This window comes from Paenibacillus sp. 453mf, assembly GCF_900116105.1.
In the GTDB taxonomy this organism is placed as follows: domain Bacteria; phylum Bacillota; class Bacilli; order Paenibacillales; family Paenibacillaceae; genus Paenibacillus; species Paenibacillus provencensis.
Genome location: NZ_FPAC01000001.1, coordinates 115344 through 173014 on the forward strand (window position 1 = coordinate 115344; position 57671 = coordinate 173014).

The 57671-nt window shown below is 46.6% G+C and carries 52 protein-coding genes and 1 pseudogene (2 of these 53 cut by a window edge); 31 read left to right on the forward strand and 22 right to left on the reverse strand.

Annotated elements, in window-relative coordinates; genetic code table 11:
- The 4 genes from BM415_RS00495 to BM415_RS00510 all read left to right on the forward strand — a co-directional run.
- Positions 1-1375, forward strand: the 3' portion of a protein-coding gene (locus BM415_RS00495; RefSeq protein WP_091153450.1) for a rhamnogalacturonan lyase. 1193 nt of this gene lie to the left of the window's left edge; the window shows 1375 of its 2568 coding nt (coding positions 1194-2568); its start codon lies beyond the left edge, outside the window; it ends in the stop codon at positions 1373-1375.
- 292 nt (positions 1376-1667) lie between these two features.
- Positions 1668-2435 carry an amino acid ABC transporter substrate-binding protein gene (locus BM415_RS00500; RefSeq protein WP_091153452.1) on the forward strand — a complete coding sequence of 256 codons (768 nt, stop codon included), beginning with the start codon at positions 1668-1670 and terminating at the stop codon, positions 2433-2435.
- 116 nt (positions 2436-2551) lie between these two features.
- Positions 2552-3211, forward strand: a complete 660-nt coding sequence (locus BM415_RS00505; protein ID WP_091153454.1) for an amino acid ABC transporter permease — start codon at positions 2552-2554, stop codon at positions 3209-3211.
- A 19-nt stretch (positions 3212-3230) separates the two neighbouring features.
- On the forward strand, positions 3231-3980 hold the full coding sequence (locus BM415_RS00510; protein WP_091153457.1) for an amino acid ABC transporter ATP-binding protein: 750 nt from the start codon (positions 3231-3233) through the stop codon (positions 3978-3980).
- Between the two features lie 153 nt (positions 3981-4133).
- Here BM415_RS00510 and BM415_RS00515 read toward each other — a convergent pair whose 3' ends face one another.
- The 4 genes from BM415_RS00515 to BM415_RS00530 form a co-directional block, all read right to left on the reverse strand.
- Complete coding sequence (locus tag BM415_RS00515; protein ID WP_244533101.1) at positions 4134-5480, reverse strand: LLM class flavin-dependent oxidoreductase; 1347 nt, start codon at positions 5478-5480, stop codon at positions 4134-4136.
- 162 nt (positions 5481-5642) lie between these two features.
- Positions 5643-5831 carry a twin-arginine translocase TatA/TatE family subunit gene (locus BM415_RS00520; protein WP_091153459.1) on the reverse strand — a complete coding sequence of 63 codons (189 nt, stop codon included), beginning with the start codon at positions 5829-5831 and terminating at the stop codon, positions 5643-5645.
- A 28-nt stretch (positions 5832-5859) separates the two neighbouring features.
- Complete coding sequence (locus BM415_RS00525; RefSeq protein WP_348272299.1) at positions 5860-6441, reverse strand: RidA family protein; 582 nt, start codon at positions 6439-6441, stop codon at positions 5860-5862.
- A gap of 93 nt (positions 6442-6534) precedes the next feature.
- Entirely contained in the window at positions 6535-8133 is a 1599-nt protein-coding gene (locus tag BM415_RS00530) for a flavin monoamine oxidase family protein (protein ID WP_091153461.1), read from the reverse strand.
- A 282-nt stretch (positions 8134-8415) separates the two neighbouring features.
- On the opposite strand from BM415_RS00530, the gene BM415_RS00535 reads away from it, so the two are divergent.
- Positions 8416-8652, forward strand: coding sequence for a MerR family transcriptional regulator (locus BM415_RS00535; protein WP_091153464.1), 237 nt, complete (start codon positions 8416-8418; stop codon positions 8650-8652).
- 131 nt (positions 8653-8783) lie between these two features.
- Complete coding sequence (locus tag BM415_RS00540) at positions 8784-10397, forward strand: sensor histidine kinase (protein ID WP_311286393.1); 1614 nt, start codon at positions 8784-8786, stop codon at positions 10395-10397.
- A gap of 123 nt (positions 10398-10520) precedes the next feature.
- On the opposite strand, the gene BM415_RS00545 is transcribed toward BM415_RS00540, so the two are convergent.
- A complete protein-coding gene (locus BM415_RS00545) occupies positions 10521-11354 on the reverse strand; it encodes a 1,4-dihydroxy-6-naphtoate synthase (protein WP_091153465.1) in 834 nt (277 codons plus the stop codon).
- A gap of 1 nt (position 11355) precedes the next feature.
- Positions 11356-12003, reverse strand: a complete 648-nt coding sequence (locus BM415_RS00550) for a futalosine hydrolase (RefSeq protein WP_091153468.1) — start codon at positions 12001-12003, stop codon at positions 11356-11358.
- Positions 12004-12250: 247 nt separating this feature from the next.
- Here BM415_RS00550 and BM415_RS00555 point away from each other — a divergent pair, with 247 nt between their 5' ends.
- From BM415_RS00555 to BM415_RS00570, 4 genes are all read left to right on the forward strand, one after another.
- Positions 12251-12655 (forward strand): GntR family transcriptional regulator, encoded by a 405-nt coding sequence (locus BM415_RS00555; protein WP_091153471.1) that lies wholly within the window; start codon positions 12251-12253, stop codon positions 12653-12655.
- The gene (locus BM415_RS00560) at positions 12648-13550 is read left to right on the forward strand and encodes an ABC transporter ATP-binding protein (protein WP_091153474.1); all 903 of its coding nucleotides are present in this window, start codon (positions 12648-12650) and stop codon (positions 13548-13550) included. Before BM415_RS00555 ends, BM415_RS00560 begins: the two co-directional genes overlap by 8 nt.
- Entirely contained in the window at positions 13525-15552 is a 2028-nt protein-coding gene (locus BM415_RS00565; protein WP_091153476.1) for a hypothetical protein, read from the forward strand. The genes BM415_RS00560 and BM415_RS00565 overlap by 26 nt, the downstream gene beginning before the upstream one ends.
- A gap of 187 nt (positions 15553-15739) precedes the next feature.
- Complete coding sequence (locus BM415_RS00570; protein WP_139236930.1) at positions 15740-16606, forward strand: hypothetical protein; 867 nt, start codon at positions 15740-15742, stop codon at positions 16604-16606.
- 165 nt (positions 16607-16771) lie between these two features.
- Here the strand turns inward: BM415_RS00570 and BM415_RS00575 are convergent, their stop codons facing one another.
- Together BM415_RS00575 and BM415_RS00580 are read right to left on the reverse strand one after the other, a co-directional pair.
- The gene (locus BM415_RS00575) at positions 16772-18787 is read right to left on the reverse strand and encodes a S9 family peptidase (RefSeq protein ID WP_091153480.1); all 2016 of its coding nucleotides are present in this window, start codon (positions 18785-18787) and stop codon (positions 16772-16774) included.
- A 219-nt stretch (positions 18788-19006) separates the two neighbouring features.
- Entirely contained in the window at positions 19007-20146 is a 1140-nt protein-coding gene (locus BM415_RS00580) for an LLM class flavin-dependent oxidoreductase (RefSeq protein WP_091153483.1), read from the reverse strand.
- Positions 20147-20331: 185 nt separating this feature from the next.
- Here BM415_RS00580 and BM415_RS00585 point away from each other — a divergent pair, with 185 nt between their 5' ends.
- A complete protein-coding gene (locus tag BM415_RS00585; protein WP_091153484.1) occupies positions 20332-21204 on the forward strand; it encodes an AraC family transcriptional regulator in 873 nt (290 codons plus the stop codon).
- A 28-nt stretch (positions 21205-21232) separates the two neighbouring features.
- On the opposite strand, the gene BM415_RS00590 is transcribed toward BM415_RS00585, so the two are convergent.
- The 3 genes from BM415_RS00590 to BM415_RS00600 are packed head-to-tail and all read right to left on the reverse strand — an operon-like array spanning position 21233 to position 24206.
- Positions 21233-22048, reverse strand: coding sequence for a carbohydrate ABC transporter permease (locus BM415_RS00590; RefSeq protein ID WP_091153487.1), 816 nt, complete (start codon positions 22046-22048; stop codon positions 21233-21235).
- Positions 22049-22086: 38 nt separating this feature from the next.
- Positions 22087-22956, reverse strand: a complete 870-nt coding sequence (locus BM415_RS00595) for a carbohydrate ABC transporter permease (protein ID WP_091153488.1) — start codon at positions 22954-22956, stop codon at positions 22087-22089.
- A gap of 2 nt (positions 22957-22958) precedes the next feature.
- A complete protein-coding gene (locus BM415_RS00600; protein WP_091153490.1) occupies positions 22959-24206 on the reverse strand; it encodes an ABC transporter substrate-binding protein in 1248 nt (415 codons plus the stop codon).
- Between the two features lie 348 nt (positions 24207-24554).
- On the opposite strand from BM415_RS00600, the gene BM415_RS00605 reads away from it, so the two are divergent.
- From BM415_RS00605 to BM415_RS00610, 5 genes and pseudogenes are all read left to right on the forward strand, one after another.
- Positions 24555-25985 carry a PstS family phosphate ABC transporter substrate-binding protein gene (locus tag BM415_RS00605; RefSeq protein WP_091153493.1) on the forward strand — a complete coding sequence of 477 codons (1431 nt, stop codon included), beginning with the start codon at positions 24555-24557 and terminating at the stop codon, positions 25983-25985.
- Positions 25986-25989: 4 nt separating this feature from the next.
- The gene (locus BM415_RS25735) at positions 25990-26115 is read left to right on the forward strand and encodes a hypothetical protein (RefSeq protein WP_280142835.1); all 126 of its coding nucleotides are present in this window, start codon (positions 25990-25992) and stop codon (positions 26113-26115) included.
- Between the two features lie 269 nt (positions 26116-26384).
- Positions 26385-26654: a hypothetical protein gene (locus BM415_RS24610; RefSeq protein WP_139236931.1), complete on the forward strand. Its 270-nt coding sequence runs from the start codon at positions 26385-26387 to the stop codon at positions 26652-26654.
- A 246-nt stretch (positions 26655-26900) separates the two neighbouring features.
- Positions 26901-27071 (forward strand): hypothetical protein, encoded by a 171-nt coding sequence (locus BM415_RS24910; RefSeq protein WP_170862323.1) that lies wholly within the window; start codon positions 26901-26903, stop codon positions 27069-27071.
- A 545-nt stretch (positions 27072-27616) separates the two neighbouring features.
- A pseudogene (locus BM415_RS00610) lies at positions 27617-27808 on the forward strand (HTH domain-containing protein); the annotation flags it as partial.
- Between the two features lie 131 nt (positions 27809-27939).
- Here BM415_RS00610 and BM415_RS00615 read toward each other — a convergent pair.
- Entirely contained in the window at positions 27940-28863 is a 924-nt protein-coding gene (locus tag BM415_RS00615) for an AEC family transporter (RefSeq protein ID WP_091153495.1), read from the reverse strand.
- A 131-nt stretch (positions 28864-28994) separates the two neighbouring features.
- Complete coding sequence (locus BM415_RS00620; protein ID WP_091153497.1) at positions 28995-29822, reverse strand: nucleotidyltransferase domain-containing protein; 828 nt, start codon at positions 29820-29822, stop codon at positions 28995-28997.
- A gap of 269 nt (positions 29823-30091) precedes the next feature.
- Between BM415_RS00620 and BM415_RS00625 the strand changes: the two genes are divergently transcribed.
- A complete protein-coding gene (locus tag BM415_RS00625) occupies positions 30092-30607 on the forward strand; it encodes a mismatch-specific DNA-glycosylase (protein WP_091153499.1) in 516 nt (171 codons plus the stop codon).
- Positions 30608-30830: 223 nt separating this feature from the next.
- Complete coding sequence (locus BM415_RS00630; RefSeq protein ID WP_091153501.1) at positions 30831-31850, forward strand: SDR family oxidoreductase; 1020 nt, start codon at positions 30831-30833, stop codon at positions 31848-31850.
- Between the two features lie 278 nt (positions 31851-32128).
- Here BM415_RS00630 and BM415_RS00635 read toward each other — a convergent pair whose 3' ends face one another.
- Positions 32129-33694, reverse strand: a complete 1566-nt coding sequence (locus BM415_RS00635; RefSeq protein ID WP_091153503.1) for an FAD-dependent monooxygenase — start codon at positions 33692-33694, stop codon at positions 32129-32131.
- Positions 33695-33880: 186 nt separating this feature from the next.
- Between BM415_RS00635 and BM415_RS00640 the strand changes: the two genes are divergently transcribed.
- Complete coding sequence (locus BM415_RS00640) at positions 33881-34573, forward strand: MarR family transcriptional regulator (RefSeq protein ID WP_091153505.1); 693 nt, start codon at positions 33881-33883, stop codon at positions 34571-34573.
- Positions 34574-34812: 239 nt separating this feature from the next.
- Here BM415_RS00640 and BM415_RS00645 read toward each other — a convergent pair whose 3' ends face one another.
- The 3 genes from BM415_RS00645 to BM415_RS00655 are packed head-to-tail and all read right to left on the reverse strand — an operon-like array spanning position 34813 to position 37659.
- Positions 34813-35694 (reverse strand): sugar phosphate isomerase/epimerase family protein, encoded by an 882-nt coding sequence (locus tag BM415_RS00645; protein ID WP_091153507.1) that lies wholly within the window; start codon positions 35692-35694, stop codon positions 34813-34815.
- A gap of 52 nt (positions 35695-35746) precedes the next feature.
- Positions 35747-36604 (reverse strand): sugar phosphate isomerase/epimerase family protein, encoded by an 858-nt coding sequence (locus BM415_RS00650; RefSeq protein WP_091153509.1) that lies wholly within the window; start codon positions 36602-36604, stop codon positions 35747-35749.
- Positions 36601-37659, reverse strand: coding sequence for a Gfo/Idh/MocA family protein (locus BM415_RS00655; protein WP_091158951.1), 1059 nt, complete (start codon positions 37657-37659; stop codon positions 36601-36603). The genes BM415_RS00650 and BM415_RS00655 overlap by 4 nt, the downstream gene beginning before the upstream one ends.
- 226 nt (positions 37660-37885) lie before the next feature.
- On the opposite strand from BM415_RS00655, the gene BM415_RS00660 reads away from it, so the two are divergent.
- The 4 genes from BM415_RS00660 to BM415_RS00675 all read left to right on the forward strand — a co-directional run bounded on the left by BM415_RS00660 (position 37886) and on the right by BM415_RS00675 (position 43109).
- Positions 37886-38764 carry an AraC family transcriptional regulator gene (locus BM415_RS00660; RefSeq protein ID WP_091153511.1) on the forward strand — a complete coding sequence of 293 codons (879 nt, stop codon included), beginning with the start codon at positions 37886-37888 and terminating at the stop codon, positions 38762-38764.
- Between the two features lie 276 nt (positions 38765-39040).
- Positions 39041-40339, forward strand: coding sequence for an NCS2 family permease (locus BM415_RS00665; RefSeq protein WP_091153513.1), 1299 nt, complete (start codon positions 39041-39043; stop codon positions 40337-40339).
- 276 nt (positions 40340-40615) lie between these two features.
- Positions 40616-42331 (forward strand): cellulase family glycosylhydrolase, encoded by a 1716-nt coding sequence (locus BM415_RS00670; RefSeq protein WP_170862458.1) that lies wholly within the window; start codon positions 40616-40618, stop codon positions 42329-42331.
- Between the two features lie 178 nt (positions 42332-42509).
- Positions 42510-43109 carry a GNAT family N-acetyltransferase gene (locus BM415_RS00675; RefSeq protein ID WP_091153516.1) on the forward strand — a complete coding sequence of 200 codons (600 nt, stop codon included), beginning with the start codon at positions 42510-42512 and terminating at the stop codon, positions 43107-43109.
- A 271-nt stretch (positions 43110-43380) separates the two neighbouring features.
- Here BM415_RS00675 and BM415_RS00680 read toward each other — a convergent pair whose 3' ends face one another.
- The gene (locus BM415_RS00680) at positions 43381-44199 is read right to left on the reverse strand and encodes a helix-turn-helix transcriptional regulator (protein WP_170862324.1); all 819 of its coding nucleotides are present in this window, start codon (positions 44197-44199) and stop codon (positions 43381-43383) included.
- 176 nt (positions 44200-44375) lie between these two features.
- Between BM415_RS00680 and BM415_RS00685 the strand changes: the two genes are divergently transcribed.
- The gene (locus BM415_RS00685) at positions 44376-44828 is read left to right on the forward strand and encodes an SRPBCC family protein (protein WP_091153522.1); all 453 of its coding nucleotides are present in this window, start codon (positions 44376-44378) and stop codon (positions 44826-44828) included.
- 201 nt (positions 44829-45029) lie between these two features.
- On the opposite strand, the gene BM415_RS00690 is transcribed toward BM415_RS00685, so the two are convergent.
- The gene (locus BM415_RS00690; protein ID WP_091153524.1) at positions 45030-45737 is read right to left on the reverse strand and encodes a protein kinase family protein; all 708 of its coding nucleotides are present in this window, start codon (positions 45735-45737) and stop codon (positions 45030-45032) included.
- 205 nt (positions 45738-45942) lie between these two features.
- On the opposite strand from BM415_RS00690, the gene BM415_RS00695 reads away from it, so the two are divergent.
- Positions 45943-46866, forward strand: a complete 924-nt coding sequence (locus tag BM415_RS00695; RefSeq protein WP_244533102.1) for a PD-(D/E)XK nuclease family protein — start codon at positions 45943-45945, stop codon at positions 46864-46866.
- 272 nt (positions 46867-47138) lie between these two features.
- Positions 47139-48365: an AGE family epimerase/isomerase gene (locus tag BM415_RS00700; RefSeq protein ID WP_091153526.1), complete on the forward strand. Its 1227-nt coding sequence runs from the start codon at positions 47139-47141 to the stop codon at positions 48363-48365.
- Positions 48366-48422: 57 nt separating this feature from the next.
- Here BM415_RS00700 and BM415_RS00705 read toward each other — a convergent pair whose 3' ends face one another.
- Complete coding sequence (locus BM415_RS00705) at positions 48423-49280, reverse strand: helix-turn-helix domain-containing protein (protein WP_091153529.1); 858 nt, start codon at positions 49278-49280, stop codon at positions 48423-48425.
- Positions 49281-49494: 214 nt separating this feature from the next.
- Between BM415_RS00705 and BM415_RS00710 the strand changes: the two genes are divergently transcribed.
- A complete protein-coding gene (locus BM415_RS00710; RefSeq protein WP_091153530.1) occupies positions 49495-50703 on the forward strand; it encodes an MFS transporter in 1209 nt (402 codons plus the stop codon).
- 115 nt (positions 50704-50818) lie between these two features.
- Here BM415_RS00710 and ald read toward each other — a convergent pair whose 3' ends face one another.
- Entirely contained in the window at positions 50819-51946 is a 1128-nt protein-coding gene (gene ald / locus BM415_RS00715) for an alanine dehydrogenase (protein WP_091153533.1), read from the reverse strand.
- A 279-nt stretch (positions 51947-52225) separates the two neighbouring features.
- Between ald and BM415_RS00720 the strand changes: the two genes are divergently transcribed.
- The gene (locus tag BM415_RS00720) at positions 52226-53845 is read left to right on the forward strand and encodes a PucR family transcriptional regulator (RefSeq protein ID WP_244533103.1); all 1620 of its coding nucleotides are present in this window, start codon (positions 52226-52228) and stop codon (positions 53843-53845) included.
- Between the two features lie 116 nt (positions 53846-53961).
- On the forward strand, positions 53962-54969 hold the full coding sequence (locus tag BM415_RS00725; protein WP_091153538.1) for a DUF1835 domain-containing protein: 1008 nt from the start codon (positions 53962-53964) through the stop codon (positions 54967-54969).
- A 232-nt stretch (positions 54970-55201) separates the two neighbouring features.
- Here BM415_RS00725 and BM415_RS00730 read toward each other — a convergent pair whose 3' ends face one another.
- Positions 55202-56431 carry an aminopeptidase gene (locus tag BM415_RS00730; protein ID WP_091153540.1) on the reverse strand — a complete coding sequence of 410 codons (1230 nt, stop codon included), beginning with the start codon at positions 56429-56431 and terminating at the stop codon, positions 55202-55204.
- Between the two features lie 161 nt (positions 56432-56592).
- Here BM415_RS00730 and BM415_RS00735 point away from each other — a divergent pair, with 161 nt between their 5' ends.
- Together BM415_RS00735 and pxpB are read left to right on the forward strand one after the other, a co-directional pair.
- Entirely contained in the window at positions 56593-57381 is a 789-nt protein-coding gene (locus BM415_RS00735; protein ID WP_091153543.1) for a LamB/YcsF family protein, read from the forward strand.
- A protein-coding gene (pxpB, locus tag BM415_RS00740) for a 5-oxoprolinase subunit PxpB (RefSeq protein ID WP_244533104.1) crosses the window boundary here: on the forward strand, positions 57378-57671 show its beginning. 540 nt of this gene lie beyond the right edge of the window; only the first 294 of its 834 coding nucleotides appear in the window; its start codon is at positions 57378-57380; its stop codon lies beyond the right edge, outside the window. The genes BM415_RS00735 and pxpB overlap by 4 nt, the downstream gene beginning before the upstream one ends.

Consider the following 57671-nt stretch of genomic DNA (forward strand, 5'->3'; position numbering starts at 1 on the left):
ACTGCGCTGGGGAGATTACGCGATGAACCGGATCGAGCCGGGCAACCGGGTAGATCGTTTTCTCTCCGGCGTAGCTTATTTGGACGGAGAACAACCCTATGCGGTATTCGCGAGAGGCTATTATACCCGGACAACACTGGTCTCTTACAGCTGGGATGGGGAGAATCTGAACGAGTATTGGTACGTTGACAGCGGCTGGACACCGATGACGAATCCGTTCAGAGATGGTCCACATGGAAGACAAGGTACGGATCCAGAGTATGGGCAGATTACTACGCAAGGAGCCCATTCACTCAGCGTAGCGGATGTGGATGATGACGGCAAGCAGGAGATTGTATATGGCTCGGCTACCATTGATCATGATGGCTCTGTTTTATCTAATGCGTCGGCTGTAATGCCGCCGCAAAGTGCCAATCCTGGAGTTGTCGCGGGCTTGGGACATGGAGATGCACTTCATGTAGCCAATATTGATCCATCTCGTGAAGGGCTTGAAGTGTATATGGTGCATGAAGGAGGAGCGTATGCTCCGTATGGATACGCACTTAGAGATGCGAAGACCGCTGAGGTTATCTACGGTGCTTATACCGGACGTGATACAGGCCGCGGTATGATTGGAGATGTGGATCCGGATCATCCGGGACTTGAAACATGGGCCGTCGGACTGTATACAGCAGCGGGTCAGAAGATTAGTGACACGGCTCCGGGTACCAATATGAGCATCAAATGGTCCAAGGATATGACGACCCAGCTCATTAACGGATCATTAGAGAATACGCCGACCATTGATGATTGGAAAAAAGGAACGGTGCTGATCGCAGAAGGAACCCGTACGAATAATCACACAAAAGGCACGCCGTCTCTTGTGGCGGATGTCTTTGGAGATTGGCGGGAAGAAATGTTAGTCCGTACTGCCGATAGCAGCGCCATCCGTATTTATTCGAATACGGAAGTGACAAGTCACAAGCTGCACACCCTGCTGCATGATCCGCAATATCGTGCAGGTGTAGCTACGCAGAATACAGGCTATAACCAGCCTGTGTATACGAGTTACTATTTTGCATCCGATATGGATTTTGCTCAGGTGAAGCTACCAAATCTGTCGATCGCAGGGCTGCTGCCTGTGCTGGAGCATTTACATGATCAATATGTGGAAGAAGGGGATTTGTCAGGAGCTGTGGTGAAGCAGTTGGCAAATACACTTAAGCAGGCGGTGCATCACTATGACAGAGGGGCGTATGAGCAAGCATCTTCGTTTCTAGACAAATATATTTCGCAGCTGGATAAGCGAGACGGCAAGGACAAGATCAGCGAGCGAGCAAGACTGAATCTCACTCATCATGCCGAGCTGTTGATCGATGAATTGAAGCAGAAATAACGAAGTGAATATGTCACATACCCCATGGATTGGAATGGATAGTCGTGTCTATTCCAACTCATGGGTTTTTTTATTGAAATAGATTTGACTCAATCTTAACGGGATACGATGCTGAAGCTGGACCTTTTCCAACAGATTTCAACAAATTTCTTCGATGCAGTGGCGTAATCTCTCATCCTATGTTATGATGTTTTCATTCTGCTAATATGGTAGCGGGCTAAAGCGTTTGAAATTGATTCATTCAATTTATCTATCGTAGCTTAAATAATATACATCTAGTGGAGGGACACACGTGAAAAAGTCAGCATGGATAGTCATGATAAGTATGTTCGTTCTTGTTCTGAGCGCTTGCTCAACAAGCGGACAAGATGAGAATACGCTCGTCATCGGGATTGATGACAAGTTTGCACCGATGGGATTCCGTGATGAGAGTAATGACATTGTCGGATTTGATATTGATTATGCAACCGCAGCAGCCGAGAAGATGGGCAAGGAAGTAGAGTTCCAGCCAATTGACTGGTCTTCCAAGGAATCGGAGCTAAGCAGTGGACGCATTGATCTGATCTGGAATGGTTATACCATTACGGATGAGCGCAAAGAGAAGGTGCTGTTCACTAAGCCTTATATGGCGAACAGCCAGGTAGCCGTTGTGCTCTCCGATTCGCCGCTTGCTTCATTAGAAGAGCTTGAAGGGAAGAATATCGGATTACAGAAGCTCTCTTCTGCATCCGATGCACTGAGTGCGCATCCGATTAACGAGAAGGTCGGTACCGTATCGGAATTCCCGGATAACGTGCTTGCCCTGAGTGATCTGAAGAGCGGCAGATTGAATGCCGTTATTATAGATGAGGTCGTAGCGAAGTATTACATGTCTCTCGAAGAAGGGACTTATAAGCTGCTGGACGAATCACTGGCTCCTGAAGAATATGGGATCGGTGTGAAAAAAGGAAATGAAGCGCTCCTGAATGAGCTGCAAAGTGCTCTTGATGAGCTGAGTGAGGATGGAACCGCAGCAAGCATCTCCGAGAAATGGTTTGGAGAGAACAAAGTATTAAACTAGGTAACGACAAGGATATAAATATTTGCTGGAAACCGGGTGATGGTTTATCCCGGTTTCTTTTACTTCAAGATTTTGTATAAAATCCATTATCCGGATTGTAGGAGTCGAAGATAACGATGAGTTTAGAATATTTGTGGAGTATTACGCTGCCCATGCTTGAAGGGGCAAGAACGACCGTGCTGCTATTTTTAACAGCCATTATATTATCTATACCGCTTGGATTCGGCGTTACTTTAATGGCGAACAGCCGATTTAAGCCGGTTTCTGCTATCGCGCACAGCTATATATACATCATGCGTGGAACGCCGCTGCTGCTTCAACTGCTGTTCTTCTGTTATGGCCTGCCCATGCTTCCGGTTATCGGAGAGTACCTGGTACTGGATCGTGCCGTTGCAGCCGGCATTGCTTTCGTACTGAATTACGCTGCGTATTTCGCAGAGATATTCAGAGGCGGGCTGCTGTCAATTGATAAAGGTCAGTATGAAGCTTCACAGGTGCTTGGGTTAAGTAAATGGCAGACAATGACAAGAGTGATTCTTCCTCAGATGATTCGGGTTGTGCTTCCATCGACGGCGAACGAATCCATTACCCTGGTCAAAGATACCGCCCTTCTATATGCGGTTGCTGTTCCTGAGGTATTGCACTTTGCACAGACAGCAGTTAACCGGGATGCGACCATTATGCCTTTTGCCGTGGCGGCTGTCATCTACCTGCTGATGACGCTTGTGCTTACGATCTTCTTTAAAGCGCTGGAGAAGCGGTTTCGGTTCGAATAAACTTTAAAAGGAATGTCTCATGATGACAAATATGATAGAAGTAGTGAATCTGCAAAAATCGTTTGGTGATCTGCAGGTATTAAAAAAAGTAGACTTTGATGTATCGCCTGGTGAAGTCATTGCTGTGATCGGGCCGTCGGGCTCGGGCAAGAGTACTATGCTTCGCAGCCTGGTTAACCTCGAATCTGTCAATGGCGGAACGATACGTATCGGGGGAGAGTCACTCGTGAGCGAAGGCAAATATGTGAGTCCGCCTGAAATCAAAAGAATTACATCCCGAATGGGTATGGTATTTCAGCACTTCAATCTGTTCCCGCATCTGACGGTTCAAGGGAATCTGGAGCTCGCTCCCAAAATGGTCAAGAAGGAGAATGCCGCTGCCATTAAACCACGTGTGGCTGACCTGCTGGCTAAGGTGGGGTTGTCGGATAAAGCGAATGTGTATCCGGCAAGCCTGTCCGGCGGACAGAAGCAGCGTGTTGCAATTGCTCGGGCACTGATGATGAATCCGGAAATTCTCCTGTTCGATGAGCCTACATCGGCGCTTGATCCCGAGCTTACCGGAGAAGTACTGAGGGTCATCCGCAAGCTGGCTGAAGAGAGCATGACGATGATCATTGTTACGCATGAGATGAATTTTGCGAGAGACGTCGCTGATCGTGTTATCTTTATGGACCAAGGGGAGATTGCCGAAGCGGGTACACCGGAGCAAATCTTCGGGAATCCCCAGCTTGAACGGACGAAGGCATTTCTTATGCGAAGTGAGTAACTTGCAGTAAGCTGTGATATGGACCAGGATTTTTGCATAAATTTGATTTATTAAGTGAAGTATAGTCGAAAATAACCTTTGCTCTGGCGAGCAAAGGTTATTTTTTTAATTGAGGGGCTGAACGAAGAGGACAAGGTTAACGTGTCCTAAATATTAAGAATGCTGGAGGGGCTGCTTTGTACCTTTTGAAGCAGGTCTTCTTAGACCCAAATGCTCCCGAAGTGTGTTTCCTGTATACTCTTTCCGAAATGAATTTCTACGCTGAAGCTCCGGGACGACAAGATCGACAAAGTCTGTTAATCCTCCGGGCAGATAAGGGGCCATAACGTTAAATCCGTCAGCAGCACCGCCGTGAAACCAAGCTTCCAGCTGATCTGCAATCTGAACTGGCGTTCCTTTGATGCTCCAATGTCCGCGCGCCCCGGCGATGTGCTGGTACAGCTGGCGAATGGTGTAGCCTTCCCGGTCAGCGATGTCTTTGAGGAGAAGGAAACGGCTCTTCTGACCATTGATTTGCGAGAGATCAGGAAGCTCAGGCAAGGGACCGTCTATAGAATAGGGGGAGAGGTCGTAGCTGATCAGGCCCGATAACAGTGCTACACCGACAGTAGGGTGGATCAGCTCTTTCAGCTTCGATTCGAGTTCATCGGCTTCTTCTTCGGTTCTTCCAATGATGGGGAACACGCCCGGCATAATCTTCACATCCTCAGCAGTTCTGCCATAGTGCTGCAGCCGGCCTTTAACATCCGTGTAAAACTGCTTCGCTTCATCAAATGTCTGCCATGCGGTAAAGATCGCCTCCGCGTACTGTGCGGCAAAATCCCGGCCAGACTCCGAGGCTCCGGCTTGAATGATGACAGGGTTGCCCTGCGGAGGGCGGGAAATATTCAGCGGTCCCTGCACCTGAAACCATTCTCCCTTGTGGTCGAGGGACCTTATCTTATCTGGAGCAGAGAACACTCCCGATTCTTTGTCTTTAACAACCGCATCGTCATCCCATGTGTCCCACAGGCCGGATACGACATCTATGAATTCTTTGGCACGATCATATCTCAGCTCATGGAGCAGATGATTTTCTTTCCCAAAATTCAAGGCTTCAATTTCACTGCCAGAGGTAACCACATTCCAGCCTGCCCGACCATGGCTGAGATGATCCAGGGAGGCAAACTTGCGAGCAACGTGATAAGGCTCGTTGTAGGTGGTGGACACGGTGGCTGCCAGCCCAATGCGGTCTGTAACAGCAGATAGAGCAGATAGTAATGTCAGCGGCTCGAATGTAGCATTAACCGCTCGGCCTTCTATTCGTTTGTTTCCTTTTGCGGCAAGACTGTCTGCCAGAAACACCATATCAAATTTACCACGCTCTGCCGTTTGGGCGAGCTCCTTGTAAAACGATAAATTCAGCACACCATTAACATCAGCATCGGGATGGCGCCATGCAGCCACATGATGACCTGGGACCATCAGAAAGGCACCTAGCTTCATTTCTCTCTTGGACATACGTTGACTCCTCCTGACAACCAAAAAAAGCCGAAGATCAGGCCCTCCTCTTGAATAGAGAAAGGGATGATCTCCGGCTGTCCGGTTGAATAGTATATATTCCGAGTGGAATAGTAAAAATTGATTACGAGCATAATAACATGGGTATCTGAAATTTGGCAACTACTTTTTGTCCGGTTTAGATTCTTCCTCGTCCTTCTCATCACCGACAAGATCGCGAGCAGATGATTTGAACTCGAATAACGTCCGGCCTACGGCACGTCCAAGCTCAGGTAATCTGGAAGGTCCGAACAAGATCAGGACCAGCACCAGGATCATAATAATTCCGGTTATTCCGATATTCTGGAACATAATATACCCTCCTCATGCAGCAATGGATTTATTTTTTGGGAAATACAGCCACTGCCTCAATTTCGATCAGCCAATCAGAGCTTACGAGACTGGCCACACCAACGGTAGAGCGAGCAGGCTTGATTGGATTTTTGTCGTTGTTGAAAAATTCACCGTAGGCTTCATTCCAGCCGGCATAATCAAATTTGCCTTCTTTGGCAGCATCTGCTGTCAGGTAGGCGCGAAGATAGACAACATCCTTCATAGAGAGCCCCTGCTCCTCAAGCTGCTTCTCAATGGATGCCAGAACACCGGCCGCCTGTGTCTTGGTGTCTCCGTAACGCTCGTATACGGTCTTGCCGTCCTTATTCAGTACGGGTGGCACGGTTCCACTCGTGTACAGATAGGCAGCCCCTTCTGGCACAATGACACCGCCTGAGATACTGGAGCTGGGGTTACCGTAGAAGACGGTGCCATTGTCTGGTAATGCGGCCTGTGCTGGTGCGGACTCAGCAACCGATACCGTTCCTTGGACTACAATAGGGGCTTTATCTGCTGCATAAGCGGTTGCGCTTAAGCTAGTCATTAATACAGCCGCGAGCGTCAGACTTTTTATTTTCTTGTTCATCATAAACTGCTGCCTCCTCTGGACATCAAATGATAAGTTGATTTAAATACTCTGTTACCAATCATTCCTGTGATAACTGGAGCTGCACGCCATGAATTATGCTTTCATGACACGCTGATGAATATCGTTAACGACAGCTCTCGCGGAATCAATGGCCCCGGCCTGCCACGCTACGATATGACTGATATGATCTCCTGCAAGGTAGATGCGGTTGTCAGGTTGGCAGAGGGTCTTGTACATTCCTGCACGCTCCTCGGCGTTATAGGATACCCATGCCCCTTCTTGGTATTTGATTTTTTTCCAGTCAATCGAGAAGGAATTCTCAAAATCGGTCTTGTATTGAGGATGGATTTTGGAGCCTTGATTCAGCGCATGATGTTCCCGTTCTATGTAGCTCATACTGCCGAGCTTGTCCGCGTTAGCGCCGGTTACATAGTAACCTAGAAGAATGCCTTTCTTGCCAAAGTAATCTGTAGGAGGATAGTAGATTTGGGTGATGTCCATATTGGTCAGGCTGTTACCGCCGAAGAGCAGCTCATCTTCTTCCCAAAATCTGCGTTTAAATTGCAGGCCGATCTTACCGGCAGATGCATATCTTGCATTCTGGATCGCGCTCTTCATGGAGGAAGAGAAATCACCTGGAATATTACGAAGAACGGAGAGGGGGATTGTACAGATACAGTAGTCTCCGGTAATTTCCTGCTCCTTTCTGTTCTGGGTGAAGCGGACCCGCACACCATCTGCGGATTGGCGAATTTCGGTTACAGGAGCATTCAGCTTAACCCGGTTGCCAAGACGTTTCTCAAAACCCTTCACAATCATATCCATACCGCCGACAGGATGGAACATCATCATTTGCTGGTCATAACCATATTCGTTGCTGAAATAATTACCGAATCCGGATTGAAGGATGGCTTTGAGATCGAATGGATCTCTTACAACGCCTGCATCCAGGCGGCTTCCAGGCTCTTCTTTATATCCACCGCGGGAAGATCCACGGTAGAACAGGTCGGCATTCAGATCCCCTTCCCGTCTAAGATATTCAACCAGCTTTTCTTTTTCCTCCGGTGTAATAGGGAGATCAAGAGCAGACTGATTGACAGCCTTGGCGAGCATTTCGGAGACATAACCGCGTACATCGGCTTTGGCTGCACGCTTGGTAATTTTTTGTCCAGAGAGTGCTCCTACATTTTCGTTGTAATAATAGCCGCTGTCGTTCACATTGTTGAAGGGTTCAATCGGGATGTTGAACTCCCTGCAATATTCGAGAGTGGAATGAAACTGGGGAATCCGCATTGGCCCGGCATTGAAGTACAGGTCACTGCCGAATTGGGAATATTGACGCGTTCCACCGATTTCCTGATTGGTGGTTCCTTTGCGAATGCTCCAATTCCGTCCGCCCGCAAAAGGCTTGGCTTCCAGCACTGTACACTGATATCCGGCTTTGCCAAGCTCATAGGCTGCGGTTAATCCTGCGATGCCGGCACCAAGAATAATGATCTTTTTGCCGTTTCGATTGCTCAGTGCAAGGTCGTTCTTCCCAGGAGGTGTATAATCCTGAGCTTTCATCGTTTCTGGAGAGAGAAGACCCAGGTTGCCCATTAGACTAAAGACGGCTAGAGAACCCCCGACTTTGCCAACTGTGGATAGAAATTGTCTTCTCGTCATGTCCTGAGGCCGTTCGGAGCTGCTCATTCTACACTTCATCTCCCTATGTACGTATTTAGAACCTTTGTGGAGAAGATATTAGCAGACAATGAGCATAGCTGTCTCAATTTTTGTCAGGAAATCTAACACACTTTTTTATTGTTTGTAAAATCTATTGAATTTTGTTCGGAAAATCCTTAAAATTGTTGCCATAATGATTGTTAGTATCATAGACAGCTGAATACTCTGCTTAATCCGTTCATTGAATATAGTTTCAGGAGGAGATACTCCAGCATTATGGCAAGTATTCTAACATAAGGGGTGTTTGTGATGAATGATCAAATTATGAGCATTGGCATGGTGAAAGAATTAACCGGGTTATCGGAGAGACAAATTCGTTACTATGAGGAGAAGCAGCTTGTCTTTCCGGCACGAACGAAAGGGGGAAGTCGAAGATATTCTTTTGAGGATGTTAAGAAAATACAAGAAATTCATCGGAAGCTGAAGGAGGGATATAATACCTACGAACTTAAGATCAAGAATAGACGGCAGAGCAGCGTAATTTAAATTTTCGGCAGCAATTCAGATTTACAGCCGCTTTTTTCCACTATTCGACAGCAATCTTCACATTCATAGTATATAATGCACTTATCTATACTGCGATATTTCAATACAGGCATAGGGGAGTGCAAAAACGATTGTTAATCCATCGACTCAAGTTAATTTTCTTTCCGATTAGCTGCATGCTAATTATTATCGCATCTTCTATTTTGGGTCAGAACGCGCATCGTTTGTGTGCCATGATTGTTGTCAGCATTCTGCTGCTGTTATCCGTTGCACTGGATCATAAGTACCCGCGGTTCCTGTGGGTTCAGCTGATTTTGCTCGGGATTTTTCAATACATCACCCAGCTGAACTGGTGTGTGCTGCTGTACTACATTATGATCATGACAATCTTCGATAAGAAGCAATCCTACAAGAAAACACTGCCTGTCTCTGTACTGCTGATTCTGCAGTATACGATTATTCGTTTAAGTTATGTTCCTATCAGTGCGTACAATATCCTTGTTACTATTTTTGACTTTCTAACCTTGATCTTTATAGTTTTTCTATTTCATTACGTCATTCGTGCCGAAACAGAGAAGCAGCTCCTTCGCGATAAGAATGACTATCTTACCACCCACGATCCGCTAACCGGCCTTCTCAATTACCTTGGTTATATGAACCAAATACAAGCCTTGATATCCAAAAAAGTTCCTTTTTATTTAATTCTGCTAGATCTGCAAAATTTCAAATCTTTTAATCATGATGGATTGGAGAGCGGGAACGAGGCGCTCATTAATCTGGGACAGGCACTTACCAGCACTTTCCCAAACGCGTATGGTGTTTCCAGATATGCAGGTGATCGTTATGCCTTGCTGCTGCCAACCGAATATTATATGCCGGATCATATCGGTGCTTTATTGGAGATGGATACGATTGGCTATCAAGTGTCATACAGCATTGTCACCCATCCTGAGGAGAGTGCGGATCACAATCAACTCATTATGAAGGCGGAGGATAAGCTGTTTCAGATAAGGCGGGAGCAGTGGCTTCAGCGGGAGGAGGATTTGTTCAGATCGGAGAAGATGAAGGTCGTTGGTGAGCTGGCGGCGGGAATGGCTCACGAGGTGCGTAATCCGCTTACTGCGATTCGGGGATTTGTGCAGCTGTCCAAGATTCAGTCCTACAACATCAAGCCCTGGTATGAGGTGATTATGAATGAAATTACGAGAGTAACGGAGCTGACCGCCGAATTTCTCCAGTTTTCCAAGCCGCATGCGAGCAATATGAGGTCGGAGTCGCTGACGGTATGCATTGAAAGGGTTATTTCCTTGTCTGAGTCAGACGCTACCTCACGAGGACATCAGCTTACTTTGGAGATTGAGGACGATGCGATGTACATCTATATGGATCGAGACAAGATTGTTCAAGTGCTGCTTAATCTCGTACGCAATGCACTTGAGGCGATGGAGATTCCTGGTGAAGTGAAGATTCACGTGAGCCGAGCCGATAGTAAAGCCGTTATCCAGATTCAAGATACCGGAACGGGAATAGCACCCGACCAGCTGCATCAGATCTTTAATCCCTTCTATACGACCAAGGAGGATGGAACAGGACTCGGTCTGTCTCTCTGCCAGAAGATCTCTCAGGATCATAAAGGCTCCATTACGGTCCATAGTGTGCTGGGAGAGGGGTCAACGTTTCAATTGATATTGCCTGTATTGTTAGATGGTAATGAGGTTGCTGATCCTGATCATCTATTGCAATAAGAAAGAAGCCTGACGGGGATAGCCGTACAGGCTTCTTCTAGCTGTGCTCGATGAATCTGGATGCAACTTACATGTATAAGCCGAGCTTGAGGAGAGAACAAGCAGATCCGTAGTTCATTGTATTTAGCTTCTCAATTTCTCAAAGTCCATCTCCGGTACGAGACCTTCTCCAGCAGCACGCCCCAAGAGCGCCTCAATTGCTCCAAAGCCTTCCTCGCCCAGATTTCTTGTAAATTCATTCACGTAGAGATTAATATGCTGCTGTGCAACTGCCGGATCCATTTCCTGTGCATGAGAGAGGATATACTCTCTGGATTGTTCGGGATGCTTCCATCCATAATCAATGGAGGCTTGAATCCAAGCTGTGATCTCGGCTGGATCAAGGCTGCGGCGGGCGACGATGGCACCGAGTGGAATCGGAAGTTTCGTATCTGCCTCCCACCAGGTCCCCATATCTGCCATCAATGTGAGACCGTAGGATGGGTATGTGAATCTAGCTTCATGAATGACAAGCCCTGCATCGACCTTGCCATCTCGAACAGCAGGCATAATTTGATCAAACGGCATAACCACGATTTCTCCGATGCCGTCAGGTACATTCTGTGCAGCCCATAGTCGGAACAGGAGATAGGCGGTTGAGCGCTCGCTTGGAACGGCAATTCTTTTTCCTGCGAGATCCTCTGGGCTCGTATTCTGATGGGCGGTCAATACCAACGGGCCATTGCCTCTGCCAAGGGCACCGCCGCATGGAATGAGACGATATTCATCTGAGAGCCACGGCAGTGCGGCATAAGAGATTTTAAGAATATCATAGTCGCTGGGCTTCGTAACAAGTGTATTTGTCACATCGATATCTGCGTATGTAACTGTGAAGTCCGGTGTGTTCGCGATCTGCCCATGGACTAAGGCATGAAAGACGAAAGTATCGTTGGGACAAGGGGAATAAACAATATTCATATTATAAAACCTCCGATAATTGATGACTGACTGTTGTGAGAGCCTGCAGTGCTTCGGGAATTCGCCACGCCTCCCGGTCACGCGGACCAACGGCGTTAGAGATCGCTCTGATCTCGAGTACAGGTACATTCAAATAGCTTGCGGCAGCGGCAACACCATAGCCTTCCATGGATTCTGCGTAAGCTTCAGGGACACGTCTTAACAATTCCTGCGCGGTTTGAGCTGTTCCCGTTGTGGTCGAAACCGTGATGATGGGGCCGCAGTGCACAGTTACATCCGTTGATTCTTGCAGGACAGAATGTATGGAGCGGATGGCACCGGGGTCCGCGATAACACGTGAATTGCCAAATCCAAGCTCGTCCACACTGCGGAATCCTTCCGCTGTCTCGGAGCCCAGATCTGCTTGTATGATTTCTGTAGAGATAACGATCTCTCCGAGTTCGGCCCGCCCAGGGAAACCTCCGCCAATTCCTGCATTAATAACCAACTTGTATGAAGCAGAAGCCAGTGCTGCTGCAGTTGCTGCCGCGGCTGACGCCGGACCGGCTCCTCCTGCAATGACATGAAAATGCTCGGGGACTTTGAGGCCGTCCTCTATAGCCTTTCGCTCCGCCTCAACAGCCGTAACGATTAAGATTCGAGATGACATGATGTACAGCTCAGCTCCTTTTTATTGATGACATTCGAGTCAGATGTTTAGTGAGAATATGACCATCTGTTTCAGTATACCATTTTTACGAAAGCGACCGATTACACTCCATTGAACAAAAAGATTGACAGTTTCATATCCAACTGTATTATAAGTAATAGTACAGTTAATTCAGTGCCATGATCCAACCTTGATCCAATCGACTCTTTATTCCATGGATCTTGATCACATATGAAGGAGGAATCCGATGTTTGAATTGGACGTGCGCAGCCGTAAACCGATATACGAGCAGTTAGTAGAACGAATTAAGGAGTTGATTATGTTGGAGATGCTGCAGCCTGATGAGCAGCTGCCTTCCGTAAGGCATTTATCAGCCGAGCTTACAGTCAATCCGAATACGATTCAGAAGGCTTATCGTGAGCTGGAGCGGGACGGCTATATTTATTCTCTGCCAGGGAAGGGGAGTTTTGTCGCTAAGGTAGAGCACAGACCTGTTGATCAAAGAAAACAAGAGCTTAGGCTGGAAATACATAAGCTGTTTACTGAAGCGATCTATTTGGGTCTGACTGAAGATGAAATACAGGGAATCTATCAGAAGGCTCAGCAGGATCGTCTTTCGGATAGCGGTAAGGGGGAAGAGAAGCATGATTGAAGTGTCAGGAGTAACAAAACTATTTGAGACAGAGGCAGCTGTGAATCATCTGTCCCTTACCGTCCGGAAAGGCTCGATATTTGGTCTCTTGGGATCGAACGGAGCAGGAAAGACGACGCTGCTAAAAACAATGGCCGGAATCTATAAGCCTGATAAAGGCAGTGTGACCATTGACGGCACAGCGGTTTACGAGAATACCCAGCTAAAGAGCCGAATGATCTTTATGTCCGATATTCCTTATTTCTTTCCTCATACTTCGATTCGCCAAATGGCTGTTTTCTATAAGAGGATGTACCCTCATTGGAACGAAGAACGCTTCCGTCAGCTGGAATTGGTATTCAAGCTGGATCTTACGCGTAAGCTGAGCCGAATGTCTAAAGGGATGCAGCGTCAGGCAGCCTTTATGCTCGCTCTTAGCTGTATGCCGGATGTACTGCTGCTGGACGAGCCTATTGATGGGCTTGACCCGGTCATGCGCAGGATGATCAAAAACTTATTGTTCCAGGAAGCAGCCGAGCGAGGGCTGACCGTCGTTATCTCATCCCATAATCTAAGGGAAATTGAGGACATGTGCGATCATATCGGAATTATGCATAACGGAATGCTCATGGTGGAGAAGGATCTGGATGATCTGAAGGCGGATACGCACAAGATTCAGGTCGCTTTTCGAGATCACCGCCATGAGGAGAGCCTGTCAAACCAGGTTCGTATTCTTCATGGGGAGAAACGGGGCAGTGTGGAAATTTATATCGTGAAAGGCAATGAGCAGGAAGTGAAGGAAGCATTCAAGGCTTATGATCCCTATTTGCTTGATATGCTGCCGCTGACGCTGGAAGAGATCTTTATTTATGAAATGGAGGACGCTGGCTATGACATCCATCCGATTATTCTTTAACCGGGGAGTGATTCTTCAAGATCTGAAGCAGCATGGATGGATTGGAATATTGTATCTGCTTGCCCTGTCCTTCTTGCTGCCATTTGTTATGCTGCTTCAGCCTGTTAGTGGAGGTCAGGGTAGAGAGATTGATTCATTGCTTGAGGTTTCAGAGGGCTTGCCGCTTAATCTGCTGCTGATTTTTCCGATCTTCACCGTAAGCTTTATATTTCGATATTTGCATCGTAAGGCACCGTCCGATTTATATCACAGCTTGCCGATTACACGAAACCAGCTGCTCACCTCTCATTTGTTCAGTGCGCTGATTCTCTTGTTGTTACCCGTGTGGGTGATCGCTGCTATAATCGCATTAATACGTCCTTATGCAAGTAATCACTATATATATGAGCTGTCCATCGTATGGGAGTGGGCGGGAATGTCTACGGTATTCACTCTTTTCCTGTGCGGACTCACGGTCCTGCTTGCTGTAAGTCTTGGACAAACGATCCTCCAGCTGATTGTAACCTATGGTCTGCTCCTGACCCCGGCCTGGATCCTAGTGCTTGGTGTCATACATCTGGACAGATTTCTGTTCGGCTTCTCTAGAGAATATTATGAAATGGGATATAGCACCGGATTTGAACTGGGTACCATTTCACCATTCTTGAGGCTGACAGGGCTGTCGGGCGAACCATTTGGCATGCGAGAGATGCTTGTATACTTCCTGTTAGGCGTTGTATTGATATTACTTAGCTATATACTGTATCGAAAAAGGGATGCGGCTGCCTCGGGCCAGGCAATAGTCTATCCGTTCATGACGTTGCTGTTCCGTTTGCTCGTTATGCTGTTTATTTCTATGGCGTTTGGAGCGTACCTGTCTGAGGTCAATAGATATGACAACGGAGGTTTAATGTTCGGTCATGTAATCGGCGGCATTCTGGGATGTCTCATTGCCGAGATGGTCGTCCGTAAGACTTGGCTGATATGGAACAGGCGTACGCTCGCAAGCTCAATCGGATACAGCCTGCTGCTGCTGTTGCTGCTCTATCTGCCCGTAGCCAATATAGATGGCTTTGAAACTCGTGTTCCTAAGGCGGCGGACGTCAAAGGTGTCGCTGTATCTGAGCATTTTAATAATCTCATGGATACGGATAAGGTTAATCAAATGCAGATTCCAGCGAAGCTGACCAGCGAGAGCTTCAGTCAGTATCCTGCCTATATTGAAGCGGTCCTTCAACTGCATCAAGATCTTATAAGTCAATATGAAGCAGGTGAAATTTCTGAGCGGACCTCAGACTATTCAAGAAAATTAATAATTGCTTATGAGCTTACCAACGGGAGTAAAATGGTCCGTGAGTATGTGCTGGAAGAAGGACAGCTGGAGAACAGTCTGAGAAAGGTTATGGAGCATGAAGAGTATAAGAAGCAATATGTTCAGAATAGCCTAATGGAAGATGATACATTAAGAATTACAATTACAAACTGGGAGACGGGTAAGAAAGTTACGATTACGGATCCAGCAGACATCAAGGAATTTAAAAGCATATTACTCAAGGAAATTATGGCCATGAGCTATGAGGAACAGCTTGAGATGGGGAACAGCTGGGCATACATCGAGTTAACGAGTTCTCGTTTGCGTTACGGGAGCTATCAAAATCAAGAATGGAGCAAATCCTATGAGGAGCTGGAAGCCTGGATGGAAGAGAAGGGCCTTGCTGATCAAGCGAGGATGGTTCCTTCCGATATCCGTGAGATGACCATTACGAGAAATATTACAAACACCGGTTTTTCCGGCAGCCATGATGATATGGAATTGCACCAGAAATATTATGAACATATGACACGGCTATCAGGACAAACGAAAGTGACTGAAGAGGAAAGTCAGTGGGATGTTCTGAAAAATAGAACTGACATTTCTGTTCTTGATAGTTACAATCTCGATACCCCATATCTCGTCAAGATTAAGTTGAATTCAGGAGAAATATTTATTAATGGTATGGGGCATTTTCCTGAGGGCATGTAGAGTACACTCCTTGACGCTGTATGGAAAATAAAGTATATATGAATAGATCCTAATTGAATTTGAACGTCTTATGAGGAAGAACCCGTAAGGACAGGCATGATGCCTATTCTTGCGGGTTTTTTGTGTTCATCGTTTCATCTTCAGGATCGGAGAAAATAATTCAGGTGAGAAGGGAGAATGAACGAACGTGAACATGTCTAGTGAAATTCAAACACAAGGAGTCAGGAAGGGGAGAGTGCTAACCACATTGTGGAAAAAAGGCGGGCTGCTGCTCGCATCGATCAGCTTGACGCTGACGCTTGCTGTACCTTCGGCTCTTGCCGCAGGTTTCGAATTGTCCATTACGGGCAAGAAGATGCTGGATCAAACCGTATCGTCTTCGGGGTCATCCATGTCGTCCGCGCTGCGTAAGCAAGAAAGCAGGATACAGAGCCTTCATCAGCAGGATCAATCCCTTGATCAGCAGATCCGAGCGATCTATTATGCGAATAAGGAATCGGAAACCAGACTGCTTGAACGACTCAGACAGCATGAGGCTGCACAGATTGATAAATTAACACAGGAAGTGACGAGCACGAAGAAACGATATGAACCGCTGTTTGCACTCTATACATCACTAAACAAGGAGCTGACCCTTGTAAGAAAGCTGAAGAACAAGAATCTGACAGCTGCGGTAAAATCTCAGGTAGATACAACGAAGGTCGCGGTTACGCTCGCAAGAGAAGATATCAAGCGCAAACAGGACAAGCTGACAGCGGCCAAAAAGGCAAGAGATGCCGAGGTCAAGAAGGTGAGAACAGCACTTGCTGAGAAGAATCCAGTCCAAGTACAGATTAGAGCGGCGAAGAGCAATATATCTGCAGCGAAGAAACGGTTCACCCAGGAAATGAAGAACTTTAATGTGGTGGTCAAGAAGAAGGAGGGTACAGCTGTGCTGACCTCAATTACCGCATTAAGCACCATTGCAGAGGACATTGTAAGACAAAAGGGAGAGCAATATAAACTGGAGGTAAAAGTGAAACAGGTGATTACAGGAGCGGGGAAGCTGCTCTAATACTCCTCATACCAAATTTATTTTAAAGCTGTTACAAGCAGGGCTGCACGTCATACATCACAATTCATGAAGAAGTAGTGACGATGTGCAGCCTTGCCTGTCGGCTTTGACAACCCGTTAATGTTAAATATCTAAGAATGAGAAGTCTGTGGTTAGATCACGAGCTTATTTGTGTTCGTCAAACCAGCGGACGATATGATTCAAGCGTTTGACACGCAGACCTGGATGTCCACCGCGGGACAGCTCATGGCTTGATTTAGGGAACCGAATGAACTGTGTCTCCTTGCCAAGCCGTTTCAGTGCGATGAAGAGCTGCTCTGCCTGTTCAATAGGACACCGATGATCCTCTTCGCCGTGGAGAATCAGGAGCGGTGTTTCCACTTGCTCAACATATGCCAGTGGAGAATGCTTCCACAGCAGCTCTGTATTCTTCCATGCGTCGCCGCCAATTTGATCTTCTGTGAAGAAGAATCCGATATCGCTCACACCGTAGAAGGAGATCCAGTTGGAGATGGAACGCTGTGTAACGGCTGCTTTGAACCGGTTCGTATGTCCAACAATCCAGTTGGTCATAAATCCACCGTAGCTGCCGCCCGTTACGAAGAGCTGGGATTCATCGACAAAATCATATGCAGACAGCACATGATCAACAGCTTCCATTAGATCCGCATAATCTCTGCCACCGTAATCTCCCCGCACGGCATTAACAAATTCCTGGCTGTATCCGTGACCGCCGCGTGGATTCGTATAAATGACTGCATAGCCCCTGGCAGCCAGCAGCTGAAATTCCAGCATGAACGTAAATCCATACATCGCATGAGGACCGCCGTGGATTTCGAGCACGGTCGGAACCTTGGTACCGCTAGGCGTTCCTGCCGGTTTCATTACCCAGCCTTGAATATTCTCCCCGTCAGATGCCGTATAGTAGAACTCTTCAGGCAGGATGACCTCGACCTCTTCAAGGAATGCATCATTATGCTGTGTAAGTCTGCTCTCCAGCTTCGATTGGGTATCGAGGAGGAACAAATCTCCCGGCTGAGCTGGATCGGCAGCGGCAAGGATGAATTGCCCGTTAGAGCCTTGCTCAAATTGATAGATGTCTCGCTTGCCTTGCGAGATCCATTCATAGCCTGAACCATCTGCTGCGAACTTCGCTAGGTGCACGCCGCCTTCTCGCGAGACGAGGCTGTATACCGACTCACTATACTCACTGAATACAGGTCCATTAGAACGAGTACCGGATCTCATGTCACTTACCATGGAGTTACTGAGCTGGAGATCATATGATTTCGTTACGGATAACCATTCACCATCCTCTACGGGGCGAATGAAGAGATTCACTTGAGTCGCATTGTGATGAGAACGATCGCTTCCAAAGATGGCAAGCTTCTTGCCATCGGGAGAGTAGCTGACGGCATACACAGTCCATTCGGAGGAGGTAAGTTTACGACGATTTCCCCCACTGCTGTTTATGACGTAGACGTCGTTGATCAGACTGAGATCCGGGTCTGTATCGTCTTCTGGTATTTTCGCAACGAAGGCGATATGCTCCCCGTCCGGTGACCAACAGAAATCTCCGATGTCATAGTCTCCGCCTGTTAGTGGAGCTGGGGCATCTGATCCTAATTGTTGTATGTATAGATGAGATCTGCGTCCGTTCCAGCGGCCTGACCCGTCTGCTTTATACCGAATACGATCAATAATTTCTTCTTCCAGTGGCTTCTTCTGATCCACAGATTCTTGCCGGGCTTTCTTTGAATCTTCTACATCTGCTTCATTAGATGACACTGCATCGATTTGAGTACGAAATAACAGCTTGCTGCTGTCCGGTGACCAGGCAAACCCGCTTACGCCATGCTCAGCATGGGTAATGACCTGTGCCTCACCGCCATTAGCAGGGATGACCCAGATCTGTGGCTTGTCTTTATGGTTACGCAAAAAAGCAAGCTTCCTTCCATCGGGAGACCAGACCGGATGACGGTCCTGTTCACCGCTTGTAAATGCAATATCCTCATGACTTCCAAGCTCAACCATACGGATATGAGAGTTATACCCGTCACGATCCTTGTTAACGGTCTTTGATACATAGGCAACATGCTCACCATTTGGTGAAAGGGATGGATCACTTGTCCACACTAATCGATACAGATCTTCTGCTGTCATGCCTCGTTTATCACTCATACATACAAGCCTCCTATATGCTGGTAATGGAACAGTATTGTCGTTCTTTTCTATCATATCTTAAAGAGTCAAATGACCACAATGTCACTTTAAATGAGAGATTAAGAGTCATGCGGATCGCATAGTCCAGAACGATGTAAATTATTTATAATTAGTGCTGACTTCCCGCTGTTAGTAAAAAAGAGCCTATTCCCATATTGAGATTAGGCTCCAACTGCGCTATACACTGACCGTGATGGAACGTTCAGCCAGCTTTTTCTTAACTACGGGCATCAGCAGTTGACCTGAAATTTCGGCCTCCTCCAGATGTGGATATCCGGAGAGGATGAAGGAGCTGACACCTGCATCCACAAATTCCAGCAGTCTGTCAGATACCTGCTCTGGTGTTCCGACGAAGGCTACGGCGCCGCCGCCGCGGACGGCAGACAAGCCGGACCATAAGTTAGGTCCAATAATATAGTCCTGCTCCTTCGATTGCTCATACAGATCCATTTGGCGTTTCTGGTTCGTCGCGTCTGTCTTGGCATGAAGCTTCTCCTGACTCTTCAGCTGATCCGGCTCGACCTTGCTTAGAATGTTCCAGGCAGCTGCCCAAGCTTCTTCCTCTGTCTCACGCACGACGAGCTGAGCTCGGATGCCGTAGCGGAGTGACCGTTCCACACCTGTGTTATTTTTTAATTCCGCAAGATGCTGCTCCATCTCGGCAATTTGTCCTTGAATCCATTCGAGGGGCTCAGCCCACATCAAGTAGACATCCGCGCTCTCAGCAGCTACCTTCTTACCGGCAACGGAGCTTCCTCCAAAGTATAGGGGCGGGTTCGGATTCTGCACAGGAGCGGGCTTGCTTACGCCACCTTCGACTGCATAATGCTTGCCTTCATAATTAAACCCTTGTCCGCTGCCATCTTCTCCCCAAACGCCCTTCACCACATCCAGAAATTCCTTCGTTCGTTCATAACGTTCGTCATGGCTTCCATGAAGCGGATCGCCAGTTGCCTTGAGGTCTTGAGGATAGTGACCTGTGACCACGTTGATGAGCGCACGGCCCCCGGACATTTGATCGAGTGTGGATGCCATGCGTGCTGCAAGTACAGGGGAGATGAGCCCTGGACGCATCGCAATAAGCGGCTTTAGCTTGGTGGTATGCGCTGCAACCCAAGATCCAACGATCCATCCATCCCAGCAATCTCCGCCCGCAGGAATTAGGGTGAACTCGTAGCCTGCTTTCTCAGCAGCTTGTGCAACCTGTACAAAGTATTCCTGGGAAGGCTTGCGCTCCAGCTGAGTACCGATATATCTCCCATCCCCATTCGTGGGAATAAACCAACCAAACTCTACGGATTGTGCTGCTATGCTCATTTGTTATGAACTCCTTTCAAGGTATGCTTGCAATATTGTTCATCACTCTATATATTTGGTATAAAAATAATTACTACTAATACGGTAGGAATAGTATAGTAACCAGTTTAACAACCTTGAACGAATTGAACCATATCAATAGAAGGGAATAGGATTTATCATTTTGTGGGTATCGGAGGGGTTAGATGTTTACTAACATGAAGGAAGACGTTCACGAATTTCTAGAGATCCATTTCTTTAATCCCTCGGCGTATGAGAAGGGGAGCGCCGCATGGCCCATTCGTCTGGGGGCTAATGCTGCCAAGCCAGCCTATCACATCGGACCACGGGTAACGCCATACTATTACTTGCTGATGGTGCTGGAAGGCGAGGGGACCTTTATACAGAGCGGCAAGACTTACCCACTTCGCCCCGGGGACTTATTCTGTCTCTTTCCTCAAGTGACGCACGAATATTACACCAATGAGGACAAAACTCTACGTAAAATTTTCTTTGCCTTTGACGGAAAACATGCCCTGTCCTTACTCGCACGGGCAGGTCTTGGGCCATCAAGACCCCATCTGCTGGGAGGGCTCAATGATGAGGCCGTTGAGATCATGAAGTCATGGTTTGATCACTGCCGAATGGAGCTGACAGATTTATCGCGGCTCACCTATCTCCAGAAGGTATTTGACGCGCTTGCTGTGAATGAATCAAGTCTTGCCGAAACCTCCCACAATCCTTCATGGGTGCAGCAGGGGAAAGAGTATTTGGAAATTCATTACGCTGGAGGCATTACCATTAAGAGTGTAGCCGATTACGTTGGCGTTGAGCGCACACATTTTACCAAGAAATTTCACAAAACGTATGGCATATCTCCGATGAAATATATGCAGGAGCTGCGCATGAATGAAGCCAAGCTCCTTCTCACAGGCACAACCTATAAACTGGGAGAGATTGCCCAGTCCGTGGGATATCCTGACCTATTCTCGTTCTCGAAAGCTTTCAAGAGTTATGAAGGCGTATCACCGGCTAAATATCGTGAGAAGCACACAAAAGGACAAGCTCTGAGGGAATAACCCTTGACTTGTCCTTTTGTGTGTTTGCTTAACCTTTGAGAGAGCCTGCGGTCACCCCTGATATGAAGAAGCGCTGCAGGAACAAGAACATGAGCAGCATAGGCAGCGATATAATGACTACCCCTGACAAGAGTCCAGGATAATTCGTAGAATACTCTCCCTGGAACTGCAGCAGTGCCAGTGGAAGTGTCATCTTCGATTGGTCCGTAATCAGCAGGAGCGGGAACAGCAGCTCGTTCCACACAGAGACGAACAGGAAAGTAGCCGTCGCTGCAAGATAGGGGACCGATAGCGGCATCGCAATCTGGAGATACATGCGTGACTCTCCAGCCCCATCGATACTGGCGGACTCAAATACTTCTCTAGGCAATGATTTCATGAAGCCGTTGATCATGAAGACGGACAGCGGCATAAGTACCGATACGGAGACGAGGATGAGACCGATTCGGCTGTTCGTCAGCCCCAGATCCCGAAGGAAGGAGTGAATCGGAATCATGTTGACCTGCGAAGGCACCATGAGACCAATGACGAAGAGGAGCAGTATCGTTTTCGAAATTTTATTCTTAAGACGGTACAGTCCGAACGAAATCATACTGGCGAGAACAAGCAGCACAGCGACCGTTGAGAACGAGACGATGACGCTGTTGCTGAAATACATCAGCATCGGCTGGCTTTGAAACAGGTGAATATAATTATCCAGCGAGAAGGAGGAAGGCACTCCGATCGGATTCATATAAAATTGCTGCTGGTCCTTCATCGTTGCCATAACGACAACAAGCAGCGGAAGCAGAATAATAATTGCGTATAGAGTGAGCAGCAGCTTGCCGAGCGTACGAGCAAACAAGGAATTTCATCCTCCTTTCACATGCTAGAGACTGGAGCTTACGTTGCACGGTCTGAACGGATGGCTTTGAACTGCAGGAATGTGACCAGTGCGATTATAGCTAGGAAATAGATCGATGCTGCCGAAGCATGCCCGAAGTTATAATTCTGATAAGCAGAAGAATAAATATACGTCGATAAGATCTCTGTAGAGTAAGCCGGGCCCCCGCGGGTCATGACATAGATCAGATCAAACGCCTTGAATGATTGAATCGTTGTGTAGGCGATTACCAGTGTAGCTGCCGGTGCGAGCAGAGGCCATGTTACGAATCGGAATATTTGCCAGCGGTTACCGCCATCAAGTCTGGCTGCTTCATTAATTTCTTCCGGAATCCCGTGCAGGCCGGCCACGAACAGAATAACCATCTGTCCGATATGTGCCCATGCCTGGATGCCTGCAACGGAATAAATCGCGATGGAAGGATCGCCCAGCCAGTTGTTAGCAAGGAAGGACAAGCCAATGCGATTCAGCACTTCATTGAGAAGCCCGAGATTCGGATCATAGATATAAGTTCCGATAAAGCCAACTGCCGCTGAGGATAGAATCGTCGGGAAGAAATACAGCGCCCGCAGACCGATGTTGGCTTTGGAATTGCGGACGAGCAGAAGCGCTAGAACGAGCGATACAAGCGTCTGCACAATCACGACACTGAACATGAACTTCAAATTGTTGCCGATGGCTTTGTGAAAAATGGTGTTTTCTGCGACATTGACATAGTTGCTGAGCCCTACAAAGTTCATCGTATCCGACATGCCGTCCCAATCTGTGAAGGAGTAGTAAAGTCCTTGCAAGGTGGGATAAATAAAAAACACGAGATACAAGAGCAGGCCGGGTACGAAAAACCAGTAAATCGATTTGCGTACACCCATAATTACAGGTTCAACTGCTGGTCAACAATGGCTTGGGCATTCTCAGCAGCCTTCTCCGGTGTAATTCCTGACATGACTTCCTGAATCGAGCTTGTTACCGCTTTTTGAATCTCAATATTGGTAATGAGGTAACGAGGCTGGAAACGGGTATTTTTCGTACTCCAGTCACTAATAGCTGTCAGAGCAGGCGACGTATATTCAATGTCTTTGACAGGAACATCCTGATCCGTTTCGTTAGCTACCTTGCCTGCTGCTTCTGCCGTACTTAGGAATGCAAGGAATTTCTTGGCTTCTTCAGGATGCTTCGATTTACTGTTTACGCCAAGCATGAACGTCGTTGTATGAATGCCTTCATATATTGCTTCGTCTGCAGACACTGTGATCGGTGCAAGCAGGTTCAGTTCTAGCTCAGGGTTACCTGCAAGAATGGCAGACATGGAATACGAGCCTGTTGCAATCATGGCCGCTTTTTGCTGAGCCATAAGGGCGATCGCACCATCCGTGTTTGTTCCTAGCGCACCTTCCTGGAAGTAGCCCTTATCATTTAACTCCTTGAACTGAGCAAGCGTCTTAACCCACCATTCATCTGTCAGCTTCGCTTCTCCGGATTCAAGCTTGGCGAAGATTTCTTCATCAGGTGCGTTATTCATCATCATCGGGTTCATAAATTGACCGGGACCGATATCTGCTCCAGGGAATGCAATCGGGATAATGCCCTCGCTCTTCAGCTTCTCGCAGAGTGCGAGAAAGCCTTCCCAATCCGTTGGCGGTGTAAGGCCGTATTGTTCAAAGAGTCCAGCATTATATACCGGGACATTATAAATCAGGTTGTAAGGAAGAGCATATTGCTTGCCATCCTTTGCACCCGACTCAATGAGGTCCTGCTTGTAGTTATCTACAAAGGCCTCACCCGTCAGATCGGTGTAAAGTCCAGCTCTCAGAATGGATTCAAACTGGGCTCCGGGGAAGGAAGCGAACACATCACCGACCGATCCATCCATTAGCTTGGCTTGGGCTGTCGTTTGATACTGCTCGGAAGGGAAGGTCTGCATGGTCACGTCAATATTAGGATTCTCGCTCTCGAATTCACTGATAAGCTCGTTCCATACAGCGGCTTCGCTGTTCCAATGGATAAAGCTGATCTTTACTTTACCGCCTTCCGAGCTGCCGTTGTCGCTTCCGCATGCGCTGACGACCAGAGACAGAGCCAAGGTAATCATAGCCATCGTGGAACGTGTTTTCTTTTTCATGAATATGCCTCCTCCGTAGTCTACCTAAACAAAAAAACGACAGAAGGATAGATCCTCAGTATCCATTGTCGTAGCATTCATACTTTAAAAAGAACATAAATAACCTACTAATATAACCTACTAATTTAGTTGGAATAGTGTGCATTTGCATCATACCATTTCCCTGTACAGTTCAGCAATGTAAATTCGTGTTGTTTAGATTTTGTCATTTTGTGGTTTGCAATGATATTTTATCACTTATAATAGAGAAGCTGCAGTACAGCTTTTTATTTGAAGTTACGTTTATTGTAAGAAAGGTACTGTGGGTTTTACAGACGGTTTACCGTAGAGAAAGAAGGGGGCATTTGAGTGTCAGATAAAAATGGAGCAACAAATAGGGGGGAAGTTGTATCCTCCAAATGGGGAGTTTGGTTTAGAAAAAGCATAATATTCTGCTTAATGTATGTCGTGCTCTCATTCTTTTTCGGGGGAATTGTGGGTGTTCCGGCAGGAAAGCTGCTGTTACATCATCAAGTCCCTGATCTTGGCGTGTTTCTGATTGCGGCGGTTTATTTCTATTTGATGGTTACCGTGTTTGTGAGTTTTGGTTCGTATGTATCCAGAGATACAGGTGCGTATCCGCGAATAATACTACTGTCGATTATACCGCTGCTAGGATTCGCTCTTTATTATTGGGGGCTGGGGATGCAGCTGTCAGATGGAGATGCGAGGGAGCTGTGGAGCTCGTCCTGGATGTGGTATTCACTAAACCAATACTGGGCAAATCCAGTCTTGAAAGTATTATCTGCTTATGGTGCGGGGATGACTGCGGTCACGTTAGTTGTGGCGCTTGTCCCGAGTATTAGTATCATGCTTGGTGTAGTGCTGCAAGGGAGAATTATGGTGGGCGTGAAGAATCGTACTCGAATGCTCGTATGGGGGGCGTTTCCTGTACTTGGTGTTCTTGCGCTGCTGATTTCTATGGTAGTTCCAAAGGGCAGCTATACCGTCCATCAGTATCCACGGATTGATGGTGCGACCGCTGCTATTCCTTTTGCTGAGAAGCTGAAGAGTGAATTAACCGGTGTTAACCAGCTAAGGGCAGCGGACGATACCCGGTTTAACACAACCCATGAGGCCTATCTTAACCTTATTGAGGGCCGGGCGGATCTCATCTTTGTGGCAGGCCCTTCTGAAGATGAGATCTCAACAGCAACCAAAAATGGGATAGAGCTCGAACTTCATCCCGTGGGGAAGGATGCCTTTATTTTTCTCGTAAATCAGAAGAACCCGGTAAACGGCTTGTCTTCCGAGCAGATTCAGGATATTTATGGCGGGTTCATTACGAACTGGAGTGAGGTTGGAGGTAAGAATGAACCCATTCTGGCCCTGCAGCGAGATGCCAATTCAGGCAGTCAGACTTTTATGGAGCAAGGAGTTATGGCAGATGCCGTTCTCAGTGAGGTGCCGAAGGAGCAGAAGGTCAGCCTGATGGGAGGCTTGATTGACCGGGTGGCAGCGTACAACAATGAAGAGAATGCTATTGGGTACTCATTCCATTATTATGCGAGCGAGATGTATCACCAGGAAGAAGTGAAATTCCTAACGGTGGATGGGGTCATGCCCAATCGAGATACGATCCACTCTGGAGCCTATCCGTATACGGCTGAGCTGTATGCTGTAACACGGTCGAATCTGCTGCAGGATCATGCCGCACGGAAGATTGTGAAGTGGCTTCAAGGTGAGGAAGGTCAGCAGATCGTGGAGGAGGGAGGATTTATTGCGGCGGGAGGAAGTTGAGTAAGTGACGGGCAGTTTGATGGGTGCTGAGAAGCGTGAAAGGCGTAAAAGGCGTAAAAGGCGTAAAAGACGTAAAGAGCGTAAAACGCGTGAAGAGATAGAAGAGCTTGAAGAGCTTAAAGAGTGTTAAAAGCGTTAAAAGCTTAGGCTGGCTCATGGTTGCTGCGTGTGCGAAAGTATCGTCCGATCGTTCTTGTCCGGGAATGGCATAGGATTGAAGAGTTAACAAAGGAAGCCATTCCCGTACAAATACGAACGCTAACGCTTCTCCCGATTACTTTTCGCTCTCTCCGCAAGGGGAGCCAGCCCAGGCCCGTCCCGTCCTCATCTTCGATTGGGAAGGGCAGCTTGGAGAAGTCCGGCATATGAAGAAGCCGGACACTCTTGGGTGTGATGGTAATGCTACGAAGTATAGAGCTAGTAGGCTGGCTCATGGTTGCTGCGTGTGCGAAAGTATCGTCGATCGTTCTTGTCCGGGAATGGCATAGGATTGAAGAGTTAAACAAAGAAGCCATTCCTGGACAAATACGAGCGCTACGCTTCTCCCGATTACTTTTCGCTCCCTCCGCAAGGGGAGCCAGCCCAGACCCGTCCCTTCCTCATCTTCGATTGGAAGGGCAGCATGGAGAAGTCCGGCGTGTGAAGAAGCCGGACACTCTTGGGTGTTAGGGGAGTGCTTCGGAGTAAAGAACATTTAGCTGGCTCATGGTTGCTGCGTGTGCGAAAGTATCGTCCGATCGTTCTTGTCCGGGAATGGCATAGAATTGAAGAGGTAACAAGGAAGCCATTCCCGGACAAATACGAGCGCTAACGCTTCTCCCGATTACTTTTCGCTCCCTCCGCAAGGGGAGCCAGCCCAGGCCCGTCCCTTCCTCATCTTCGATTGGGAAGGGGCAGCATGGAGAAGTCCGGCGTGTGAAGAAGCCGGACACTCTGGGTGTGATGGTAATGCTACGAAGTATAGAGCTAGTAGGCTGGCTCATGGTTGCTGCGTGTGCGAAAGTATCGTCGATCGTTCTTGTCCGGGAATGGCATAGAATTGAAGAGGTAACAAGGAAGCCATTCCCGTACAAATACGAACGCTAACGCTTCTCCCGATTACTTTTCGCTCCCTACGCAAGGGGAGCCAGCCCAGACCCGTCCCTTCCTCATCTTCGATTGGGAAGGGGCAGCTTGGAGAAGTCCGGCGTGTGAAGAAGCCGGACACTCTTGGGTGTTAGGGGAGTGCTTCGGAGTAAAGAACATTTAGCTGGCTCATGGTTGCTGCGTGTGCGAAAGTATCGTCCTAGCGATACGCTTCTAACGAAATATGTCACTCTATTAACAAATCTAGATGGGAGAACGAAATGGAATACTGGGAGTATTATGAAGAGGGGCTTCGTTCATACCTGTGAACGTCCAGATATTGTTTTGGACGAGATTGTGCAGTGCAGGATTATAATAATAGATTCCCTGATTCGAAGGATAAATTAATTTCTATCGACGTGTGTGAATGGACGCCAGATCCAGAATTCAGAGCTTTTGGTTTATTTTTTGATAGAGCTAAGTTCTACACAGATAAAGGTTACAATATCGATCATTCCTATTAGAAAGATTTGGCGTACAAAAATAACTGTAAGGCAGGTAACCATATGAAACTGGAGCGGCTGATCTCGATCATTTACAAGCTGCTGAATCACGAAATTTTGTCAGCTTCCACGCTGGCTGAAGAGTTTGAAGTCTCCCCAAGGACCATTTATCGGGATATTGATGCGATCTGTGCGGCAGGCTTCCCGGTCGTATCCTATCAAGGGACTAATGGCGGATATGGCATGATGGAAGGATAACGGGCGACTACTAGATTATTAGATTGTACGGATGCTTATTATATGAAGCAGCAATACAAGATCCTTACCTTTTTCTAAAAATGAATAAGCCTGAGCCAACGATATATTTGGCCTCAGGCTTATTTGTTTTATGCGAATGATTTAGCTAATGCGATAAGTCCGATCAGAGTGATGATATTAAACAATGTAGAGATAAGCACGGTCTGTGCTGCAAAATCCGGTTCGTTCTGATATTCTTCCGCCAGAATGGAAGAGTTAACGCCTGTTGGCATTCCAGAAGCAATAATTAATGCCTGAGCCGTAATGCCTTCTAGTCCAAGCGCAAATACCAGTGTGATACCGATGGCAGGACCCGCAAGCAGACGGATAATCATGCTGATGTATACGCTGAGTCTGCCAAACCGGAGTGGATATTTCATAATCTGTGCTCCAAGCGTCAGGAGCGCAACGGCTACCATGGAATCTTTGGCATAATCGAGCGGCATGGAGAGAAAGGTGGGCAGCGGTGCATCAAGTACGTTCCACAGGATTCCGAGCAGAAGCGCGTAAGGAACTGGCATTTTTAAGAAACCAATGATGACACTTCGATAATTCCCTTTTAGCTTTGCCCCTTGAATGGACAGTACCCCGTATGTAAAGGTCAGGAGGCTTTGCATCGACATAATGAAGGCCTGAACCGATGCAGCCATAGGATCTCCCTTGAACACGAGCGCACTAATAGGCATTCCGTAGTTTCCGGCATTATCCAGCATGATACTGTTGTTGAATGCAGCCTTCATGCCTTTGCTGAATTTAAACGATTTGGAAACGATGGACCCCATAATATATAAAATGAATGCATAGAAAAAATAGAATAGAACGATGGTACCGAGCAGCTTTCCGGACATTTCGGATAGATACATGCTCATAAACACGGCTGCAGGTGTAATAAAATAAAAATTAATCTTCGAAAGTGTGTAGAGATCGAGATTGAACGCACGCTGCATCAGTGACCCGACTGCAATCAACACAAATACAGGCAGGACCACTTCCAGCAAGATGTCAGCAATCATGAAGTTTTCAGCTTCTTTCTATCAAGTTATGTAACATTTCTGAATGTTTTCAAACACTCGTAACATTATAGCACTTTAGCGAAGCTGTGGAGACGTAAGTTTAATTCTTTTTCTGTTCTCATATGCCTGCATTATAATTTATTGGTTTCTTCGATCAAGCTTTGAAGCTTCGCGGCTGCAAGCGCCAGCTGATGTGGATCTGGGGAGAGCAGCTCTACAATCTCATCTACACGCTGTTTATAATGAGCAGGCTTCAAGTCAAAATCCTCAATCATCTGCACGGCCCGCTTCTCATTGATGCAATGCTCTTCATTAATCGCAAATAGAATCTGGTTCAAGCAGGAGAGGCTCCGGAAGACGTGACCCATCACATAATAGCTGTCGTCTTTAGCAGCATACTTATGGACAAACGTATGAGAGAATGAGGCTTCGAATGAAAAATAATCAATCATGCTCTGCTTATAAACTGTTGGATATGGAATTATTTTTTGTTTAATCGAAGCTAATCGTTGCTCTGGGTCGTGTAATACGTGGGAAATAGCCAATTCACCCAGATACATCCCATTGATGTAAGCATGAGGGTGACCAGGCTGATAGTTCGCGTTGATTTTGCCAGCAAGACAATCCTGAATCACTTGCTCCACTCGTTCCATATCTCTTAGAATCAAATCGACAGGACAGCCATCAACAACAAACCAGCCTCCTGCATTGACCCATGGTCCCCAGCCTCCAATCGGCGTAATGGGATGGTCAACGGGCTCTTCATTTAGATCCTTTACAGCCTTATTGATCTCATCAATGCTAAATTCTGACTGCAAATCATAATAAATGCCGATATCTATATCCGAATCCGTATGATGGGTTCCTCTCGCACGGGAGCCGCCGAGAACGATACCTACGATGCCAGGAACATGGGATAGAAGGGTTGTAACCTTATTCAGAATCGAAGTTATTTCCATTTGACCGAGCCTCCATTTCAATTATTTTATTTGTGGTCAATGTGTCAGGTACAGCGATTGTAGTTTGAATGGGAGTGATCATTACGATAATAAGATGTAGAGATGACTGCCTTCTCCTGTTTCGTTACATGGGTATAAGGAAATGGTGGGAACCTGGGTTCTTGTATCATCGTTCGGGTAGTGTATTATAGAATTTACTTTACCAAATAATTGGACCGACGATCTACTAGAGATCAATGTATAATTTTTAGCTAAGGAGCTTGTTATATATGGAGGCAATTCTAGATCACTTGGAGCCTGGGCTTCAGATCGTATTTATCGGCTTTAATCCAAGCATACGTTCAGGGGAGACCGGACATCATTATGCAAACCCGCGGAACAATTTTTACCGGATTCTTTATCAGGCAGGTCTGACACCTCGTCTGTATCAAGCACAGGAAGATCAGGATTTGTTGAAGCTGGGTTACGGGTTTACCAATATCGTAGCAAGACCGACGAAAGGCATTGAAGATATTACGAAGAAGGAGTATGCAGAAGGCAGAATTCTTCTGAAGAATAAGCTGGAAAAATACAGACCAGAAGTCGCCTGCTTCGTCGGCAAGGGTGTATATGCCCAGTATGCCAAAAAAACAAAGGCGGATTGGGGATTTCAGCCGGAGCCTTTTCTCACAGGCATGCACGAATTTGTGGCCCCTTCCTCCAGTGGGCTGGTTCGAATGCCAATGACAGAAATTATTGATATCTACAAGCAGCTTAGTGATTATATTCATCGGGAGCGGAGCTGAAAGGAGGCATCCTGCAGGATGTCTTTTTAGGTTTGTAGCAGTGTAGCTGTAAGTATGTATGTATTTGGAACCTTGGTCATAAAACGGAAATGAAAAATTGAGCAGGATAAAAGGGAAACGAAGACTAATGTCGAAATACAGTCTTGATTGAAAAAATGATATTCTCATTGAAGTATAAAAAACGGAGCAAACGCCCGGTTATAATCTAGCGGAGGTGGATAACATGAAAGCGCTTTTTATTGGAGGCACGGGTACCATTAGTTCTGCGATCACTCGTCAGCTGCTCGAACAAGGATGTGAGCTGTATCTGCTCAATCGAGGGAATCGGAATGAAGCCTTTGCAGCAGGAGCCACTGTTCTGCAAGGGGATATTAATGATGAAGAACAGGTTGCTAGGCTCATTTCGGATCTGCAGTTTGATGTCGTGGCGGATTTTATTGCATTTCATCCATCGCATGTGGAGCGGGATTACCGCTTGTTTAAGGACAAAACCAAACAGTATATGTTTATCAGCTCAGCCTCAGCATATCAGACACCCTTATCGGACTATCGCATTACAGAAGGAACTCCACTGTCAAATCCGTATTGGGAGTATTCCAGGAACAAGATTGCGTGTGAAGAGTATCTAACCAAGCAGTATCGGGATCATGGATTTCCGATAACCATCGTCAGACCAAGCCACACGTACGATGAAAGATCAATTCCGCTTGGCGTTCATGGCAGCGGAGGTTCATGGCAGGTTGCGAAACGCATGCTTGAGAATAAGCCTGTTATAATCCATGGAGACGGTACATCCCTCTGGACGATGACCCATAATCGCGATTTTGCCAAGGGCTTTATCGGTCTGATGGGAAATATTCATGCCATCGGAGAAGCTGTGCATATTACCTCGGATGAGAGTGTGACTTGGAATCAGATCTATGAAATCATTGCCGACAGCCTCGGTGTGAAGCTGAATGCCGTTCATGTGGCGTCGGAGTTTCTTGATGCGTGCAGCACCCAGGACTTTAGAGGAAGTCTGCTCGGAGATAAAGCCAACTCCGTCGTGTTTGATAATTCCAAGCTTAAGCGGCTGGTCCCTGATTATGTGGCTGCGACTCGGCTTGATCAAGGAATTAAAGAAACGGTTCAACACATACTTGCACATCCAGAATTGCAAAAAGAGGATAAGGAATTTGATATTTGGTGCGATAAAGTAATTCAGGCGATTGAGGCGGCTGAAAATATACTCGTGGAAAAATAAGCTGATGAGCGAAGAGAGCGAAGGGGTACGGAGAGAAGCGGTAGTTCGTACCAAGAACGATCGAGCGTATCCTTCGCTATCGAAGCCGCACAGCCTCCAACGCATTGCATAAAGAAGGTCCGACATCTGCATCCGCAGTATCGGACCTTTCTTTTATTGTAATCTATAGAATTTCCATGGATCCTCCACCTTGATAAAATATAATCACTTGTAGAAAGTTCCTCTTCCAGATTAATATCTAATGTCTTGTGCTCTTGAATCGTCCAGTTCGATTTTAGTTATTTCGAGAATATAGGGCTCGATATATTCCCCACTGATACCGGCGGGGCAAGTTTTTTGACTGCGGTGTCGAAAGCTGCATGCCAGTCTTCCGTAATAATGCTTCCAATGTAACCATCTGGCCGGATCAATACCAACGTGTCGCCAGTGATGCCGTAGATCCTGTTCAGATCTCCGGTGTTGTCAATAATGCAATTGTCATCAACGCTGTCACTGGTTCCTACAAAGTAGCGGTGCAGTTTCGCACCTGTTGATGGCCAGGTCAGCTCGTGAAGTGCCTTGGTGGCATTAGCACCGAAGGCCAACAGAGTGAAGTGTGGCCCTTGATAGATGTCAAAGAGTCGTCGCGTCCCATCCGGACCAATACAAGATGAGTCCGGTGCTCGGTCACCAACACGGAGGGTCTTGGTGGCAGATGCATCGGCAGGTGCAAGTGCCCCGCCGTGGTAAGTGATGCCCAGCTGTCGTTCATCGTCTCCTCGCTTAAGGCTGGATAGACGATGCTGCTTGAGCCCCGAGTAGAGCTCATTGGATTTGCCGAGAACGAATGCAGCAACTGGCAGTCGCTCGTTCTCGTAGCTGTCAAGGAGGCTCTCGGGGGCACCTGCTATGACCTGGCTCAGTTTCCAGCCAAGGTTGTAGGCGTCCTGGACCCCTGTATTGAGACCTTGCGCACCAGCCGGAGTGTGAACGTGGGCGGCGTCACCTGCCACAAAGACTCTTCCTGAACGATAGTGTTCAGCGAGCCGAACGTTTGGCCGGAATACCGAGCTCCAGGTGATGTCAGAGAGCCTGAGACCGGTAAGCTTACGAAAATAGGCAGCCAACGCGGCATTGTTAAGGTCGGGTGTCTCGTCCGGTGACAGTTTGATCATAATCTGGAACTGGTTCGAGTGGGGTAATGGGCATGCTGCGACGGACTTGCCTTGAATTCGTGGCCACATATGCCACCGCTTGCGTGATAGACCGTCAATTGTACCATCGATAATGATCATACGGTCGGAGTCATCGGTCTCCCCGATGAACCGCGTACCCAGTACTTTTCGAACTGTGCTTGAACCCCCGTCAGCCCCGACCAGATACCTGCTGCGTACTTGTTCCCCTGTAGAGAGAGTAACTGTCACCCCATCTGCATCTTGTTTGAAATCTTCCACCGAGGTATCAAACTCAATACATAGTCCTTGACGTTCGAGGAGGCGGTGCAAGATGGCGTTAGTGCGATGCTGTGACAGTAAAAGAATATTGGGATATGGCACATCTGGTGTTGGTTTGCTCTGCTTTTGCATACGCCACGGTATAGTGATCGGTCCGATGTGGAGTCCTACAAGCGGGTAAGGTCCGCCTTCCTTGTGAGCTTCTTCAAGTACGCCAAGGTCTTCAAAGACCTCCTGAGTACGGGGTTGAACTCCCTTGGCACGGGAGCCTTTGAAAGCATGTGCTGCCTTGTCAACTAGACGGACGCGAAGGCCGCGTCGGAGTAAATCCGCAGCCAGCGTGGAGCCGGTAGGACCTGCCCCAGCAATAAGTACGTCGATATAATGCTGATCTGTGGAGCTGATTGTCATTTTAGTGTGCACTCCTATTTTTTATCTGCTTGCAACTATTTATTATTTCGTGGAAACTCTTAGTTTCTTAGAAACAATATTAAAGAACTATGTTGTTTCTGTCAATATTGTTTCAAGGAAACTTTATTGGTTTGTTTTTTCTTGATATACTGGCTTTAAGTAACCAACATCATCGGAGGAAAATAGATGACATACGATTTGGGAAAACAAAACAAGGATCTGCTTATAAAAGAATTGATTGGAACAGTGAATGCTCTACTGCATAAATTCCAAGGAGAAGATGACGAAGAAAAACAGTGGCTTATTCAGAATAGTCCTAATCCTGCTATTGCAGAGTTGATGAGAGATATGACGGTCAGTATGCTGCATGTGTTGAGTGCCATTGGTAAGCTTGAGCCTGTTAATGGGATAACGATATCTAAGCAATTCGGCTTTTCAAAAGGGAATGTCTCTAAAATCACGAGAAGACTGGCTGATAAGAAAATTATCAATTTCGAATATATTCCTGATAATAAAAAAGAAGTTCTGTTTCGAACCACATCACTCGGCCGAGAAATTAATCGTTTGCATGAAGCCCTACATCAAAAAATCGATTTTGGAGTCCATCGTTTCTTGCAACGATATAACGAAGATGAGCTGAGATTTCTGGTTAATGCTTTTCATGAAACACTGCATGCATCATGGATTCATACGGAGACAAATGAGGAAACACTCGAACTCAGCCAGAGAGAGCTGCTTACAAATGAAGAGCCAGGCATGGCAATGGTTTCCGAGGAAATGAACGAAGTCATTGAGATGCTAAATAAACTGAATTCACGCAATTTAAAGAAAGCGAAAGCAATTCTTAACGATGTGTTTTTCTCAGTGTATGAGGATTGAAATGGTTAGGAACAGAGTTGCAGAGGGTCTAGAGAACGATGTCGGCTCATAAGCAAAGAGAGCGAAGGGGTACGGAGAGAAGCGGTAGCGTTCGTACCAAGAACGATCGAACGTACCATTCGTTATCAAAGCGGCGCAGCCAGCCAACGCCATTCCATTAAAAAAGGTCCGACATCTGCATCCGCAGTATCGGACCTATTTCTTATTCCCTCACCAGTTAATGAGAAGAGGGAGACAACTCAATATCCCCTAAACTTCTTAATAAACTGAACCGCCTTCTTAATATCTTCCTCCGGTGTGTTGCCAACCTCGCGCTCAATCGTCAGATAGCCTTTGTAGCCGATTTCCTGTAAGGCAGCAAAATAGGCATCAAAATCAACCTGGCCTTCACCTAGCGGCACTTCCAAAAACGCCGCTCCGGAGGAGGCCATCTCCGCAATTTTCTCATGCGTCATCCCTTCATAGCCGAGATAGCCGTATACTTCTTTGGGATCAATCGGCCGAATCTGCCTGCCGTCCTTCACATGCGTATGAACGATGTAATCCTTAAGCAGCTTTACGCCTTCCACGGGATCGTCGCCGGTCACCATTACCATGTTGGCAGGATCGAAGTTGACCGACACTCCGTTTGTACTGAGGGAATCTAGGAAGCTCTTCAGATGGGCAGCGCGTTCAGGTCCGGTCTCGATCGCAAAATAGGCATTCATGCTCTTCGCATATACGCCCAGCTCTTCACAGGCTTCCTGCATCGTGCTGTAAATAGAGCCAGTTATATCATCAGGGACGATGCCGATATGAGTGGTAACGACATCCGTTCCCAGCTCGACGGCAAGGTCCAGAATACGCTTCGAGCGTTCGATCTTCTCCCGGTTCACAGCCGCATCCTGAAATCCATGTCCACCCAAATCTCCGCATAGTGCCGAGATTTCGAGTCCTAAGTCGGCAATATAGCTGCGCAGCTGCTTGCGGTCTGTGCTTGTTAAGTTCTCAGGAACCATTTCTCCGGATACAGCATATATTTGCACGCCCTCTGCGCCAACCTCCTTGGCTTTTGCCAGACCACCTCTGAGCCCTGCTTGGAAACTGTCCGATATAACCCCGATTTTGTTAGTAAAAGACATACGCTACCTCCTTATCTGCATTTGTTCATATTTGAGTTGGAAGTTCAGCCTGCTATGCTTCGTCCCATATTTTTCTAACGTTGGCGAGTCCTACCCTTGCACCGAATTCACAATTCTCCAGCCCTTCGAATTCGAGGCTCAGATAGCCGTCATAACCCGAGGACTTGATGAGCCCGATAATATCACGCATGGGAATATCTCCTTGCCCGGCTACCGCACCGCGCAGATATTGTCCTGCAGTGGAGGTGAAGAACCCTTCACCTGGATGGTGCCCTGCCGGACGAACATAGAAGTCCTTGATATGCACGATGGAGGCATAAGGAAGATTGTTCTTTACAGCTGCAATAGGCTGCTCGTCAGCACACAGGAAGTTTCCGATGTCGAGTGTCGTTTTGAAATTAGGGAGTCCTACAGCATGAATCAGCGCCTGCACACGATCGCTTTGCTGAATGAAGAAACCATGATTCTCCACACTCGTCGTGATCCCGTACTGACCTGCATATTCTGCAATGCGGCGGCAAGCCGTCGCTAACTGCTCCAAATGAGCATTGAAATTGGCGATGGATACATCTGGGGAAGAGGCCACATCATGACGCATTAATTTGACGCCAAGCTGGTTTGCGATATCTACCTCTCGCTGTACTCTGGCAATTTCTTGTTCATAAGCATCCGCATCATTCAGCAGAAAATTAGCACCGATCGCATAGTTGGAAATTTCAAGCCCTCGTTCAGTGGCTTTGGATACAATCGTATCGATCAGTTCAGGCTGCTCGGTAAGGTTATAGCCGAGAGGCACAATCTCCACATGCTCTCCGCCATGATCTGCAGTGAAGTCGATGACATCTGCGATGGTCATTTTACCACTGCGAAGTGCCTGATACAGGCTGTAGGTGCTGAGTCCGAGCTTCATAGATACACTTCCTTTCCTGTGCTGGCAGATTCGTATATACCGCGAAGGATTTTCATAATTTCTACACCATCCTCAACAGGACTGATCGGCTGCTTGCCTGTCTGTACGCACTCGACAAAATGATCGATTTCGCTCTGGAAGGCTTTCTCAAATTGGAAGCCCTTGCTGTCTGTTTGAGGCCTGATGTTGACAATCGTATCGTGCTTCTCTGTGACAATGACGACTTCTGGATCGATTTCGAACCCACCCTTGTCACCATAGAGCTTAACAACACCTTCATTTTCCTTGGCATGCAGTGTGAAGCTCACGTCGATTAGCAATGAAGCACCATTTTCAAAACGAATCAGTGCATTGGCCAAATCCTCGACATCATTACTCTCTGCACTGTAGTCTGCTGCTTTATAAGAAGATAAATTTTTGATATTGGAGCGGTTGCCTAATTTGCGGTAAGTGTTGCCGCTGACGGATTTAACTTTGGGTCTGCCCATCATGTACCAGCACAGATCAATGACGTGGACACCGATATCAATCAGCGGACCTCCACCGGAGCGTCTAGAATCAGCGAACCAGCCGCCCGGATTCCCAAGTCTGCGTAAATAAGAAGCTTTGGCATAATAGATCTCACCGAATTCTCCGTTATCTACAAAAGCTCTGAGCATCTGTGCATTCGGATCATATCTGCGGACAAAGCCGACTTGAAGTATTTTGCCGGATTCTTTAACCGCTTGCTCGATCTTAAGAGCTTCTTCCACCGTGCGGCAGAGGGGCTTCTCCACGAGGACATGCTTGCCAGCCTTGAGAGCGGCGATGCTGATCTCGGCATGGGTATCATTCCAGGTACAGATGCTGACAGCTTCAATGTCATCATTGGCAAGCAGCTCGTTATAGTCGCTGTAGGCGTGCGGAGCTCCATATTGTTCGGCTGTTTTTTGTGCTCTTTCCAGATTCATATCACAGACCGCGAGGAGTGTTACATTCGGATTATTCTTATAAGGAGTTAAGTGATGTTGAGAGATGCTGCCTGCGCCAATGACGCCAACTTTAAGTGTACTCATATGTAATTTCGTGCTCCCTTCAAACTCTGTAATAGGATATACTGGATAGGAAGAACCGATCTTCGCCGCATACATACTAAGCGTTGAATTTCTAAGAGTATGCGTTGTCAGATTCTATGGCTCATTCTATTCTCGATTCACAACTATTGTATTTTGGGGCTTATGAGAAAGCCATGCAGACGGATGCTGAATATTTGAACAATTGTGCGGTCATTGGAGGGGTTATATGCTTAGAAACGCTGCACTACGGGAACCTATGGACATGCCAGATCCACACTTTCCAATCAAGCTTCATCATTGTGAGTATAGAGAGAAGGGGCAGGCACTGTTCCATCCCCATTTTCACGAGCATATGGAGATATTGTATTTTGTGCACGGCGAAGCGGAGATCGAATGCAATTCCCAGGTCGCTCATGCCAAGGCAGGAGATCTGATTATTCTGAACAGTAACGACTTGCATCATGGGATCAACCTGTCCGGTGAACTGCAGTATAATGCCCTCATTGCCGATTTTTCCTTGCTCCAGAGTCCGACACCGGATGCGGTGGAGACCAAATTCATCACACCGATGACACAGAATAATGTGATGTTCAAGAATCACATAACGGATGATGAGGAGCTGCGAGGGGCGTTTGAGCTGATCAAACAGGAGTTTCGCAATAGAGAGCTTGGATATGAGCTTGCGATTAAATCCAGCATGTACCGTATGCTCACGATCTTGTTCCGTAAATATGTTGCGGAATACATGCCGCTGGCTGTGTTTAACAGCCGTACAAAAAATCTGACGCGGTTTGCTCCCGTTTTCAAATATATTGAGGAGCATTATCTGGAGGAGCTATCGGTAGAGCAGCTGGCCAGGATGGCTAACTTGTCGAGGTTTCACTTCAGCCGGTTGTTTAGCGAGCTCACGAACAAGACGGTCACCGATTATATTAATCAATTCCGAATCAACAAATCAGAGTATCTGCTCCGTAATACGGAAATGACGATCTCAGAGGTTGCCCTTGCAGCCGGGTATAATGACATTTCTTATTTCAGCAGGACGTTCAAAAAGTATAAGCACGTACCGCCCTCCAGCGTTCGAGGATCTATAAAAAGCGAATGAATACTATAATTAAACTTAATATAGTTCGTATATAACTGTGAACAAATCATGATTTTATTGACATAGCGTGTTAAATTCTATAAAATACGAAATGCGCATCAGGTTAAAAACATAGAAAAGTATCCTAATATTTTGGTTTAAAGCTTATAAAATAGAGCTGTTAGATCCTAATGACGAATATAGGAGCAACATTTTAACAATCCTATAAGAGTAGATTAGGATTTTTTGTTTTTAGCGCCGTATGCACAACTATGAAGGCTGGAGGCAGGCTATTCCATGGAAAGATGGTTCAAATTAAAAGAAAGAGGCACTAGCGCCTCAACCGAAGTTATAGCCGGAATTACGACATTCTTTACGATGGTCTATATCGTGGTCGTCAATCCAGGTATTCTGAGCAGCACAGGAATGGATTTTAACGGTGTGTTTATTGCGACAGTGCTTGCGAGTATTGTGGCCACACTGATTATGGGATTATGGGCTAACTATCCCATTGTTATGGCGCCCGCCATGGGATTAAATGCGTTTTTTGCATACAGTGTTGTAGCAGGTAGTGGCGTTTCGTGGCAAATTGCACTCGGTGCGGTATTTATTGCAGGTATTCTATTCATTATCCTATCACTGACTTCATTCCGCTACATGCTGCTTAATGCAATTCCAGAAAGTCTGAAGCACGCGATTACGGCAGGAATTGGTTTGTTTATTACAACAGTTGGACTGCAGAATGCGGGCATTATCGCAGCTTCCGAGTCTACGCTGATTACAATAGGTAATCTGTCCGAGCCTATGGCGTATCTGACGATTATCGGTTTGCTGATTACAGTTGTACTGATGTCTTACAACGTAAAGGGTTATCTATTCATCGGTATGGTCATTACAGCAATTATTGCCTGGATGATGGGACTATTCCAAATGCCAGAATCCATCGTGTCTCTGCCGCAGGGCTTTACGACCACTGCATTTCAACTGGACATTGCTGGTGTATTCTCAAACGGTTTATATACGGTTATATTTACATTCCTTCTGATTACCCTGTTTGATACAACGGGCACGATGCTCGGTGTTGCTGAACAGGCAGGGCTGATGAAGGACGGGAAATTCCCGCGGTCCCGTGGCGCACTCTTGGCTGATGCAGTCGGAACGACTTCGGGAGCATTGTTCGGGACAAGCCCGACATCTGCTTATATTGAGTCCAGTACAGGGGTTGCTGCCGGAGGAAGAACAGGACTCACTGCTGTGGTCGTATCGGTGCTGCTTGCACTGACCTTGTTCTTCTCGCCCATTATCAGTGTGATTTCTGGAATTCCGGCAATTACATCCCCGGCGCTGATTATCGTGGGTTACTTTATGATCAACATTATTAGTAAGATCAAGTGGAATGATCTTGAAGAGGCCTTCCCGGCATTTCTCATTATCATTCTAACACCGCTGACACACAGTATTGCAACAGGGATTGGCGTAGGGTTTATCTTCTATCCTGTGCTCAAGCTGCTGCGCGGAAAAGGCAAGGATGTTCATCCGATATTCTATATCTTTGCTGTGTTGTTCTTCATCCAGCTTGTTTTTCTGGATCATTAATCAATATAAAGGTTTAACTAATGAGGAGAGCTCCTGTAATCAGGCTGCTCTTCTTTTTTAGTGCTAAGCTGTAAAAGTAAGCTTAATGCTTAACACAACGTGTACAAATCATGATTTTACATAATTCAGAAATATCTAATTTTCATATGAGTATAGAAAGAATTTACAGGGTATTATTGGAAGAGAAATTATGATAAGTTATTACCGAAAGCGCTTTCAATAACCTGTTGCGTTTGTAACATGACCTAAATTCATTAAGGAGAGATGCAAATGGTATTGCACAAAAAGCGTTCGAAGAGCTTACTTGCACTTGCGATGGTCCCAGCACTTGTCATTTCTTTATTCACATCCGTCGCCTCTGCGGACAAGCAGCAGGAAGCAGAGCCAGTGGCCAAAAATAAACTGCAGGCTTATGTAGATGACATGCAGCCTGGATGGAATCTGGGGAACTCCCTTGATGCGGTCGGAGCGGATGAAACAGCATGGGGCAATCCGAAGATCACGAAAGAGCTGATTGAGGAAATCGCAGACCAGGGATATAAGAGTATCCGTATTCCTGTAACCTGGGACAACCATATTGGGGAAGCCCCAAGCTACACCATTGAGCCTGCTTATCTGGAGCGGGTTGAACAAGTAGTGGACTGGGCACTGGATGAAGACCTGTATGTCATGATTAACGTTCATCATGATTCCTGGTTGTGGATCAGCCATATGGAGACCAAGCATGCCGAAGTGCTTGCTCGTTACAATGCAATCTGGACCCAAGTTGCGGATCATTTCAAAGATCATTCCAACAAATTGATGTTTGAAAGCGTTAACGAGCCGCGCTTCTCGGATGGTGGAACGACCGATGAAGAGAAGATGTTCGAAATGCTGAAGGAACTGAACTTGTCCTTCCACAGCATTCTGCGTGAATCCGGAGGCAAGAATACAGAACGTCCGCTTGTTCTCTCTACCTTGGGGGCATCGCCTACACAAGAAAGAATGGATGAGCTGTATGCAACAATTACTGAACTAAATGATCCGAATATTATCGCAACGGTTCACTATTATGGATTCTGGCCGTTTAGTGTGAACATTGCAGGCTACACCCATTTTGAAGAGGATACCAAGAACGATATTATCCAAACCTTCGATAATGTCTACAATACGTTTGTTGCCAAAGGAATCCCGGTCATTCTGGGCGAGTACGGACTCCTTGGCTTTGACCAAAGCACGGCTGTAATCGAGCAGGGAGAGAAGCTGAAATTTTTTGAGTTCCTGACTCATTATCTGAATGAAAAAGATGTAACTCACATGCTGTGGGATAACGGCCAGCATATGAATAGAACGACCTACGAATGGTCTGATCTGGACTTCTTCAACATCATGAAGGAAGGCTGGAAGGGACGCTCTGCAACGGCTGAAACAGACCTGATCTTTGTGGAAAAAGGTACAGCTGTTAAAGACGCGAACATTCAGCTGGAGCTGAACGGCAATAAGCTGAAGAAGCTGAGCGTGGACGGCAAGAATTTGAAGAAATTTAAAGATTATATTGTAAGTAAGGACGTTCTTACGATTCAAGCGAGCAAGCTTGAAGAGCTGACCGCTTCCGGTGAGTATGGTGTAAACAGCATCATTACGGCTGAATTCAACAAAGGCGCAGACTGGAAATTCAGAGTCATCACGAACAGCACACCTGTGCTGGAGGATGCAGCAGGGACGACAGAGGACTTCGCAATTCCAGCCGCCTTTAACGGAGATCTGCTGGCCACGATGGAAGCGAAGTATACCGATGGAAGTGCAGCTGGACCACAGAACTGGACTTCCTTCAAGGAATTTGAGTATACCTTCTCTCCTTCCTATGATAAGGGTGAAATCGTGCTGAAGCCTAACTTCTTCAATGAAACGAATGATGGTGAAGTTGTGCTTACGTTCCATTTCTGGAGCGGAGAGGTGCTCACCTACACGATTACGAAGAACGGCACTAGTGTAACAGGTTCGGCTTCCTGATATCGCAGCATTAATAAATATAAGACCCTGGCGATTGTTAGCCAGGGTCTTATATTTAACTGTTTTCTGAAATATTGCTGCTAAATAAAAAACAGTTATAGTGATTCTACCCTCGCAATAGATTCACTTAGAGAGGTATTATATACACATTATTACAGTTTATAGAGGGAGATGTATTATGAACACTAATGCTCGTTCCGATTCCAAAGAAAACATTTTTACGATTGAATGTAAGGATGTAATTCTACGAGAATTTTTAGTTACTGATTTAGATGATTTTCATTCACTCGCTTGGCAACCTGAAATACATGAATTTTTGCCAGGCTGGAACGTATCGAAAGAGCAAAGGAAAGATTGGTTTATCAACTATGAAATTCCAGAAAACAAACAGTTTTTGAATGCTGTATCAAAAAGTGAAGACATGGGTGAACTCCGTCTTCGATTAGGAATTATCTTGAAAGAGACAGGAGAATTTATCGGTTGGTGTTGTTCAGGAATTAAAGATGAATTGCCACCGCCAAATCGAGAAATCATGTATGCCATTTCTAAGGATCATAGAGGTAAAGGATTTACAACCCAAGCCTCACAAGGAATGATTAATTATTTATTTGAGAATACGGACGTTAATGTGCTTAGTGCTATTGCTCTACTAAATAACGTTCCGTCCAATAAGGTCATACAAAAATGCGGTTTTAACTTTCAGAGTATTATCGAGATAGATAACGAAAAATATAACTATTATAAACTTGATAAAAAGGATTGGGCTGGCAAACGTTAGAGAAGTCCAGAACGATATAGATCACATGTTATTATTTATCTTGGCAATAGACTTGTAATTGGTTGCAGAATCCATACATAACACAGCGTCTCCACGTAGAAGATTCCCCATCACATCACTGATTTGAGACGCTGTAACTCGTCCAACGTCCAGCTAACTTTGAGAAAATCGCACCATTGCGGACAAGAGCGACACGATAGATACTTGTTCAACGCTTATCCCACGTTTTTGAGCCGTACCGTCTCTTTTTCGAAGTTTACGATGTTTGCCGTTATAAACGGCGTGCGACGCTACGTGTATAGGCATCAGGTGTTTGGCCGACGATGGTCTTAAAGTCTTTAATAAAATGCGACTGGTCGTGATAGCCAAGTGCAAGACTTAGCTCAAGTGTATTCACCGCTTGTCCATGATCGAGCGCTTCAGCTGCATTTTGAAGCCGGTACAGCTTGATTACATTCTTCGGACTAATGCCTACATACTGTTTGAACATTCGCTGCAGCGTTCGTTTGTTCATTGCAAACTGTTCACACACTTGATCGACTCTCGTAACTTCGTGATGCAGCCGGATATATTCCGTCATTTGATCTGTGAGGAGGGTAAGCTTATCTGCAGGAGGCAAAAGGGGCAATAGAGCATCATTCATACGGGAAGTAAGCTCCATGTGATTAGAAGCTGTGTTTAGAAATATCGATTCCAGCTCCTCGCTGGATATAGGGAATATCTCATCAACTGGAAGTGGATGATCGATCAACTTGGATATGGACTCTCGGTACCAAGGGAAGAATCCGCCTGGCTTGAATTTGATCCCGAAGACACGGCCCTTGGCACTCAGCTGATAGCTGTATTTACGGGTTGCAGGCCCATAGAAATAAGTACGGCCCGATTCGATCACCAGATTGACACAAGGATTCGGGATGACCTCCTGAATATGCGTCTTGTCTTCAGCCAGCTCCCATTCCACAACCCAATAGTGCTTGATGAAAAGCTGAAGCTCAATACTGGGTAAAAAGCGCTCCAAGCGAAAATGCTCCTCGCCTTTCTCCAGGTTCATGATACCCATGCTAGGTTTCTGAGAGAACAAAAAGCTCATTTCAGCTCCGCTCCTGTCTGTCGCTTTTTTACAATACTCCTTCATTCTCAAGTAGTAATATCAAGTTATCAGAAGATTAAATATTGCTCTTGTCTATTTTAACAAATTTTGGGCAAAGTGAAGAAGGATATTGTCAAATACTTCACTGTTCACAAGAAAGAGAGGACTCTAATTCTATGGAAGCATTACGCTATGAGCTGTATATTGGGGCTTCGCCTCAGGAAGTATGGGACACGCTATTCAAGCCGGAAGGAACAAGGCAGATATTCTTTGGCTCAATCTTCGACTCTTCATTTAAAGTGGGCGAGGGGTACAGATATGTCGGCCCTGGGAATGAGGGAGATGAAACAGTGCATGTATATGGTGAGGTGCTTGCCTGTGAACCAGGCAAAATGTTCAGCTGCACAGAGCATCCTGGGCCAAGCTATGCGGAGAATCATGCGGAGCTCTCGACCCGAATGACCTATACCCTTGAGATTGTAGGCGGGTGTACGAAGCTGACCTTTGTAAATGATGAGTGGAGTGAAGGGCATCCATCCTATGAACGAACGAAATCAACTTGGCCCATGATTCTAAGCAATGTGAAAAGTGTGGCTGAGACAGGAAAGGCGCTTGATTTTGGGTTTTGAGGAAAGGCGCTTGTTTTTAAGTTCTGAACGAAAACAGCGGCAAGGCGCTTGTTTTTAGGTTCTGAACGAAAACAGCGGCATGTAGCATCTCTATGATTGGCTTAGAGAAGCACATGCCGCTGTTTTGTGTAGACAGCTTAGTTATAATAATGAGCCTATCTTATGGCAAAGAGTAAGTAGACTCATTCATTCTATAATTCTTTACTTCATCAGCTTATCAAACAGTCTGATCACCTTGGCAGAGAATTCCTCCAGATTCATGACCGATTTATTCCGGCGGTTATACCACTTCTTAACGGCATCAATGACCCAGAGTGGAACTTTGATTTCGTTAAATCGGGGATAGACATTATAGTAGGCCCACACTAAGTGATCCCAGCGCTGGTCGTCGCCCTCCTTCACATATTCGGAGACGTCGAGCACCTTGCCGCGGCCGTTCTGATTTACCACGTTCTTCAGATGGATATCCCGAGGGTTAAGGCCTACGCTTCTAACATACTTTCGAGCCTCTTCCACATCAAGAATAACCTGCTCCGGTACAGGAATACCCAGGGTTAGGCAGTCCTGAAGCGTCGGCCCCTCTTCAAAGCTGAGCACCAGGTAATTCACTCCGTCTCCATAACAGGCTGCAAAATACGGAGAGCCCTTCAGCTTCGCATAAACTTCTTTTTCTGTGTTTTTCTTGTCCAATGCTTGCTGTGAATAGATTTTGAAAGCATACTGAGACAATTCCGGCATTATAAATACAGCGGCATCTGTGCCGACACCGATGCATTCTAGTCCATCTGTATTTCCTTCAATACTGACAAGGTCATTGTCGGCATTGCCTATAATCTCAACCTGCGCAAGCAATGGATCGGCCTGCAGCCAATCATTCCTTGCTTCTTCTTGCTCAAATTCAGTACTCATGTGCTGTTAGCCCCTTTAACGTGAACAACCCTGCCTTGTCCTATATTATATGCAGGGGTGGCCTCTCATTGCTTCATTGTAAAATATATTATCCGTTGTTTTACGCACAAGTGTTATAAAATGATTCGTTAGGTTGTTGCTTGCTATGATAGAATACAATACATCAAAGAGATGATAGATTGCAAAGAAAGGCGTTTGATGGATCATGAAGACAATGTATCCCCCGTGGTCTTATTCAGGCTCACGGGCAGGGATGTTTAGTGAATGCCTTCGTAAATATTATTACCATTATTACGGCTCGCATAACGGGTGGAAGCCAGAATCAGCAGACCCAGATCAGGTTCAGACTTACCGGTTGAAGCAGCTGAGCAGCCTGTATTTGATCTTCGGAAACCTCGCACATCAAATGTGTGAATCGGTGATCCGAAGCTGGGAACGTAATAGAACGGTGCCGGAGGCACCATTTTTACAGAAGCGAATGCGCGACCTATTGAACAAGGCTTATTTGGAGTCGAAGGACATGAATGGATGGCATCTTGATCCCAAGTATCATACCATGCTGTCTGAACTGTACTATGACGAGGATGCCAAGCTGCAGAACCGGATCACCTCGATTAAAGCACGGATGGAGACAGTGGCGGGGAAGCTGTACGAGAGCAGGACCTGGAAAGAGATTGAGTCTGGCATTGCTCATATTATGGAGGTCGAGAAATGGGACCACATGATTCTGCACGATACGAAAGTATACGTTAAGATGGACGTGCTGTATCGCAATGAGAAGGGGCACATCGTTATTGTCGATTGGAAGACAGGTAAGGAGGATGATTTTACAGATCAGCTGTATTTGTATGCAGCCTATGTTCATGACCATTATAATATACCGTATGAGCATATTGAGCTCAGAGTGGAGTACCTGCTGACCGGAAATAGTGAGAGCTACCAAGCATCTCAGGCTGAAATTGATGAGGTCATTGCCAAGGTAGGCAGAGAGATCGAGGAGATGAAGTCCTGTCTTGCCGATGATTATTACAACCGGCCGAAGGACATCGGATATTTTACGCCAATGCCTTCGGAAAGAGTGTGCGGGGAATGCAATTTCAGAGAAATATGCAGTTATAGAGCGGTTTAAAAAAAGTTATAGAGTAGTTTAGAATAACGCCTCGGGGTATTTTATCCCCTGTGGTGTTATTTTTATATTAACTAGCGAAGATTACAGAGAGATATAGTATAACTATTATGTTATTATATCAATGGATTTGTTATTACGTATTAATTAATCAGAAACATGATATATCAATGATATTGTTATTGATTTGTTTTGGTATGGTGATCTTTTTGTTATGGATTCATATGAATGCGTCAGATGAACAGCAATGAGAGAGGATCGAGGAGGACGAAGGTATGAGTGAGAACTTAAACTTGCCAGGCTGGCTGGAAGAGGTCGAATCCGAGCTGAAGAACAATATTCTGGGCTTCTGGAAAGCACGGACGATTGACAATACGAATGGCGGTTTTATCGGAGCGATGAATGCGGATGGAGAGATTGAAGAAGGAGCGGACAAATCCCTTGTGCTTAATGCGCGCATCCTGTGGACATTTGCTGCGGCATATCGCAAATATGGGCAGGAAGAGGATCTTCATATGGCCGAACGTGCGCTTGAACAGCTAGAGGCCTATTTTGTAGATAATGAATTTGGCGGCTTCTATTGGATGATTCATCCGGACGGGACACCATCAGAGGATAAGAAGCAGGTATATGGTCAGGCGTTTGTGATCTATGCACTCGCTGAATATATTCGGGCTACGGATAACCATGAACCGCTGCAGCTGGCAGAAGAAATCTACCGCCTGCTCGAACGTTATGCTTATGATCCGGTACATACAGGCTATGTTGAAGCCTTATCACGTGAGTGGAGCGAGACAGACGATCTCAGCCTCAGCGGCAAAGATCTGAACGAGCGCAAATCCATGAATACGCATCTGCATGTACTTGAGGCTTATACGAATCTATACCGGATATGGAAGCCGGAGGGGCTGCGTCTGAAGCTCAAAGAGCTTATCGAAGTCCATTTGAAGCTAATACTGAATATGGAATCAGGTCACTTCAAGCTGTTCTTTGATGATGAATGGAATTCACAGTCTACTGACGTCTCATATGGGCATGATATTGAGGGAAGCTGGCTGCTATGGGAAGCAGCAGAAGTACTTGGAGATCGTGAGCTTCTGAATCAGGTTCGATCTGCTGCGCTTAAGATGGCAGTGGCGACGCTTGAAGAGGGGACAGATGAAGATGGAGCCATCTACAATGAGCTTCATGCAGACGGCAGACTGGACGACAGCAAGGACTGGTGGCCGCAGGCAGAAGCGATGGTCGGATATCTTAATGCCTATCAGATCAGTGAGGAAACCCGTTACTTGCATGCCGCTCAGCGCAGCTGGAATTTTATCCGGGATTATATTGTTGATCGTACAGGCGGGGAATGGCACTGGCAGGTATTCCGAAGTGGAGAGCCTAATCTCAGCCAGCAGAAGGTCGGCGCATGGAAATGTCCTTACCACAACAGCCGTGCATGTCTGGAGGCGATAGAGCGTTTGGAATCCATAACGCGATCATACTCTCAAGTTTAATATCATTTGCATAACAAATAAGCATAACAATTAGATGGGAACAGATCTTGGTGGGAGCTAGAGATCTGTTTTTTTATGATGCGGTTTCATCGACAAGCCCTCGGCATAGGACAGACTTTGGTTATGATGCTCTCGATATTGTTTAGGCGACATACCGACAACTCTAGTGAACAGAATGGAGAAATAGTTGGGATTCTCGTATCCGGTCATTTTGGCAATTTCCCATACTTTCATGTCAGACTGAACCAGCAGCCGGGTCGCTTCTCCCATGCGTCTCTGAATCATATAATTAATTGGGGAAGTCTCGTAAGTATTCTTGAAGATATGAGCAAGATAGTAGGAACTGATATTGAATTCGTCTGCGATCTGTTTAAGGCGGAGAGGCTGTGTGTAATTTCCGTCAATATATTCTTTAATTTCGGTTGCCAGCTTGTTTTTGGTCAGGCTTTGAGCGTAATTCTGCAGTTTAAGCATGCGATGCACAAGCACCAGAATGGAGCTCAGCAGATGCCCTGCGATTTGTTCATGTCCCTCCTCCTGCATGGATGATTCCTCAAACAGCAGTTCCATAAGCATGATCAATTCGTTCGAGTATTTGTTAGCACGAATCACAGGATGGGCGTGAAGCGGGACAATATATTCGCGAGCAGAAGAGAAGCCGCAGTAGCAAATAAACACAGGGTGCTCTTTGGAAGATTTCTCTGCGTGAAGAATGCCTTTGTTATAAATGAGCACGTCCCCTTTGACTGCGTGATAGCTTGATTCTCCTATGGTGAAGTCCCCTTCGCCCTCCTTGATAACGAGAATTTCAAACAGGTCTTCATGCTTGTGGCTTGGAAACTGCCAGTCCGGATTATTACTCATATTCCCGGCATATAGCAGCTGTTCAGCAGGTGGCGCAGCGTTCTTGTTCACCTATATCCCTTCCTTCTGTGTCAACTGAATCCTGGTTCACATCTTAAAGTCAAGCTAAAATTATGTCAAATAAAAGAGCAAGATATATAACAAAGGAACAAAACCCAGCAACATGTTTAATTGTAGACTCCCTCTAATATTCGTATGCTGTTAAAGGCGGATTTCATTATATCCATCGCACAATGAAATTATATAAAGATAGAGGGAGAGAAACATGTCTTACACCAAAGAAAAAGGGCTCGTTTTTTCTTTTACACTGATGGCATTCATCCTCGGTACGACGGAATATGTTATTGTCGGTCTGTTGTCAGACATTGCCCGTGATTTTGGCGTTACGCTGACGGCAGCGGGAATATTAGTATCCGGATTTGCCATGGCCTACGCTGTCGGCACACCGATTGTATTAAGCATCTTCGGTCGCTTCCCCAAGCGGATGCTGATATTAACGGGGATTACACTCATTATATTCTTGAACATACTTAGTGCATTATCCGGTTCATTTGCATTCTTGATGGGGACACGAATCGCGACGGCGATGCTGTGCGGCTTGTCCTTATCACTGGCTATATCGGTAGCAAGTGATTATGTGGCCCCTGAGCGCCGTGGCCGTGCAATCTCTTACATTTTAGGCGGCTTTACGATTGCTAATGTTTTTGGTGTTCCGATCGGCACCTTTGTAGGACAGTTTTTTGATTGGCCTGCTGCATTTATTCTCGTCAGCATTCTGGGAGTTGCAGCGCTGTTGTTAAACGCGGTATATATTCCAAGAGGTATTCCCGTTGTGAAGGTATCCGCCAAAGAGCAGTTTGTTCTGCTCGGGAATCCCCGGATTATCCTTGCTTTTCTGATTCCTGCCTGCGGGACGGCTGCCATATTTGTAGTGTATACGTATATCGAACCGATTATGGGCGAAGTCATGGGGCTTCCGAAGGCATGGTTTAGCGTTATTCTGTTCGTATATGGCCTGGTTACCATCGTAAGTAATTATATTGGAGGCAGAGTCGCGACTGGGGATTACATTGGTAAGCTGAGATTCGTCTTCATGGTTCAGGCTGCACTGTTTGTTCTGTTCGGATTGCTTGCCTCCGTGCCTGTTGCCGGCCTAGTGAGCCTGATTATGATCGCACTGGTCTCTTATGTGCTCAATGCATCTACTCAGCTGTATCTTATTGATCTTGCTCGCAGATATGTGCCGCGCGCAAAAGATTTTGCGACTTCTCTGATGCCAGTTGCTAATAATACAGGTATTGCAGTGGGGTCTTTTATCGGAGGGCTGGTCGTACAGAGCAGAGGACTTACGGCTCTTCCGTGGCTGGCTCTTGCATTTACAGTTGTTGCGTTTGTTATTACGGCACTATCCTATCAGCTGGACCGGAAGCGCAAGATAGAAGTGCAGGATGAGCTCGCGCCGATCCGTACCTGACTTCTTAATAAAAAGCAGAGCAGCATACTCTTGAGTTTAAGTATGCAGGCTCTGCTTTTTTTATATCAATAGAAGTTTATGTGCTGCATATCGATGTAGCCGGGTTACAGAGGAATTAGTTGGTTACTGCGGTTCTTAATGCTTCTTCCGCAGAGACGAAGGGATACCCGAGATCTCTCGCTACGGCTTCATAGGTTACCTGACCTTTGTATACATTCAGACCTGTTAGAATGGCCTTATCCAGCTTAATGGCTTGAAGTGCACCAAGATCAGCCAGCTTCAAGGCGTAAGGCAAGGTTGCATTCGTGAGAGCCAGTGTAGAAGTACGCGGCACTGCGCCAGGCATGTTGGCTACAGCATAATGGACTACGCCGTGCTTCACGTAAGTTGGGTTGTCATGGGTCGTGATATGATCAATCGTCTCCACAATTCCACCCTGGTCAATGGCAACATCGACGATAACCGAGCCAGGGCTCATATTCTTGACCATGTCTTCCGTTACGAGACGAGGAGCCTTGGCACCCGGAATCAACACGGCGCAGATCAACAGATCAGAAGCTGCGACCGCTTCAGCGATATTTGCAGGTGTGGACACAAGGGTATGGATGCTGCTGCCGAAGATGTCGTCCAGCTCGCGGAGGCGATTTACGCTAAGGTCGATGAGCGTCACATCTGCACCGAGACCTACCGCTATTTTGGCTGCATTCGTACCTACAATTCCACCGCCGATGATCGTAACCTTTCCACGGCTTACACCCGGAACTCCGGATAGCAGAATCCCTTTACCACCTTTGTTCTTCTCCAGCAGCTGAGCACCGATCTGGGCAGCCATTCGGCCAGCGACTTCGCTCATAGGTGTCAGTAAAGGCAGAGCTCCGTTTACCGTGATCGTCTCATAAGCGATAGCAATGACTCCGCTGTCCACGAGAGCTTTGGTAAGCTCAGGCTCGGCCGCGAGGTGAAGATACGTAAACAGGATGAGGCCTTTTCTGAAATATCCGTATTCACTGGATAGTGGCTCTTTGACCTTCATCACCATATCCGTTTTATTCCATACAGAGGCAACGTCCGTCAGCTCAGCTCCTGCTGCAGCATATTCAGCATCCGTGAAGTTGCTGCCATTACCGGCTCCGGATTCCACGTAAACCTGATGCCCCTTGCGAACGAATTCTGCTGCTCCTGCGGGTGTTAGAGCTACCCGGTTTTCATTGTTTTTGATTTCTTTTGGTACACCAATGATCATGCGAATCACCTCGTAATTAGAGTAAATTTGATGTTTTAAACTCTACAATGCTGATAGATTCAAAGTTTTATATATAATTTAATGTCAGCTATACTACAATTCTATGTTGGATAATAGCAAAATGCATCTTACTTTTTGTCTACAAATCAACCCTTTTGCATAACTTTATGTCATAATAGTCGAGTGTCATGGTTTTCATTCCTGTTATTAATGTAACTAAAATTGACATGGTGGTGATTTTTTCTGAAAAATCCTCAATCTCTTACAATAAAAGAGGTCATGAACAGACCCATCTTCAAAAGAGCGCATATTGCTGCAGGCGAGAAGGGGCTCCATCGTCAGGTGGGCTGGGTTCATGTTCTGGAAATAACCAAGATTTCACCTTACTTGAGCAGAGGAGATCTCATCCTCTCCACTGGCCTATGGCTCAAATTTGAGCAGGAGCGGAAGGAGTATCTTCTTCAGCTCATCCAGAGCGAGGCGGCAGGACTGTGTGTCGAATTCGGAACAAGTATTGATCATATTCCTGCGGATATTCTTAAATTGGCCGATGAGCATGGATTTCCCATTATCGTATTTGACAGACCCGTCCGGTTCGTGGAGATTACACAGGATATTCACTCTTATATTATTAACCGTCAGCATCAGCTCCTAAAGGATTTGGAGAATTATTCTCGCAAAATTCAGCAGCTGACGCTCCAAAGCACGGATGTGTCCAGCATTCTCCGTCTGCTCCATGAATATTCATCCCAGCAGGTTGCGTATATCTCTTCACTTGAGCATAACCAGTTTTACCCCAGTATTGAACCGGAAGCAGCAGCTTCAATATCAGAGCTGTACTCTCGTGAAGTAGAGCATAGGAACCTGGGGAGTCAGGAATCCAACATTCAAGCTGAATTAGATGAAGGCACAACGGTATTGTTCCAGCCTGTCGTCATTTTTGGGCAGGTGTTCTCGGGCGTTGGCATCGTAACCAGAGAACAGCCGACGGAAGCGATATCCCTTCTCCTGGATTACACAGTAAAAGCAGTAGCTACGCTGCTTCTGCGGACACAGTTTCTTGAAGACAAAATGCTCCGCAATCAGAACGGCATCCTGCAGGATCTGCTCAGCAACCGGATTCATAATGAAGAACAGGCGCAGACGAGCATGGGGCTGCGGCTGCTGGTGAAAGGTCAATACCTATTTATAGGCGGTGTGATGGAAATTGAGCATCGTTCTAAGAACGTAGCGGAGGAGCGAAAGGAAGCGGGTCATCAGGATATTATGGTATTGCTGCGTTCGCTGCTGAAGAAAAATAATGTGCCTCATCTGGTGATGATGAAATTGAACCAAATTCATGTGCTCTGTGCAAAAGAGTCCATCACGAAGGATACAGAGCGCAATCTAATGCTTACACTCCAGACGATTACAGAGGATACCAGCCGTTTTGCTACCCAGCAGCTTGAAGGTGTGATAATTCATGCCGGTTTTGGCAAAAGCAGAAGCAAGATGATTGAATCCTCACGCTGCTTTGAGGAGGCCTATCAGGTGATTGAGGTCAGCCGGAGTGTGCCTCAGATGAACCATTGTTTATTTTATGACAAGCTTGGGGTCTATCAATTGTTAAAGGCTGCTCCGAACGAGTTCCTGAAGTCCTTTGTACAGGACCACTTAGGAACATTGATTCAGTATGATGAGAAGCATGAGCTTCAGCTTCTGTCAACGCTCAAGGCATATATGAACGCCTTCGGGTCCAAGCTGGAGACCGCCAAATCTCTATATATTCATAGACAAACCTTGTACAACAGGCTGGATAAGCTGGAGGAGATTCTGGGAGAGGACTGGCTGCTGCCGCACCGTCGAACATCAATCGAAATGGCATTGCTCGCCCATGATATGCTTCAGCACAGCCGATAGGGAAGTGAAAGGTCCTTAAAAAGAGGCTGTTTGATGCTCGAGCCAAGCTGAAGTCACGGCTTCCGGTAGTTGATTTCACGCACGTCAATCACAACTTATATGATGGAGGAACCCAAATGCTGCATATTGTGAACGGTGACATCGTTGCAGATAAATTGAAACGAGCAGGAATACAAGGTGAAATCCTGGTGTGGCGCGAAATCTATTCCTGCGGGCCCTTATTTGAGGATATGGAGAATGAAGTGAATTCCTCTCTGCGGGCAGAGGCCCTGGAACGCCTCCTTGGTATTCCGGCAGGAGAGTACATGGCACAGTGTCACCGTCAGGAACTAGTGCTGAAGAGGCTCTCTGCATTTGATGAGGTCGTGCTGTGGTTCGAGCATGATTTGTTTGACCAGACGATGCTTGCCTATCTGCTCCACTGGTTTGCTCAGAAGGATACAGGCCGTGTTGTTAAGCTGAATTTGCTCAGCATTGGATCTTATCCTGGAATTGAACGGTTTCGGGGACTGGGACAATTATCTCCACCCGAGCTCCAAGCATTATCCGGGACATGGCATCTGCTAAGCCGTGATGAGCTTGAGCTGGGAAGTGCGTGGTGGCGGGCCTATATATCGTCTAATCCGGGTGAGCTTGCGCAGATGCTGGAGAAGACCGAAGCGGAGGCAGTGATTCTTCCATTTGCCAAAAAAGCCTTTACTGCTCATCTATCAAGACTCCCTTCGCTTCAAGATGGTCTTGGCTGTGTCGAGCAGGAAGTGCTTGCTGCCTTGAAGAGAGGCCTGAGAGGACCGCATTCCCTGTTCAGGGAAGTCGGAGACAAGCTGCATCTACTTGGTATGGGTGATCTCGAATTTTGGTCGATTCTCAAACGAATGGCCGCTGGTTCGGCTCCTGTGCTGCATCTGGCAGGAAGTGATCGCTTTCCGGATTATCAGTTCACCCCCGAAGCATTTAAAGAGGCGGTATTAACACTGACAGAGCAAGGCGAGAAGGTGCTTAACGGAGCCGTTCATTATATGCCAGACTTAACAGAAGAGCTATGGTATGGAGGGATTCCTCTTCACGGTCCGGTCAAATGGGGCTGGGATAGAGAAAACGAGTCAATTGTGAAGCTGGAATAAGAAGTCGCTGTTCGAGAATCCGAACGAGCCCCGCTGTTCTGATTCCGAGCTAATTTCCCGTTCTGAATGCAGCATCACTTATGATCTCGCTTTGTTAAAATTACTCCCTGAAATAGCAAGACCCGATTCACAAGCTAGCTGTGAATCGGGTCTTTCTCATCTATATATACTCTATCTTTTCATACTGCGTTTTGTTTATAGCTCCCTGAAGAGCAGCATCATAGCATTTTATTTAGAATGCCCAGTTCCCCTGCTTGAAGACGGCCTCTTCCTTGCCATCCTTCGTAATTCCAATGATGTCGAGCTTACCGGAACCGATCATGAAATCGGTATGCGCCACACTTGTGTTCAGCCCACGTTCACGCAGCTCTTCTGGAGAGAGCTCTGTGCCGCCTTCAACACAAGCAGAGTAAGCACTGCCGATGGCTAGGTGACAGCTGGCATTCTCATCGAACAGGGTCTTATAGAACAGGATGTTGGAATCGGAAATTGGTGAATGATGTGGAACGAGTGCCACTTCTCCTAGATAGTGGGAGCCGTCGTCCATTCCGACAAGACCTTTCAAGGTTTCTTCGCCTTTCTCTGCTGTAACCTTGGTTACGCGTCCGTTCTCAAACGTGAACGTGAAATTATCAATGATATTACCACTGTAGCTGAGCGGCTTCGTGCTGGATACGGTTCCATTCACTCCTGTACGGAACGGAGCAGAGTATACCTCTTCTGTCGGCAGGTTCGGTACGAACCAAACGCCTTTTTCATTCTCCTTGTTGCCGCCAAGCCATACGTGGTTCTCAGGCAGATCGAGCTTAAGATCCGTTCCCGGACCAATAAAATGAAGCTGCTTGTACTGCTTGCTGTTCAGATAGCTGGATTTCTCCTTCAGGGTAGCCACATGCTTCTCCCAAGCGGCAATTGGATCAGGCTGATCTGCACGAACCATTTGGAAGATGGCGTCCCAGAGCTTCGCCACTGCTTCTTCCTCAGGCACATCAGGGAACACCTTGGTTGCCCATCCTGCAGATGGAGCCGAGCCAAGTGTCCAGCTTACCTTGAAGGATTGAGTCAGCTGGCGGAATCTGGTAAGGGCATTGCTCGCTGTTTTGTTGGCATTGATGATCTTTTGCGGAGAAACACCGGCCAGCAGATCTGGATCATCCGATTTGATCGTAATGAAGGCAGCCCCATTCTCAGCCTGCTCGATCCGTTCTGCTGCGGCATGCGTAGGAACATCCAGAAAAGACTCCTCTGATCCCATGTCGTATTGAATACGGGATACGGCATCATCTGACCAGTTTACTTTGACCTTGTACGCACCGGCTTCATAAGATTTTTTGACAATTGCACGAGCAAGCTCAGGAAAATCAATCGAAATATTGAGCACGACCGTTTGTCCTTGTTGAACATTGACACCGACCTTAACGAGGAGCTCGGCATAATTGTTGAGTTTAGTTTGAAAATCCATTTTGAAATATCCTCCCTATTTCCTGCCTGGTAAATATTGATCTCTTCTAGTGTACTGCTAATTGTCTCGAAATCAAAATGAAAGTAATGATATGATGAAGAAAGAATACGTAGGAAGTTAGTTCAAGTAGTTGATTTATGATCAGGGGGCTGTTGCTGCATATGAGTAACCATTTAGCACATAAACTTCAAATTGATCTGAACTGTGACCTGGGGGAGGGATATGGGGCGTATCCTTCGACCTCCGATGCACAGATGATGAAATACATATCGAGTGCGAACATTGCCTGTGGCTATCATGCGGGGGACCCAGGGAAGATGAGAGAAGCTGTACAGCTGGCACTCGCACATGGGGTTGCGATTGGAGCACATCCAAGCTTGCCGGATCTCATCGGTTTCGGCAGAAGGGAAATGGCCGTCACTCCTCAGGAAGTATTCGATATGACCTTGTACCAGATTGGAGCACTCATTGCGATTGCTAAGGCAGAGGGAGCAGAGCTGTCTCATGTGAAGCCTCATGGAGCACTATACAATATGGCTGCTGAGCGGGAACCGATCGCAAGAGCGATTGCCGAAGCTGTATATCGTGTGGATTCGAGGCTGATTCTGTTCGGTCTGGCGGGAAGTCATTCCATTCATACTGCAGAAGAGGTCGGTATTAGAACGGCCAGTGAGGTATTTGCAGACCGTACCTATGAAGCGGGGGGAACATTGACCCCGAGACATATTAAGGGAGCAGTAATTCATGATTCTTCCGCTTGTGTGCGGCAGGCACTGAGGATGATTCAATCCGGAGAAGTCATTTCACGGGAAGGAACACCGATTAAGATCAAGGCTGATACGTTATGCATCCATGGCGACACGCCAGAGGCTATCGAGCATGCTCTGCAATTAAGAGAAGCTTTCAAGCAGCAGGGGATCGAGGTGCGAAGAGCGGGTGAGCGGGTATGAATGAGGACCATAAAGAGAATCAGGATCAGGGTCATATGGAAGTAAAAATACCAAAATTAATCTCTATGGGTGACTCTGCCGTTCTGATTGAATTTGATCAGCGAATCGATCCTGAGATTCACGTGCAAGTGCGTTCGTGCTTGATCCAGCTGGAGGCGCAGGCTTTTCCTGGGATGCTCGAATGTGTACCTGCATACGCGAGCATTACAGTTCATTACGACCCCATTGTAGTGATGCGTGACGTAAGCGGGGCATTTGAAATGTGTTCCGGATGTGACGAAGGGCTGGAC

Excerpts from the sequence above, each read along its gene's own strand:
- BM415_RS00505 (WP_091153454.1), top strand. The coding sequence starts at position 2,552 with ATGAGTTTAGAATATTTGTGGAGTATTACGCTGCCCATGCTTGAAGGG.
- BM415_RS00510 (WP_091153457.1), top strand. The coding sequence starts at position 3,231 with ATGATGACAAATATGATAGAAGTAGTGAATCTGCAAAAATCGTTTGGT.
- BM415_RS00515 (WP_244533101.1), bottom strand. The coding sequence starts at position 5,480 with ATGTCCAAGAGAGAAATGAAGCTAGGTGCCTTTCTGATGGTCCCAGGT.
- BM415_RS00520 (WP_091153459.1), bottom strand. The coding sequence starts at position 5,831 with ATGTTCCAGAATATCGGAATAACCGGAATTATTATGATCCTGGTGCTG.
- BM415_RS00525 (WP_348272299.1), bottom strand. The coding sequence starts at position 6,441 with ATGATGAACAAGAAAATAAAAAGTCTGACGCTCGCGGCTGTATTAATG.
- BM415_RS00530 (WP_091153461.1), bottom strand. The coding sequence starts at position 8,133 with ATGAGCAGCTCCGAACGGCCTCAGGACATGACGAGAAGACAATTTCTA.
- BM415_RS00535 (WP_091153464.1), top strand. The coding sequence starts at position 8,416 with ATGAATGATCAAATTATGAGCATTGGCATGGTGAAAGAATTAACCGGG.
- BM415_RS00545 (WP_091153465.1), bottom strand. The coding sequence starts at position 11,354 with ATGAATATTGTTTATTCCCCTTGTCCCAACGATACTTTCGTCTTTCAT.
- BM415_RS00550 (WP_091153468.1), bottom strand. The coding sequence starts at position 12,003 with ATGTCATCTCGAATCTTAATCGTTACGGCTGTTGAGGCGGAGCGAAAG.
- BM415_RS00555 (WP_091153471.1), top strand. The coding sequence starts at position 12,251 with ATGTTTGAATTGGACGTGCGCAGCCGTAAACCGATATACGAGCAGTTA.
- BM415_RS00560 (WP_091153474.1), top strand. The coding sequence starts at position 12,648 with ATGATTGAAGTGTCAGGAGTAACAAAACTATTTGAGACAGAGGCAGCT.
- BM415_RS00565 (WP_091153476.1), top strand. The coding sequence starts at position 13,525 with ATGACATCCATCCGATTATTCTTTAACCGGGGAGTGATTCTTCAAGAT.
- BM415_RS00575 (WP_091153480.1), bottom strand. The coding sequence starts at position 18,787 with ATGAGTGATAAACGAGGCATGACAGCAGAAGATCTGTATCGATTAGTG.
- BM415_RS00580 (WP_091153483.1), bottom strand. The coding sequence starts at position 20,146 with ATGAGCATAGCAGCACAATCCGTAGAGTTTGGTTGGTTTATTCCCACG.
- BM415_RS00585 (WP_091153484.1), top strand. The coding sequence starts at position 20,332 with ATGTTTACTAACATGAAGGAAGACGTTCACGAATTTCTAGAGATCCAT.
- BM415_RS00595 (WP_091153488.1), bottom strand. The coding sequence starts at position 22,956 with ATGGGTGTACGCAAATCGATTTACTGGTTTTTCGTACCCGGCCTGCTC.
- BM415_RS00600 (WP_091153490.1), bottom strand. The coding sequence starts at position 24,206 with ATGAAAAAGAAAACACGTTCCACGATGGCTATGATTACCTTGGCTCTG.
- BM415_RS24610 (WP_139236931.1), top strand. The coding sequence starts at position 26,385 with ATGCTACGAAGTATAGAGCTAGTAGGCTGGCTCATGGTTGCTGCGTGT.
- BM415_RS00615 (WP_091153495.1), bottom strand. The coding sequence starts at position 28,863 with ATGATTGCTGACATCTTGCTGGAAGTGGTCCTGCCTGTATTTGTGTTG.
- BM415_RS00620 (WP_091153497.1), bottom strand. The coding sequence starts at position 29,822 with ATGGAAATAACTTCGATTCTGAATAAGGTTACAACCCTTCTATCCCAT.
- BM415_RS00625 (WP_091153499.1), top strand. The coding sequence starts at position 30,092 with ATGGAGGCAATTCTAGATCACTTGGAGCCTGGGCTTCAGATCGTATTT.
- BM415_RS00630 (WP_091153501.1), top strand. The coding sequence starts at position 30,831 with ATGAAAGCGCTTTTTATTGGAGGCACGGGTACCATTAGTTCTGCGATC.
- BM415_RS00635 (WP_091153503.1), bottom strand. The coding sequence starts at position 33,694 with ATGACAATCAGCTCCACAGATCAGCATTATATCGACGTACTTATTGCT.
- BM415_RS00640 (WP_091153505.1), top strand. The coding sequence starts at position 33,881 with ATGACATACGATTTGGGAAAACAAAACAAGGATCTGCTTATAAAAGAA.
- BM415_RS00645 (WP_091153507.1), bottom strand. The coding sequence starts at position 35,694 with ATGTCTTTTACTAACAAAATCGGGGTTATATCGGACAGTTTCCAAGCA.
- BM415_RS00650 (WP_091153509.1), bottom strand. The coding sequence starts at position 36,604 with ATGAAGCTCGGACTCAGCACCTACAGCCTGTATCAGGCACTTCGCAGT.
- BM415_RS00655 (WP_091158951.1), bottom strand. The coding sequence starts at position 37,659 with ATGAGTACACTTAAAGTTGGCGTCATTGGCGCAGGCAGCATCTCTCAA.
- BM415_RS00660 (WP_091153511.1), top strand. The coding sequence starts at position 37,886 with ATGCTTAGAAACGCTGCACTACGGGAACCTATGGACATGCCAGATCCA.
- BM415_RS00665 (WP_091153513.1), top strand. The coding sequence starts at position 39,041 with ATGGAAAGATGGTTCAAATTAAAAGAAAGAGGCACTAGCGCCTCAACC.
- BM415_RS00675 (WP_091153516.1), top strand. The coding sequence starts at position 42,510 with ATGAACACTAATGCTCGTTCCGATTCCAAAGAAAACATTTTTACGATT.
- BM415_RS00680 (WP_170862324.1), bottom strand. The coding sequence starts at position 44,199 with ATGAGCTTTTTGTTCTCTCAGAAACCTAGCATGGGTATCATGAACCTG.
- BM415_RS00685 (WP_091153522.1), top strand. The coding sequence starts at position 44,376 with ATGGAAGCATTACGCTATGAGCTGTATATTGGGGCTTCGCCTCAGGAA.
- BM415_RS00690 (WP_091153524.1), bottom strand. The coding sequence starts at position 45,737 with ATGAGTACTGAATTTGAGCAAGAAGAAGCAAGGAATGATTGGCTGCAG.
- BM415_RS00695 (WP_244533102.1), top strand. The coding sequence starts at position 45,943 with ATGAAGACAATGTATCCCCCGTGGTCTTATTCAGGCTCACGGGCAGGG.
- BM415_RS00700 (WP_091153526.1), top strand. The coding sequence starts at position 47,139 with ATGAGTGAGAACTTAAACTTGCCAGGCTGGCTGGAAGAGGTCGAATCC.
- BM415_RS00710 (WP_091153530.1), top strand. The coding sequence starts at position 49,495 with ATGTCTTACACCAAAGAAAAAGGGCTCGTTTTTTCTTTTACACTGATG.
- ald (WP_091153533.1), bottom strand. The coding sequence starts at position 51,946 with ATGATCATTGGTGTACCAAAAGAAATCAAAAACAATGAAAACCGGGTA.
- BM415_RS00720 (WP_244533103.1), top strand. The coding sequence starts at position 52,226 with ATGAACAGACCCATCTTCAAAAGAGCGCATATTGCTGCAGGCGAGAAG.
- BM415_RS00725 (WP_091153538.1), top strand. The coding sequence starts at position 53,962 with ATGCTGCATATTGTGAACGGTGACATCGTTGCAGATAAATTGAAACGA.
- BM415_RS00730 (WP_091153540.1), bottom strand. The coding sequence starts at position 56,431 with ATGGATTTTCAAACTAAACTCAACAATTATGCCGAGCTCCTCGTTAAG.
- BM415_RS00735 (WP_091153543.1), top strand. The coding sequence starts at position 56,593 with ATGAGTAACCATTTAGCACATAAACTTCAAATTGATCTGAACTGTGAC.